This window comes from Maritimibacter sp. HL-12 (assembly GCF_900177545.1).
Classification (GTDB): domain Bacteria; phylum Pseudomonadota; class Alphaproteobacteria; order Rhodobacterales; family Rhodobacteraceae; genus Sinisalibacter.
Map to the genome: position 1 here is coordinate 3,270,279 of NZ_FXBQ01000001.1, position 52,058 is coordinate 3,322,336.

At 65.8% G+C, this 52,058-nt stretch carries 59 protein-coding genes and 2 tRNA genes (2 of these 61 cut by a window edge); 37 read left to right on the forward strand and 24 right to left on the reverse strand.

Translation table 11 applies throughout. From position 1 onward, the window contains the following. The 3 genes from B9Y97_RS16115 to B9Y97_RS16125 form a co-directional block, all read left to right on the forward strand. On the forward strand, positions 1-131 hold the 3' portion of the coding sequence (locus tag B9Y97_RS16115) for a L,D-transpeptidase family protein (RefSeq protein ID WP_085527706.1). 1,492 nt of this gene lie to the left of the window's left edge; the window shows 131 of its 1,623 coding nt (coding positions 1,493-1,623); its start codon lies off the left edge, out of view; it ends in the stop codon at positions 129-131. Positions 132-231: 100 nt separating this feature from the next. Beyond that, a complete protein-coding gene (locus B9Y97_RS16120) occupies positions 232-498 on the forward strand; it encodes an acyl carrier protein (RefSeq protein ID WP_085527707.1) in 267 nt (88 codons plus the stop codon). A gap of 5 nt (positions 499-503) precedes the next feature. After that, on the forward strand, positions 504-1,715 hold the full coding sequence (locus tag B9Y97_RS16125) for a beta-ketoacyl-[acyl-carrier-protein] synthase family protein (RefSeq protein ID WP_085527708.1): 1,212 nt from the start codon (positions 504-506) through the stop codon (positions 1,713-1,715). Positions 1,716-1,794: 79 nt separating this feature from the next. Here the strand turns inward: B9Y97_RS16125 and B9Y97_RS16130 are convergent, their stop codons facing one another. Next, entirely contained in the window at positions 1,795-2,433 is a 639-nt protein-coding gene (locus tag B9Y97_RS16130) for an invasion associated locus B family protein (protein WP_085527709.1), read from the reverse strand. A gap of 488 nt (positions 2,434-2,921) precedes the next feature. Between B9Y97_RS16130 and B9Y97_RS16135 the strand changes: the two genes are divergently transcribed. Together B9Y97_RS16135 and B9Y97_RS16140 are read left to right on the forward strand one after the other, a co-directional pair. Continuing rightward, complete coding sequence (locus B9Y97_RS16135) at positions 2,922-4,457, forward strand: helicase HerA-like domain-containing protein (protein WP_085527710.1); 1,536 nt, start codon at positions 2,922-2,924, stop codon at positions 4,455-4,457. 192 nt (positions 4,458-4,649) lie between these two features. Then, positions 4,650-5,234, forward strand: a complete 585-nt coding sequence (locus B9Y97_RS16140; protein ID WP_085527711.1) for an HNH endonuclease — start codon at positions 4,650-4,652, stop codon at positions 5,232-5,234. A gap of 107 nt (positions 5,235-5,341) precedes the next feature. Here B9Y97_RS16140 and B9Y97_RS16145 read toward each other — a convergent pair whose 3' ends face one another. Beyond that, positions 5,342-6,403 carry a methyltetrahydrofolate cobalamin methyltransferase gene (locus tag B9Y97_RS16145; protein ID WP_085527712.1) on the reverse strand — a complete coding sequence of 354 codons (1,062 nt, stop codon included), beginning with the start codon at positions 6,401-6,403 and terminating at the stop codon, positions 5,342-5,344. A gap of 25 nt (positions 6,404-6,428) precedes the next feature. Next, positions 6,429-6,725 (reverse strand): virulence factor, encoded by a 297-nt coding sequence (locus B9Y97_RS16150; RefSeq protein WP_085527713.1) that lies wholly within the window; start codon positions 6,723-6,725, stop codon positions 6,429-6,431. A gap of 266 nt (positions 6,726-6,991) precedes the next feature. Between B9Y97_RS16150 and B9Y97_RS16155 the strand changes: the two genes are divergently transcribed. Continuing rightward, positions 6,992-8,104 (forward strand): Ppx/GppA phosphatase family protein, encoded by a 1,113-nt coding sequence (locus B9Y97_RS16155; protein ID WP_085528309.1) that lies wholly within the window; start codon positions 6,992-6,994, stop codon positions 8,102-8,104. Between the two features lie 78 nt (positions 8,105-8,182). Continuing rightward, on the forward strand, positions 8,183-8,896 hold the full coding sequence (locus tag B9Y97_RS16160; RefSeq protein WP_085527714.1) for an RlmE family RNA methyltransferase: 714 nt from the start codon (positions 8,183-8,185) through the stop codon (positions 8,894-8,896). Positions 8,897-8,909: 13 nt separating this feature from the next. On the opposite strand, the gene B9Y97_RS16165 is transcribed toward B9Y97_RS16160, so the two are convergent. The 4 genes from B9Y97_RS16165 to B9Y97_RS16180 form a co-directional block, all read right to left on the reverse strand. Then, on the reverse strand, positions 8,910-9,503 hold the full coding sequence (locus B9Y97_RS16165; RefSeq protein ID WP_085528310.1) for a carboxymuconolactone decarboxylase family protein: 594 nt from the start codon (positions 9,501-9,503) through the stop codon (positions 8,910-8,912). A gap of 150 nt (positions 9,504-9,653) precedes the next feature. Continuing rightward, on the reverse strand, positions 9,654-9,851 hold the full coding sequence (locus B9Y97_RS16170; protein WP_085527715.1) for a hypothetical protein: 198 nt from the start codon (positions 9,849-9,851) through the stop codon (positions 9,654-9,656). Positions 9,852-9,966: 115 nt separating this feature from the next. After that, complete coding sequence (locus B9Y97_RS16175) at positions 9,967-11,550, reverse strand: pyruvate kinase (protein WP_085528311.1); 1,584 nt, start codon at positions 11,548-11,550, stop codon at positions 9,967-9,969. A gap of 186 nt (positions 11,551-11,736) precedes the next feature. Beyond that, positions 11,737-12,207, reverse strand: coding sequence for a YybH family protein (locus B9Y97_RS16180; protein ID WP_176224397.1), 471 nt, complete (start codon positions 12,205-12,207; stop codon positions 11,737-11,739). A gap of 107 nt (positions 12,208-12,314) precedes the next feature. Here B9Y97_RS16180 and B9Y97_RS16185 point away from each other — a divergent pair, with 107 nt between their 5' ends. After that, positions 12,315-13,325 (forward strand): GlxA family transcriptional regulator, encoded by a 1,011-nt coding sequence (locus B9Y97_RS16185; protein ID WP_085527717.1) that lies wholly within the window; start codon positions 12,315-12,317, stop codon positions 13,323-13,325. 42 nt (positions 13,326-13,367) lie between these two features. On the opposite strand, the gene B9Y97_RS16190 is transcribed toward B9Y97_RS16185, so the two are convergent. Continuing rightward, positions 13,368-13,457: transfer RNA gene (locus tag B9Y97_RS16190), tRNA-Ser, on the reverse strand. 145 nt (positions 13,458-13,602) lie between these two features. On the opposite strand from B9Y97_RS16190, the gene B9Y97_RS16195 reads away from it, so the two are divergent. Next, a complete protein-coding gene (locus B9Y97_RS16195; RefSeq protein WP_085527718.1) occupies positions 13,603-14,433 on the forward strand; it encodes a DUF2059 domain-containing protein in 831 nt (276 codons plus the stop codon). 161 nt (positions 14,434-14,594) lie between these two features. After that, complete coding sequence (gene ndk / locus B9Y97_RS16200) at positions 14,595-15,017, forward strand: nucleoside-diphosphate kinase (RefSeq protein ID WP_085527719.1); 423 nt, start codon at positions 14,595-14,597, stop codon at positions 15,015-15,017. Positions 15,018-15,070: 53 nt separating this feature from the next. On the opposite strand, the gene B9Y97_RS16205 is transcribed toward ndk, so the two are convergent. Together B9Y97_RS16205 and B9Y97_RS18205 are read right to left on the reverse strand one after the other, a co-directional pair. Continuing rightward, complete coding sequence (locus B9Y97_RS16205) at positions 15,071-15,976, reverse strand: CE1 family esterase (RefSeq protein ID WP_085527720.1); 906 nt, start codon at positions 15,974-15,976, stop codon at positions 15,071-15,073. A 110-nt stretch (positions 15,977-16,086) separates the two neighbouring features. Beyond that, positions 16,087-16,227 carry a hypothetical protein gene (locus B9Y97_RS18205; RefSeq protein WP_176224398.1) on the reverse strand — a complete coding sequence of 47 codons (141 nt, stop codon included), beginning with the start codon at positions 16,225-16,227 and terminating at the stop codon, positions 16,087-16,089. Positions 16,228-16,408: 181 nt separating this feature from the next. On the opposite strand from B9Y97_RS18205, the gene B9Y97_RS16210 reads away from it, so the two are divergent. From B9Y97_RS16210 to modC, 4 genes are all read left to right on the forward strand, one after another. Further along, a complete protein-coding gene (locus tag B9Y97_RS16210; protein WP_085528312.1) occupies positions 16,409-16,792 on the forward strand; it encodes a winged helix-turn-helix domain-containing protein in 384 nt (127 codons plus the stop codon). Between the two features lie 71 nt (positions 16,793-16,863). Continuing rightward, complete coding sequence (gene modA / locus B9Y97_RS16215; protein ID WP_085527721.1) at positions 16,864-17,646, forward strand: molybdate ABC transporter substrate-binding protein; 783 nt, start codon at positions 16,864-16,866, stop codon at positions 17,644-17,646. Between the two features lie 3 nt (positions 17,647-17,649). Further along, positions 17,650-18,318: a molybdate ABC transporter permease subunit gene (gene modB, locus B9Y97_RS16220; RefSeq protein ID WP_085527722.1), complete on the forward strand. Its 669-nt coding sequence runs from the start codon at positions 17,650-17,652 to the stop codon at positions 18,316-18,318. Continuing rightward, positions 18,315-19,421, forward strand: coding sequence for a molybdenum ABC transporter ATP-binding protein (gene modC, locus B9Y97_RS16225; RefSeq protein ID WP_085527723.1), 1,107 nt, complete (start codon positions 18,315-18,317; stop codon positions 19,419-19,421). Before modB ends, modC begins: the two co-directional genes overlap by 4 nt. 28 nt (positions 19,422-19,449) lie before the next feature. Here the strand turns inward: modC and gluQRS are convergent, their stop codons facing one another. Together gluQRS and trmFO are read right to left on the reverse strand one after the other, a co-directional pair. After that, positions 19,450-20,283 carry a tRNA glutamyl-Q(34) synthetase GluQRS gene (gene gluQRS / locus B9Y97_RS16230; protein WP_085527724.1) on the reverse strand — a complete coding sequence of 278 codons (834 nt, stop codon included), beginning with the start codon at positions 20,281-20,283 and terminating at the stop codon, positions 19,450-19,452. 131 nt (positions 20,284-20,414) lie between these two features. After that, positions 20,415-21,758: a methylenetetrahydrofolate--tRNA-(uracil(54)-C(5))-methyltransferase (FADH(2)-oxidizing) TrmFO gene (gene trmFO / locus B9Y97_RS16235; protein WP_085527725.1), complete on the reverse strand. Its 1,344-nt coding sequence runs from the start codon at positions 21,756-21,758 to the stop codon at positions 20,415-20,417. Between the two features lie 195 nt (positions 21,759-21,953). On the opposite strand from trmFO, the gene B9Y97_RS16240 reads away from it, so the two are divergent. Continuing rightward, complete coding sequence (locus tag B9Y97_RS16240) at positions 21,954-22,277, forward strand: hypothetical protein (RefSeq protein WP_176224399.1); 324 nt, start codon at positions 21,954-21,956, stop codon at positions 22,275-22,277. Here B9Y97_RS16240 and B9Y97_RS18450 read toward each other — a convergent pair. The 3 genes from B9Y97_RS18450 to B9Y97_RS16255 all read right to left on the reverse strand — a co-directional run bounded on the left by B9Y97_RS18450 (position 22,260) and on the right by B9Y97_RS16255 (position 23,796). Beyond that, positions 22,260-22,451 carry a type II toxin-antitoxin system HicA family toxin gene (locus B9Y97_RS18450; protein ID WP_085527727.1) on the reverse strand — a complete coding sequence of 64 codons (192 nt, stop codon included), beginning with the start codon at positions 22,449-22,451 and terminating at the stop codon, positions 22,260-22,262. The two genes, B9Y97_RS16240 and B9Y97_RS18450, sit on opposite strands and share 18 nt — an antisense overlap. A 3-nt stretch (positions 22,452-22,454) precedes the next feature. Then, positions 22,455-22,694, reverse strand: coding sequence for a DUF1902 domain-containing protein (locus B9Y97_RS16250; protein ID WP_085527728.1), 240 nt, complete (start codon positions 22,692-22,694; stop codon positions 22,455-22,457). A 136-nt stretch (positions 22,695-22,830) separates the two neighbouring features. Continuing rightward, a complete protein-coding gene (locus B9Y97_RS16255; protein WP_085528313.1) occupies positions 22,831-23,796 on the reverse strand; it encodes an IS1595 family transposase in 966 nt (321 codons plus the stop codon). A 103-nt stretch (positions 23,797-23,899) separates the two neighbouring features. Between B9Y97_RS16255 and B9Y97_RS18395 the strand changes: the two genes are divergently transcribed. Beyond that, positions 23,900-24,106 carry a DUF6471 domain-containing protein gene (locus B9Y97_RS18395; RefSeq protein ID WP_085527729.1) on the forward strand — a complete coding sequence of 69 codons (207 nt, stop codon included), beginning with the start codon at positions 23,900-23,902 and terminating at the stop codon, positions 24,104-24,106. On the opposite strand, the gene B9Y97_RS18025 is transcribed toward B9Y97_RS18395, so the two are convergent. Then, positions 24,045-24,770, reverse strand: a complete 726-nt coding sequence (locus B9Y97_RS18025; protein WP_139828354.1) for a hypothetical protein — start codon at positions 24,768-24,770, stop codon at positions 24,045-24,047. The genes B9Y97_RS18395 and B9Y97_RS18025 overlap by 62 nt on opposite strands. Positions 24,771-24,877: 107 nt before the next feature. Next, positions 24,878-27,565 (reverse strand): DNA gyrase subunit A, encoded by a 2,688-nt coding sequence (gene gyrA, locus B9Y97_RS16265; protein ID WP_085528314.1) that lies wholly within the window; start codon positions 27,563-27,565, stop codon positions 24,878-24,880. A gap of 254 nt (positions 27,566-27,819) precedes the next feature. Here gyrA and ctaA point away from each other — a divergent pair, with 254 nt between their 5' ends. Together ctaA and B9Y97_RS16275 are read left to right on the forward strand one after the other, a co-directional pair. Next, positions 27,820-28,965: a heme A synthase gene (gene ctaA / locus B9Y97_RS16270; protein WP_085527730.1), complete on the forward strand. Its 1,146-nt coding sequence runs from the start codon at positions 27,820-27,822 to the stop codon at positions 28,963-28,965. Between the two features lie 10 nt (positions 28,966-28,975). Next, entirely contained in the window at positions 28,976-30,454 is a 1,479-nt protein-coding gene (locus B9Y97_RS16275) for a carboxypeptidase M32 (RefSeq protein ID WP_085527731.1), read from the forward strand. A gap of 7 nt (positions 30,455-30,461) precedes the next feature. Here the strand turns inward: B9Y97_RS16275 and B9Y97_RS16280 are convergent, their stop codons facing one another. Genes B9Y97_RS16280 through B9Y97_RS16290 form a run of 3 tightly spaced genes read right to left on the reverse strand, consistent with a single transcriptional unit; the run spans position 30,462 to position 32,098 of the window. Continuing rightward, positions 30,462-31,172 (reverse strand): VIT1/CCC1 transporter family protein, encoded by a 711-nt coding sequence (locus tag B9Y97_RS16280; protein WP_085527732.1) that lies wholly within the window; start codon positions 31,170-31,172, stop codon positions 30,462-30,464. A 34-nt stretch (positions 31,173-31,206) separates the two neighbouring features. Next, positions 31,207-31,425, reverse strand: coding sequence for a hypothetical protein (locus B9Y97_RS16285; RefSeq protein WP_085527733.1), 219 nt, complete (start codon positions 31,423-31,425; stop codon positions 31,207-31,209). Positions 31,426-31,444: 19 nt separating this feature from the next. Beyond that, positions 31,445-32,098 (reverse strand): alpha/beta hydrolase, encoded by a 654-nt coding sequence (locus tag B9Y97_RS16290; protein WP_085527734.1) that lies wholly within the window; start codon positions 32,096-32,098, stop codon positions 31,445-31,447. A gap of 150 nt (positions 32,099-32,248) precedes the next feature. Here B9Y97_RS16290 and B9Y97_RS16295 point away from each other — a divergent pair, with 150 nt between their 5' ends. The 9 genes from B9Y97_RS16295 to B9Y97_RS16330 all read left to right on the forward strand — a co-directional run bounded on the left by B9Y97_RS16295 (position 32,249) and on the right by B9Y97_RS16330 (position 39,981). Beyond that, positions 32,249-32,734, forward strand: a complete 486-nt coding sequence (locus B9Y97_RS16295; protein ID WP_085527735.1) for a Fe-S cluster assembly transcriptional regulator IscR — start codon at positions 32,249-32,251, stop codon at positions 32,732-32,734. 8 nt (positions 32,735-32,742) lie between these two features. Next, entirely contained in the window at positions 32,743-33,792 is a 1,050-nt protein-coding gene (locus B9Y97_RS16300; RefSeq protein WP_085527736.1) for a cysteine desulfurase family protein, read from the forward strand. 13 nt (positions 33,793-33,805) lie between these two features. Continuing rightward, positions 33,806-35,341, forward strand: a complete 1,536-nt coding sequence (gene sufB, locus B9Y97_RS16305; RefSeq protein ID WP_085528315.1) for a Fe-S cluster assembly protein SufB — start codon at positions 33,806-33,808, stop codon at positions 35,339-35,341. After that, complete coding sequence (locus tag B9Y97_RS18210; protein WP_176224401.1) at positions 35,341-35,487, forward strand: hypothetical protein; 147 nt, start codon at positions 35,341-35,343, stop codon at positions 35,485-35,487. The genes sufB and B9Y97_RS18210 overlap by 1 nt, the downstream gene beginning before the upstream one ends. 139 nt (positions 35,488-35,626) lie before the next feature. Beyond that, positions 35,627-36,382, forward strand: a complete 756-nt coding sequence (gene sufC / locus B9Y97_RS16310; protein ID WP_085527737.1) for a Fe-S cluster assembly ATPase SufC — start codon at positions 35,627-35,629, stop codon at positions 36,380-36,382. Next, positions 36,382-37,683 carry a SufB/SufD family protein gene (locus B9Y97_RS16315; RefSeq protein ID WP_085527738.1) on the forward strand — a complete coding sequence of 434 codons (1,302 nt, stop codon included), beginning with the start codon at positions 36,382-36,384 and terminating at the stop codon, positions 37,681-37,683. The genes sufC and B9Y97_RS16315 overlap by 1 nt, the downstream gene beginning before the upstream one ends. Before the next feature lie 2 nt (positions 37,684-37,685). Beyond that, on the forward strand, positions 37,686-38,165 hold the full coding sequence (locus B9Y97_RS16320; RefSeq protein WP_085527739.1) for a YIP1 family protein: 480 nt from the start codon (positions 37,686-37,688) through the stop codon (positions 38,163-38,165). Further along, a complete protein-coding gene (locus B9Y97_RS16325; RefSeq protein ID WP_085527740.1) occupies positions 38,162-38,761 on the forward strand; it encodes a YIP1 family protein in 600 nt (199 codons plus the stop codon). The genes B9Y97_RS16320 and B9Y97_RS16325 overlap by 4 nt, the downstream gene beginning before the upstream one ends. Beyond that, on the forward strand, positions 38,761-39,981 hold the full coding sequence (locus B9Y97_RS16330; protein ID WP_085527741.1) for a cysteine desulfurase: 1,221 nt from the start codon (positions 38,761-38,763) through the stop codon (positions 39,979-39,981). The genes B9Y97_RS16325 and B9Y97_RS16330 overlap by 1 nt, the downstream gene beginning before the upstream one ends. Before the next feature lie 32 nt (positions 39,982-40,013). Here the strand turns inward: B9Y97_RS16330 and B9Y97_RS16335 are convergent, their stop codons facing one another. From B9Y97_RS16335 to ppk2, 3 genes are read right to left on the reverse strand one after another with little or no spacing between them, the layout of a single operon-like run. Then, entirely contained in the window at positions 40,014-40,589 is a 576-nt protein-coding gene (locus tag B9Y97_RS16335) for a CDP-alcohol phosphatidyltransferase family protein (RefSeq protein WP_085527742.1), read from the reverse strand. Positions 40,590-40,592: 3 nt separating this feature from the next. Then, positions 40,593-41,222, reverse strand: a complete 630-nt coding sequence (locus B9Y97_RS16340) for a TetR/AcrR family transcriptional regulator (protein WP_085527743.1) — start codon at positions 41,220-41,222, stop codon at positions 40,593-40,595. Positions 41,223-41,282: 60 nt separating this feature from the next. Beyond that, positions 41,283-42,152 carry a polyphosphate kinase 2 gene (gene ppk2, locus B9Y97_RS16345; protein ID WP_085527744.1) on the reverse strand — a complete coding sequence of 290 codons (870 nt, stop codon included), beginning with the start codon at positions 42,150-42,152 and terminating at the stop codon, positions 41,283-41,285. 191 nt (positions 42,153-42,343) lie between these two features. On the opposite strand from ppk2, the gene B9Y97_RS16350 reads away from it, so the two are divergent. From B9Y97_RS16350 to B9Y97_RS16370, 5 genes are all read left to right on the forward strand, one after another. After that, the gene (locus B9Y97_RS16350; RefSeq protein WP_085527745.1) at positions 42,344-43,477 is read left to right on the forward strand and encodes an ABC transporter substrate-binding protein; all 1,134 of its coding nucleotides are present in this window, start codon (positions 42,344-42,346) and stop codon (positions 43,475-43,477) included. Between the two features lie 55 nt (positions 43,478-43,532). Next, a complete protein-coding gene (locus tag B9Y97_RS16355) occupies positions 43,533-43,847 on the forward strand; it encodes a hypothetical protein (protein ID WP_085527746.1) in 315 nt (104 codons plus the stop codon). Positions 43,848-43,947: 100 nt separating this feature from the next. Further along, the gene (locus B9Y97_RS16360) at positions 43,948-46,554 is read left to right on the forward strand and encodes a methyl-accepting chemotaxis protein (protein WP_085527747.1); all 2,607 of its coding nucleotides are present in this window, start codon (positions 43,948-43,950) and stop codon (positions 46,552-46,554) included. Between the two features lie 5 nt (positions 46,555-46,559). Further along, positions 46,560-47,627, forward strand: coding sequence for a chemotaxis protein CheB (locus tag B9Y97_RS16365; protein ID WP_085527748.1), 1,068 nt, complete (start codon positions 46,560-46,562; stop codon positions 47,625-47,627). 4 nt (positions 47,628-47,631) lie between these two features. Next, entirely contained in the window at positions 47,632-48,165 is a 534-nt protein-coding gene (locus B9Y97_RS16370) for a chemotaxis protein CheD (protein ID WP_176224402.1), read from the forward strand. Between the two features lie 84 nt (positions 48,166-48,249). On the opposite strand, the gene B9Y97_RS16375 is transcribed toward B9Y97_RS16370, so the two are convergent. Next, positions 48,250-49,044, reverse strand: coding sequence for an enoyl-CoA hydratase (locus tag B9Y97_RS16375; protein ID WP_085527750.1), 795 nt, complete (start codon positions 49,042-49,044; stop codon positions 48,250-48,252). 57 nt (positions 49,045-49,101) lie between these two features. Here B9Y97_RS16375 and B9Y97_RS16380 point away from each other — a divergent pair, with 57 nt between their 5' ends. The 5 genes from B9Y97_RS16380 to B9Y97_RS16400 form a co-directional block, all read left to right on the forward strand. Next, the gene (locus tag B9Y97_RS16380) at positions 49,102-49,524 is read left to right on the forward strand and encodes a PaaI family thioesterase (protein ID WP_085528316.1); all 423 of its coding nucleotides are present in this window, start codon (positions 49,102-49,104) and stop codon (positions 49,522-49,524) included. Positions 49,525-49,641: 117 nt separating this feature from the next. Further along, entirely contained in the window at positions 49,642-50,607 is a 966-nt protein-coding gene (locus tag B9Y97_RS16385; RefSeq protein ID WP_085527751.1) for an SLAC1 anion channel family protein, read from the forward strand. A 223-nt stretch (positions 50,608-50,830) separates the two neighbouring features. Then, a complete protein-coding gene (gene rplM, locus B9Y97_RS16390) occupies positions 50,831-51,295 on the forward strand; it encodes a 50S ribosomal protein L13 (protein ID WP_085527752.1) in 465 nt (154 codons plus the stop codon). A gap of 2 nt (positions 51,296-51,297) precedes the next feature. Next, the gene (gene rpsI, locus B9Y97_RS16395; RefSeq protein ID WP_085527753.1) at positions 51,298-51,795 is read left to right on the forward strand and encodes a 30S ribosomal protein S9; all 498 of its coding nucleotides are present in this window, start codon (positions 51,298-51,300) and stop codon (positions 51,793-51,795) included. 251 nt (positions 51,796-52,046) lie between these two features. Next, positions 52,047-52,058 (forward strand) — tRNA-Arg (locus B9Y97_RS16400); it runs 65 nt beyond the window's last position.

The window sequence follows — 52,058 nt, forward strand, 5'->3', positions numbered from 1 at the left end:
TCGTCTACCGCACCGCCTATTCCGATCTGCGTGGCCACATGAGCTACCGGGCCGACGTCTACGGCCGCGATGCCAAGGTCTGGGCCGCGCTCGAAGCCGCGGGAGTGCGGCTGCCGGGATACGAAAGCTGAACATCGACGCAGGAAACGCTTCGTGGCTCACATTTCGGTTTTCTTGCGGTCCCAAACCGACTAAACGGGCCTCGGCTTCTGGCTGAGCTTGGGGAACACGATGTCCGAGGATATCCGTAACCGCATTGTCGAGATCATCGCCGAACAGGCAGTCATAGATCCGTCGGATGTGTCGATGGATCAAAGCCTTGAAGACCTCGGCATCGACAGCCTCGGGCTCGTCGAGGCGATCTTCGCGATCGAGGAAAGTTTCGATATCTCGGTGCCCTTCAACGCCAACGCGCCGGAGGAAAGCGAGTTCGACATTTCCTCCGTCGGCGCCATCGTGACAGCCGTCGCCGGGCTCATCGCCGCGCAAAAGGGCTAGGCGCGATGCGGCGTGTCGTGATCACCGGCGCAGGCACGATCAACGCATTGGGCCACGGGCTTTCACAAACCATCTCCGCGATGAAGGCGGGTCGATCGGGGATCGGGCCGCTCGACTTTCGCGACGCCGACCGGCTTTCGGTGCGCATCGGCGCGCAGGTGAAGGACTATGACCCCGAGGCGCGGTTCAGCCGTCAGGAGCTGGTGCTCTACGACCGTTTCACCCAGTTCGCGCTGATCGCCGCGCAAGAGGCGATGGCGCGGGCGGGGCTCGCCATCGACGGCGCGCTGGCCGAGCGCTCGGGCGTGGTGCTGGGCAATTCCGGCGGCGGGCTCGGGACGGTCGAAGATAATTACCGCACCGTCTTTGAAGAGGGCAAGAACCGGGTGCACCCCTTCACCGTGCCCCGGCTCATGAGCAATGCCGCCGCCAGCCAGGTGTCGATGGCACACAACCTGCGCGGGCCGTCCTATACCGTCGCCTCCGCCTGCGCCTCGTCGAACCACGCGATGGGCCAGGCGCTGCTGCTGATCCGCGCCGGCATGGCCGACGTGATGCTCACCGGCGGGTCGGAGGCGATGCTGTGTTTCGGCGGGATCAAGGCATGGGAAGGGCTCAGGGTGATGTCGAAAGATGCCTGCCGCCCGTTCTCGGCCACCCGCACCGGCATGGTTCAGGGCGAGGGCGCGGCGGTGTTCGTCTTCGAGGAACTGGAACACGCCAAGGCGCGGGGGGCGGAGATCCTTGCCGAGGTGGCGGGGTTCTCGATGACTGCCGACGCCGCCGATATCGTCATGCCCTCGCGCGAAGGCGCCGCGCGGGCGATCGCGGGTGCCTTGCGCGACGCCGGGCTCAATCCGGAAGACGTGGGCTATATCAATGCCCACGGCACCGGGACCACCGCCAATGACAAGACCGAATGCGCGGCCGTTGCCGACGCTTTCGGCCAGGCTGCCGGGCAGGTGCTGATCTCCTCGACCAAGTCGATGCACGGCCACCTGATCGGCGGCACCGGCGCGGTGGAACTGGTTGCCGCGCTGATGGCGCTCACCGAGGGCGTGATCGCGCCCACCATCGGCTACGAGGCACCCGACCCGGAATGTCCGCTCGACGTGGTGCCGAACGAGGCGCGCGAGGCGAAGGTGAGTGCGGTGTTGTCGAACGCCTTCGCCTTCGGTGGGCTCAATGCTGTGATCGCGTTGAAGAAAGCGCCATAACGTACTGAAATACAAGTATTCAAACAGAAAACGCCGCGCGAGGGTCGCGCGGCGTCTGATCAGGTTCGGCGGTTCCGGTTTATTCGGCCGCCGGGGCCTCGGCTTCGGCCGGCGCGGTCGGCACCGGCAGCGAGTCATAGGCCGCGGTGAAGCCCTTGAGCGACACCGGGATCTGGATCCGGGTCGGCTCCCGGTCCGGCGGCAGGAAGGCCACGAGGCCAAGGTTCATCACTTCGCCGGCCTTGAACGCCTCGATGTCTTCGGGGCCGAACAGCAGCCGGGCGATGCAGCCGTCAGGCAGGCACATGTAGAAGTCGTACTGCTTGGAAAGCCCGCGGTCGACACCGATGTTCAGACCCTGCGGCAAGAGGATGCCGAGATCGACCGGCAGCGCGAGTTCGCCCACCGCGACCGCGGGGCTGCCCTGCGCCTGACGGCCAAGCGCGATCTTGCCCACCGGGTTCTGTTCGGCGTCGAACAGGGTTTGCGCCATGCGGCAGGGATCGTTGCCGTCTTCCGTGCGCAGGCATTCGCGCTGCCAGTCGTCGAAAGCCTCATCGACATAGGTCGCGTCCTCGCCTTCGGTCACCGCGAGCGGCGCTTCGACGGCCGCCTCCGGGGCTTCGGTCGGTGCCGCGTCCTCGGCATCCTGAGCTGCGGCGGGCCCGGCCAGCGCGATGAAGAGCGCGAGGCCGAGGGGTTTGAGCAAATCTGCCATGATCGAATTCCCGTTTCCGTTGTCATTCGGAGGCTTGATTAACACGGGCTGCCGCTGCTGTCAGGGGCGAAATTTGGGCGGTGTTGCGGAACCGGGAAAAGCCGCTCAACCGGGGGCCGGGCGCATGACAAGATGGATGACGGTGCCCGGGAAGCTTGCCCGGAATTGAGAAAGGGCCCGGTAGACCCGGACCCTTCTGCGCACATGCAGCGCAATTGTTGGTACTCCCTGCCGGACCGGCCGACTTGTGGGGCGAACGCTATGACAGAATGTCGCATCGGTCAACAGGTGGATTCGGGCGCGTGGTGAACCGGCCATAGCCCATGGCACCGGGATCGCGCGAAAAAAGCCGCGCCCCCGGGGCGCGGCCAGTCTGACAGGGAGGAAGTCGCCCAGGCGAAGGGAACAGGCCCGGACGGATTCACTCTGGCACGAAATCCTTAAAAATGTATTTTCATCGCAAAGGGTTCCGAGGGAGGGCAGGCGGTATGGACGATCAGGTGTTCATCGGCGGCGGTGGCGAGGCCTACGGCATCAAGCAGGGGCTGTTGCTGAAATATGCCAACCGCCACGGGCTGATCGCCGGGGCGACCGGCACCGGAAAGTCGGTGACCTTGCAGATCCTTGCCGAAGGGTTCTCGAAAGCCGGTGTGCCGGTGTTCCTCTCCGACGTGAAGGGCGACATGTCCGGGCTCGCGGTGGCGGGGTCGGAGGGCTTCAAGCTGCACGACGCCTTCCTGTCGCGCGCCGGCAAGATCGGCTTCGACGATTACACCTACGAGCAATTCCCGGTCACGTTCTGGGACCTGTTCGGCGAACAGGGCCATCCGGTGCGCACGACGGTGGCCGAGATGGGGCCGCTCCTGCTCTCGCGCCTGCTCGAACTGACCGACGTGCAGGAGGGCGTGCTCAACGTCGCCTTCCGGGTCGCCGACGAGGAAGGGCTGCCGCTTCTCGATCTCAAAGACCTTCAATCGCTGCTGCTCTGGGTCGGCCAGAACGCGGCCGATCTGTCGCTGCGGTATGGCAACGTCGCGGGATCTTCCGTGTCGGCGATCCAGCGCGCGCTGCTGGTGCTCGACATCCAGGGCGGCCACAACCTGTTCGGCGAACCGGCGCTGGACCTTGCCGACCTGATGCGGGTGGACCCCGACGGGCGTGGCCGGATCTCGATCCTCGCCGCCGACCGGCTGATGCGCTCACCGCGTCTCTACGCCACCTTCCTGCTCTGGCTGTTGTCGTCGCTGTTCGAGGACCTGCCCGAAGTCGGCGATCCCGACAAGCCGAGGATGGTGTTCTTCTTCGACGAGGCGCACCTGTTGTTCGACGACGCCCCGCGCGCCTTGATCGCCAAGGTCGAGCAGGTGGCGCGGCTGATCCGCTCCAAGGGTGTGGGCGTCTACTTCGCGACGCAGAACCCCGCCGACGTGCCCGACACCGTGCTCGGCCAGCTCGGCAACCGGGTTCAGCATGCGTTGCGCGCCTTCACCGCGAAGGATCGGCGCGAGTTGCGCCAGGCCGCCGAAACCTACCGCGACAACCCCCGCTTCGACATCGAGGACGCGATCCGCGAGGTCGGCGTCGGTGAGGCCGTCACCTCGATGCTGGAGGCCAAGGGCGCGCCCGGGGTCGCCGAACGCACATTGATCCGCCCACCGTCTTCGCAGCTCGGGCCGATCTCGCCAGAGGAGCGAGCGGCGGTCAATGCCGCATCGCCCTTTGCCGGCAAGTACGACACCGCGATCGACCGCGACAGCGCCCACGAGATGCTCGCGCGCCGGGCCGAGGCGGCGGCAAAGGCGGCAGAGGAGGCCGAGCGCGCCGAGGCGGAAGGTGAGGCGCGCGAATTCAGCGCCGCGCGCCGCTACGGCGCGAACGGTGACACATCGTCAGCGGGCGCACGCCCGGGTCGCGGCTCGAGCTTCGGCGGCGAGGTCGCGAAGGTGGTGATCAAGGAGCTCAAGGGCACCACCGGACGGCGCATCGTGCGCGGCCTGCTCGGCACCCTGTTCAAGGCACGCTGATCGGGTGTTTCGAGATGATTTGCCCCGTGCCCGGGGCGCTACGTCACGCCCCTGTCACGAATCGCGGTCAGGATGCGCCCATATCGTGGGGCTTGTCTGGTTTCCATTCCCAGATATAGTCAGCGATAGATGACGGGGCGGGGTGTCCCCGCCCTGCGGTTGCGAGACAGGGCGGGGGCGGAGTCACCGATCATGGACGGCGAGTTCAGAACATCATTCGTGCGCGAACAGGCGAACCCGAGGGCGCACCCGGCGCTTGTTCTCAACGCCGACTTTCGCCCGCTCTCCTATTATCCGCTTTCGCTCTGGCCATGGCAGGAAGCGGTGAAGGCGGTGTTTCTCGACCGGGTCACGATCGTGGCGGAATACGACGAGGTTGTGCATTCGCCCTCGATGGCGCTGCGGATACCGTCTGTCGTGGTGCTGAAGGACTACGTGAAGCCGCAAAAACGGGTGGCGTTCACCCGCTTCAACCTGTTCCTGCGCGACGAGTTCTGCTGCCAGTATTGCGGCGCGACCGGCGATCTGACCTTCGACCACGTCGTGCCGCGTGCGCGCGGCGGCGTGACAAGCTGGGAAAACGTCGTCGCCGCCTGCTCGAAATGCAACCTGCACAAGGGCTCGAAAACCTTGCGCCGCTCCGGGCTCAGCCTGCGCAAGCCGCCGCGCCAGCCGGGGGCGGAGGAACTCAAGAACCTCGGCCGCAAGTTCCCGCCCAACCACCTGCACGAAAGCTGGACCGACTTTCTCTACTGGGACGCCGAACTGGAGGCGTGAACGGGCGCGTTTTTGCGCGCGCACCGGAGGCTTGAACGGGCGCGATCTCGCGCGCACTGGAGGCGTGAACGGGCGCGATCTTGCGCGCCCGTGGGGCCCCCCGGGCGTCAGGCCCGCCCGCGCCGTCCGCCGCGCCGTCCGCCGCGGGTGGCACCGGTTCCGCCGCCCGACCCGGCTGGTTTGTTGAACTGGATCCAGTCGGCCCCGTGGGCGTCGTTGTCGAGCAGAAGGTTGGCGGCGCGGATCGCTTCCATTTCCTTGCCCGCGCGGTAGCGGGTCGAGCCGAGGCCAAACAGGGTGACGAAGGTCTCGTCGTCCATGTCGTCGGGCAACACCACGCCGAGTGCTGCGATCTCGGCCCGCTTCTCGGCGATCTTCGCCTGCGGCACCGGCAGGGCGAGCGGGTTCATGATCGCGCTCGTCATGCCCGAGGCATAGGCCATCGGCAGGAAGGCGTTGTTGATGCCGTGCCGGTTGGGCAGCCCGAAGGAGATGTTGGAGGCCCCGCAGGTGGTGTTGACGCCCAATTCGTCGCGCAACCGGCGCACCAGGGTGAACACCTGCTTGCCCGCCGTCGCCATCGCGCCGATTGGCATCACCAGCGGATCGACGACGATGTCATGGGCCGGGATGCCGAAATCGGCGGCACGCTCGACGATCTTCTTGGCCACCGCGAAGCGCACCTCGGGGTCGACCGAGATCCCGGTATCGTCGTTCGAGATCGCCACCACCGGCACGTTGTATTTCTTCACCAGCGGCAGCACCAGTTCGAGCCGCTCCTCCTCGCCGGTGACGGAGTTGACCAGCGGGCGGCCCTCGGCGATCTCCAGCCCGGCTTCGAGCGCGCCGGGCACCGAGCTGTCGATGCAGAGCGGCACATCGACGAGGCCCTGCACCAGCCCGATCACCTGGCGCATCAGCGGCGGCTCGGTCTGGTTCGGATCGGGGTTGGTGTTGAACACCACGCCGGCGTTGACGTCGAGCACCGTGGCCCCGGCGGCAACCTGCGCCACCGCATCCTTCTCGACGGTGGAGAAATCCCCCGCTTCCAGTTCGGCCGCGAGCTTCTTGCGCCCGGTGGGGTTGATGCGCTCACCGATCACGCAGAACGGCTCGTCGAAGCCGATGATCACGGTCTTGCTCTTGCTTTCGAGTATGGTGCGGGTCATGCGTCTCTCCTCGGGGCGGCGGGGCTCAGGCCCGACCGGCGTTGTCAATGAGCTGTTGCAGCCTGTCCTGGCTGTATTCTGCGTCGATGCGCGCCGCTTCGGCGGCGGCGATGGCGGCGGGCTCGCCCGGGGTTTCCACCGGGCCCTCGCGGCGCCACTGCGCCAGGTAATCGTCTGTACCCGCCAGGCCCGACTTCATCGCCGCACGGTCGATCGCCTGTTCGAAGCGCTCGGGCAGGGGCCGCTTGGCCGCCGTCCGGCCCTTGCCGACGATGACCTGGGCGGGAATATCGCGCCAGTAGACAATGATGAGACCAGGCATTGGCATTGCTCCTCGTTGTTCCTCCCCGATAGGCCAGCACGGCGCGCGCGGTTGCGCCAATGGCGACCAGGTGCGCACGGGATGCGACCTCGGGTGTTGCGCCTCGATAGCGGCGGCAGGGAGCGGGGGGAAGGGGAGCCGGCTTGAATTCTTCTCATGATGATCTTCGCCGCCGACGCGCGTTCGCGTGTGCGCGGTGCCACAGAGCTTGCGCGGACCCCGATCGTGCCCTACCTTTGAGGCAACCTAGATTGGAGGGCGTGAAGATGGCGCCCAGGCGTCCCGATGGCGTGGGCGCGTTCCCGAAAGCGGTAGAGCCACCCGCGCCGAACACGCTGGATCCAGACAGCCTCTATGCGGCTCTGGATCTCGGCACCAATAGCTGTCGCATGCTGATTGCCCAACCCAAGGGCAGCCAGTTTCACGTGGTTGACAGCTTCTCGAAATCCGTGGGCCTCGGCCAGGGACTGGGCGGCTCGGGCCGGCTCAGCCGTGCCTCGATGGCACGCACGATCCAGGCACTCAGGATCTGCAAGCGCAAGCTCGCCAAGCACGATGTCGGGCACATGCGGCTGGTCGCCACCGAGGCCTGCCGCCGCGCCACCAACAGCCACGATTTCATGCGCATCGTCGAGCGCGAAACCGGGCTGAAACTCGAAATCATCAAGCCCGAGGAAGAGGCGATGCTGGCGGTGATCTCGACCGCGCCGCTGGTCTCGACCCGCACCGAGCAGCTTCTCGTCGTCGATATCGGCGGCGGCTCGACCGAGCTTGTCTGGATCGACCTCTCGGCGGTGCCGCCGCTGGAACGGCCGCGCTCGATCATGCGGCTGCGCGCCGGGTTCAAGGGCGAAACCGGGCCGTTTCCGGCCGCGCGGGTGGTCGACTGGATCAGCGTGCCGCTCGGGGTGGCGACGCTGCGCGAGGCCTATGACGACGTCGAGGACGATTCGGCACGTTTCGCGCTGATGAGTTGGTATTTCGAGGAGCAACTCGGGGGATTCTCCCCGTTCCACCGTGAGAACGCCCGCGAGGGGTTCCAGATCATCGGCACCTCAGGCACCGTCACCACGGTGGCCGCCACCCATCTCGGCCTGAAGCGTTACGATCGCAACAAGGTCGACGGGCTCAGGATGACCTCCGACCAGATCGACCGGGTGATCCGCGGCTACCTCGTCGCCGGTCCGGAGGGGCGGCGTGCCGATCCGCGGATCGGACGCGACCGGCAGGCGCTGATCATGTCGGGCGCGGCGATCCTGCAGGCCTTGCTCAGGATCTGGCCGACCGACCGGCTCTCCGTGGCCGACCGGGGCCTGCGCGAGGGGCTGCTCTATGCGCAGATGTCGTCGGACGGGGTGCTCGAAGACGGGCCGTACTGAGGCCGCCACGCGAGAGACCTGCGTGGGCGTTGCGGCGCGAGGGCGTTTCGGTATATCCCGGCGAAAAAGGAGGCTCAGGTGGCCAAGAAACCGACCAAAGGCACATCGGGCCGGGGCGAGCGTGACCTCAAGGTCAAGGTGAAATCCGCGCGCGGGCGCAAGCTCTCGTCAACCCTGTGGCTCCAGCGCCAGCTCAACGACCCTTACGTGAAACGCGCGAAAGCCGAGGGCTTCCGGGGCCGCGCGGCGTTCAAGATCCTCGAGTTGGACGACCGTTTCGGATTTCTCAAGCCCGGCGCGCGGGTGGTCGATCTCGGCTGCGCCCCCGGCGGCTGGTTGCAGGTTGCGGTGGCGCGGGTCAACGCGCTCGGCGAGATCGCGGGCAAACCTGTCGGCACCGTGCTCGGGGTCGATCTGCAGGAGGTCGAGCCGGTGGCCGGTGCCGAGACGTATCAGCTCGATTTCATGGCCGATGGTGCCGATGACCAGGTCAAGGCCTGGCTCGGCGGCAAGGCCGACGTGGTGATGAGCGACATGGCGGCGGCCTCGTCGGGCCATAAACAGACCGACCACCTGCGCATCATCGCGCTCGGAGAAGCGGCGGCCTACCTCGCCTTTGACGTTCTGGAAGCGGGCGGCACCTTTGTCGCCAAGGTGCTGGCCGGAGGGGCCGAGGGCGATCTGCAAAAGCTGCTCAAGCAGAAGTTCACCAAGGTGGTGAACGTCAAACCCCCCGCGAGCCGTGCGGATTCGTCGGAGAAATTCGTGATCGCCAGCGGGTTTCGCGGGTAGCGGGTCGGCTGCCTCAGTCTTCGAGGCCCCAGATCTTCGCGAGCTTGGTGTAGGAGCGCGGTGCGCTGTGGGGATCGTCGCCCGCGCCGCCCATCCGTTCCCGGCGCGCGGCAAGCTCTTCGGGCGTCTCTTCCAGCGGGTTGCGCTTGATCCCCGAGCCTTCAACGATCCGGTTCATGAAATTGAACAACGCGCAGACGCTGATCGCGTCAAACAGGGCCTGTTCGTCCCACCCGGCGGCATAGACCGCCTCGGCATCGGCTTCGATCATCCGCGCGGGCGAGAGCGTCAGCTTGCGGACATAGGCGAGGATCGGCTTGATCCGGTCGTCGACGGCGGCGGTGTCGAGGTCTGCCAACAGGCCCGCGAACACGGTCTCGTCGATCCCGAAAGCGGCGGCGGCGACGGTATGCGCCCCGTGGCAATAGGTGCAGGCGTTCAGCCCCGAAACGTAGGCCGCGATCAGCTCGCGCTCGGCGACGGTCAGCGGCGACGGGTCTCGCAACAGCCGGTCGTGGTATTCCAGAAGCGGGGCGGCGGTATGGGGAAAGCGGCGGAACACACTCGACAATTCGGGTTCGCCGGGAATCGAGGGGAATACGCGCATGCCGATCATCTCCGCCTGGTTTCAGCCGGTTTGCCCGGCGGTCGCGTGACCTTAGACCATCGCGGGCGTGGTGTCGCCAGGCAGGGCAGGCTGTCGGGGCGCGCGGAACACGTCCGGGGGCGCCACGGGAATGCGGCGTCGGGCCTCGGATCAGCCGTCGATCATGCCCAGTTCACGGCCGTTGGTCACTTGCGTCAGCACCCGGCCATTCGCGGTCTGGCGAATGTCATAGCCATAGCCGCGCAGACGGAAGCGCCATTCGCGGTCCGACAGGCAGCTGCGGCGTTCGTTGCGTGCGAAGGCGAGGGCTTCGGTGCTGGCCGAAAGGCCGGTCTCGGTGATGTGCATTGGTCTCGTCCTGTGTCCAATAATGGTTAATGCACTTGATTGTTCACGGATTCGTGGCGGTATTCGTGCCGGAATGGGGCAGAACCGGGGTGATTTCTGGTGAATTTCCGCCGCGCTACAACGCCTGCGGATCGCGCCAGGCGCGCAGCGGGGCGAGGCGTGGTGTCTTTTTCGCCTGGTGGCGGTCCATCCGCCTGAGCACCCGGTCCAGAAACGCCACCGCCTCCGCCGCATAGGGGCCCTTGTTGAGCATCACGCATTCGGCGCGCTGGCCGCGCGCCGCATCGGTCGCCTCGGCGCGGCTGGCATGGCCTTCCTTGGCGAGGCCCTCCAGCACTTGGGTTGCCCAGATCACCGGCACCTCCGCCGCTTCGCAGAGCCACAGGATCTCTTCCTGGATCTCCGTCAGCCGTTCCAGCCCGATCTCGACGGCAAGATCGCCGCGCGCGATCATCACCGCGACCGGGCCGGTGGTGCTGGCCTGCACGATCAGCCGGGGCAGGTTGCGCACGGCGAGATCGGTTTCAACCTTGAGCACGATCGCCGGGCTGCTGCCGCCTGCGGGCAGGCGCGCGGCGATGGCGCCTTGCAGGGCGCGCACATCGCGCGCGGTCTGCACGAACGAATAGCCGATGATATCCGCGTGCTGCACGGCAAAATCCAGCGCCGCAAGATCGGCTTCGGTGAGGGCGGGGATGTCGATATCGACACCGGGCAGGTTCACGCCCTTCTCGGCCGCGAGGCGGGCACCCTTGGCGCGGGCATGGGTGATCTGAAGCTCGGCGCGGCCTTCGCTCACCGCGATGACCTGCGCGCCGAGCTTGCCGTCGTCGAAATGCACCGTGGCACCGGGCCGCAGGGCCTGGATCAGTCTCGGATGGCTCAATGTTATCGTGACCCGCTTGGGATCATCGACGCCACCGGCTGTCAGCACGATCTCGTCGCCGCGCATCAGCCGCGGACCGCCAGCGCACAAGGCCAGGCCCGCGCGCTTCAACTTTTGCAGCTTCTTTTTTTTCTCGCGGGCGAGGAGGGCCTCGGGGCACGACACGGTTGCGGTGCGCACCTTTGGCCCGGCAAGGTCCATCAACACCGGCACCCGCCGCCCGGCGGCTTCGGCCACCGCCCTTGTGTGGGCGATCATCGCGCCCCAGGCCTCGGGGCTGTCATGGGCGCAGTTGATCCGCACCGCGTTGGCCCCGGCCGCGACAAGGTTGCCGATCAGATCTGCGGATTCGGCGGCCTCGGTGGGGAGGGTGACGAGTATCCGCGTGCTGCGCCCCTTGGGATCGGTGCCGAAGATCGCATCGCGGCGGGCGTCGATCCGGTGCCGCGAATAGGTGAGCAGCGGCGAGACGGTGCCTTGGATCGGGGTGGTGTCGGCAAGGGTGGTCAGGGCGGCGATGACCGCGTCCAGGGTGGCGCGCACATGCGACTCGCTGCGCCCGAGCGACGAGAGCCCAAGCCGCGCGAGGGCGGCCTGCTCCACCGTCAGATCAATGCGGCGCAGGGCGAGGAACAAGGCAAGGTTGGCCGCCGATTCGGCGAAATCCGAGCCGTCGAGCGCCCCTTGCCATCCGGCAAGCGTGGTCGCGGCCGCGTCAAGGGCCTCGCGGCGCACCTGGGTGAGCCTGTCGCGCAGGGCCGAGGCAAGCGCCCGCGGGTCGCTGCCGTTGGCCAGGAGATCGCCATTGTCCATCTGTTGGCCCTGCTTTTGCACATCAGCGCCACCCTGTCACAATGACTTAACAAAACCGTGACGTCCCGCATCCGAATTGCGGTCCCGCCCGGCACGATGCTGCGGCCTGCGATCAGGCCCGCGCCATGCCGGGCGGTGGTCTCGGCCCTGCCGGGTTCCCTCCGTGGATGCGACCACAGCGCGAAGCTATTGCGGCGCGGGCTGCGGCATCACCGCGTTGACGAGGGTCCGCTGCACGATCCATTCGCCATCCTGTTTTTCAAGGATCGCGAGGTGATAGCCTTGCAGCGGCTCGCCTTGCGGATCGGTGATCGTGTAGCGGGCGATATCCCACGCGGTGTCGCCAAGAACCTCGACGGCGAGGGTCTCCACCTTCATGTCGCGAAAACCGGCCTCGAAGCTCTGCCGGTAGCGCTGTTCGACTGCGCCGCGGCCCTCGAAGACCTGCCCGAGCGGCCCGTAGTAGACGACATCCTCGGCGAACAGGCGCGACACCGCGGCGGCATCCTGATTGTTGAAACGGGCCTCGTATTGGTCGAGCCGCGCCTCGATCTCGGCCTCCTGGTCGGGATCGGCCCGCGCAGGCGCGGTCAGGATTGCCGCAAGGGCCAATGCGGAAGCTCCGAGCGCGAGGGTGGGTTTGGCTTGATACGTCATTTGCAGTCTCCCGTGTTGTGGTACTGCGCCCAGTCTGGGGGTTGAGCGCGGGCCGGATAAGCGCGAGACTCGTCGTGATCGGTCCATTTCCGTCGCGGAGGGCGAAAATGAGCAAGTCGCCACCCCTGCACGTCAGCCTTGTTGCGGTTCCGGGCACGCTGGCGATGCCCATTGCCGGGCTCTACGAAGTGCTCACCGCCTTCCCGGTGGTGGCGCATTTCCATGCTTCCGTGCCCGCGACCCCGCCTTTTGCCGTCGAGATCGTCGGAACCGCGCCGATGACGGTGGCCGCGGGCAGCGGCCTGCCGATCACGATCCAGCGCGGCGTGGACGAGGTGGCGCGAACCGATATCGTGATCGTGCCGACGATGGCGGTGGAGGAGAACTGGCCAATGGGCCGCCACCCCGAACTGGTGGCGTGGATGCAGCGTATGAACGAAGGCGGCGCGATGTTGTGCTCGGCCTGCACCGGCCTCGGGCTTCTGGCCGAAACCGGGCTGCTCGACGGCCGCCCGGCCACGACGCACTGGGCGTTCGGGCCCGCTTTCCGGCGGGCATTTCCGCGGGTCGAGCTGCATCTCGAGGAGGTTCTGGTCACCGCCGGCGAGCACGAGGAGTTCGCCATGGCGGGCGGCGCGGCCTCGTGGCAGGATCTCGCACTCTACCTGATCGGCCGTTTCGTCAGCCCCGGCGCGGCCCAGGCGATCGCGCGGTTCGAACTTCTGGAGCGCCACGCCGAAGGCCAGGCCCCCTACCTGCCGTTCCTGCCCAACACCGACCATGGCGACGGCATCGTTCGCCGCCAGCAGGATTGGCTGCGGCAGAATTTCGCGGTTGCAAGCCCGGTGACGGAGATGACCCGCCGCTCCGGTCTGTCGGCGCGCGCCTTCGAGCGGCGGTTCAAGCGCGCAACCGGCCTTGGTCCGATCGCCTATGTGCACCAGGTCCGGATCGACCAGGCGAAGCGGAAACTCGAACAGGGCGACCGGCCGATCGACCAGATCAGCTGGGAGGTTGGCTACGAAGACGCGGCGGCGTTCCGGCGGCTGTTCAAGCGCATCGCCCGTGTCACCCCGGGCGTCTACCGGCGCAAGTTCGCCGTGCCCCGAAACGGCTGAGACGCGGGACCTACGGATCGGCTTTGCGGGCGGTGGGCAATCTGGCGGAGAGACAGGGATTCGAACCCTGGGTCCCCGTGAAGGGACAACGGTTTTCGAGACCGCCCCGTTCGACCACTCCGGCACCTCTCCGCGGTCTCGCGGGGACATAATGCCAGCGCGACCGGGGCGCAACCCCTCATTTCCGCCGATCCGCGACTGCCGCGCGCCGCGGCACTTGTGGCGGCTTGGTGGGGTGCCTAGTCTTTGACGGGCAGACAGTTGCGAGGAGGCACTCATGCGGGTTCATCAACACATCATTGCGGCGCTCGTGCTTGCCTTGGCCCCGCTCTGGGGGCTTGCCGCGAGCGCGGCGGAACGGAGCGAATACCGTGAATTCCTCGAGATCACCGGCTTCGACGTGGCGATCACCTCGATGCAGCAGGGCGCCATGGCGGGGCCCGGCATCACCGGCGACGCCGCCGATGCCTTCGGCCGCCAATACACCGCGCTGGCCGAGCGGGTGTTCGAGCCCGACCTGATGCTGGAGCGCGCCGTCGACATGATGGCGGCGGTGCTGCCCGATGCGCTGCTCGAACATGGCGTGGATTTTTACGGCTCCGAACTTGGCCAGCGGCTCGTCGAGGTCGAAAACGCGAGCCACAGGACGGACGACGACCAACGCCACGCCGAGGGCGAGGAGATTGTCGCGCGGCTCAGCGAGGAAAACCCGGCGCGGCTTGAGGATTACGGCGCGATGCTGGACGCCATCGGCGGCGTCGAATCAAGCCTGCGCGCGGTGCTCGAAGTGCAACTGCGCTACCTGCTCGCGGCGATGGCGGCGGGCAGCGTCGATATTGACTACTCCGAGGCCGAACTGCGCGCCTTGCTGGAAGAGCAGGCCCCCGAGATCCGCAGCAACATTGCCATGTTCTCGATGCTCGGCGCGGCCTACACCTACCGTGATCTCTCCGACGCAGATATCAGCGCCTATCGCGCCGCGCTGGAAGCCGAGCCGATGCGGCAGGTCTACGAGATCCTGAACGCGATCCAGTTTCAGGTGATGGCGGAACGCTACGAGGCCCTTGCGGAGGCCTTGCCGGGGCTGACGCCGGAACAGGATATCTGAGGCCCGACCGGGGCCCTGTGCAACGCGCCGCGGCGCTTTGCGGCATGGTGCACGGGCGGTCTTTCCATCGCCGCGTCCGCGTGCTAGCAGGCGCGCGAGGCTCGCCGGGGTATTGCGCCCCGGGTCAGCACGCATATCGCCGTAATTTCAAGAGGACCGACATGGCCATTCAACGCACCTTCTCTATCATCAAGCCCGACGCGACCAAGCGCAACCTCACCGGCGCGGTCAACGCCAAGATCGAGGCTGCCGGCCTGCGCATCATCGCCCAGAAACGCATCCGCATGACCCGCGAGCAGGCCGAAACCTTCTACGGCGTGCACCGCGAGCGCCCGTTCTTCGGCGAGCTTGTCGAGTTCATGATCTCCGAGCCGGTTGTCGTGCAGGTGCTCGAAGGCGAAGACGCCATCGCGAAATACCGTGAAGTGATGGGCGCAACCGATCCGGCAGAGGCCGCCGATGGCACCATCCGCAAGGATTTCGCGCTGTCGAAGGGCGAGAACTCGGTGCACGGCTCCGACGCGCCGGAAACCGCCGCCGAGGAGATCGCCTATTTCTTCGCCGGTCTCGACCTGGTCGGCTGAACCGCCGCATCTGCGTTGGAAGAAACGAAAAACCGCCTTTCGAGGCGGTTTTTTCATTGGAACCGCGAGAAGAACCCCCAGATTGCCGCGGCCCCGTCGATCTCGAAGGTGGTGCGGTCGATGGGCGGCGAAAACGGCAGAAGGGTATCGCCGGAGGGCCAGCGATGGCCCATGCCGTCGATCCGGTATCCCTCCACCGCGCCCGTGTCGCAGGTGTACCACCCCTGCCGGTCGGCAAATGTGCCATCGTCGAGCGCATCGAAGCGACGGGTTTCGGCGTCCCCGGAACACCCCTTGATCAGGCGGAAGAAATCGACGCTGCGGTCGTGGCCCATCAGCGCCATCGAGGCGCCGGGGCCGGAGGCGATCGAGCCGCCATCAATCGGCACGACCCAATCCTCGGTGCCATGGATCAGAACCACCCCGTCGGGCGGGTGGCGGGCGCAATCCTCGGCCAGACCCTCGGGCAGCGCCATGGCAACCGACCCGACCGCGCGGATCAGCCCCGGGTTCTTGCACGCAAGGGCAAAGCTCATGATCCCGCCTTGCGAGAAACCGGCCGAAAAGATCCGCTCGGGATCAATATCGATCCGCGCTTGCACCATCTCGATCACCCGCTGCAGATAGGCGATGTCGTCGCGCCGGGGAACGATCCGCTGCGCCCCGATGCCTTCGCCGAGGTTCCACACCCGGGTGAAGGCCGTCGGGTAGACCACCACCACGCCGAATTCCCGGGCGATCTCGTCGAAACGCCCCGCGGTGATGCGCTGGCGCATCGTGCTGCCGGTTTCGAGCAATCCGTGCAAGGCAAGGATCATCGGGGCAGGGGCGTCGAGACCGTCGGGGATGGTGACGGCAAAGCTGCGCGGCAGGCCCTCGAAGTCAAATTCGATTTCCGTTGTCGCGCCCCGGATGGGGGAGGCGAGGAAAAGGATGGCCAGAATGGCGAGAATGCGCATGGACGCCCTGCGAGGTCAGAGTGTGAACGCTAGGAAGCGCATGCTTGAGGGTCAACGCCGAATGCCTGTCCGTGCCCGAGGGTGAGCGGGTCATCGCCGAAAAGGAAGGTTCAGATCAGCGCCCAATCCGAGTAGACCGGCCTCAGAACCGGCACTTCGGGTGTTTTTGGCGTGGTGCCCTTGGGCTGGGTCTCTGACGCCCCCGACTCGCTTGTCGATCTGGTGGGCTTCGGTGGGTCCTTGCGTGCCATCTTTGCTGCTCCTGGCGGCGATCGAACTCCGTCGATCCTGCGCCTCACTTACCTCGTGGCCTTCTCTTGTCGGAAGACTATCGTTTCATTATCGTCGTGCAATTCGGATAGAGGGTGGCAAGAATATGGCAAGATCATGGCAATGGTTGGTCTCGTGGGCCGCGCACCCGGCACAGGTGACATGACCGATCCTTCACAAGCCACCCCGGACACCCCCCGCTTGCGCATCCGCATCGTCTTTGGCGAAGGCCGGATGATGGGGCCGGGCAAGGCCGAGCTTCTGGCCCGCATCGACCGCTGCGGCTCGATCGCGGCAGCGGGGCGCGAGATGGGGATGAGCTACAAGCGCGCCTGGATGTTGATCGAAACTCTGAACGCGATGTTCCGCGCCCCTCTGGTCGAGCGCGTGCGCGGCGGCCCCGGTGGCGGCGGCGCGGTGTTGACCCCGACCGGGCACGAGGTGCTGGCGCACTACCGCGATTTCGTTGCCGAGGCCGAGGCGGCCGGGCAGGGGCCGTTGGCGGCGATGGAAGCCCTTTTGAAACAGCCCCCCGCGCAGGGATGAGGCTTGCCATGGCGCGACCGATAGGCGATATGGTCGCAAGAACATAACGACGGACCCCAGGAGGCGTTTTCATGCTCGGCCGGATCGCTACACGCGCTTTGCTTGCCGCCGTTGTCTGTCTTGGCCTTGCAGGTCGCGCCAGCGCCGCCGAACCCCCGGTTGTCGCCGCGGCTTCCGATCTGCAATTCGCGGTCACGGAAATTGCCGAGGCCTTTGCGGCCGAAACCGGCCATGAGGTGCGGCTGGCCTTCGGCTCCACCGGGAATTTCGCCCGCCAGATCCGCGAGGGCGCACCTTACGAGATCTTCATGGCCGCCGACGAGCGCTTCATCGCAGAGCTCGCCGCCGACGGCTTCACCCGCGATGCCGGCACGCTCTATGCGCTCGGCAGGCTCGTGGTGATCGCGCCGCATGGCTCGTCGCTTTTGCCCGATGCCGAGTTGGAAAACCTCGAAGCGATGCTGCAAGCCGGGCAGATCACGCGGTTCGCCATCGCCAATCCCGACCACGCCCCCTACGGGATGCGCGCGATGGAGGCGCTCAAGGCGCGCGGGCTCTGGGCCGATCTGCAACCGGTCATGGTGCTGGGCGAGAACGTCAGCCAGGCCGCGCAGTTCGCCCTGTCGGGCAATGCCGAGGGTGGGATCATCGCCTATTCGCTGGCGCTCGCCCCCGAGGTCGGCGCGCGCGGCAGCCATGCCCTGATCCCCGAGACCTGGCACGCGCCGTTGCGCCAGCGCATGGCGCTCTTGACCAACGCGGGCGCAGCCGCCGAGGCTTTCTATGCCTATATCCAGTCGCCGCCTGCGCGCCGTATCATGGCGCGCTATGGCTTTTCGGTATCCGAGGAATAGAGCGTGGACTGGGACGCCCTCAAGCTCTCGCTCAGTCTCGCGGCCTGGACGGTGGCGATCCTGCTGCCGGTCTCGGTGTTCGCCGGGCGCGCTCTGGCCTACCGGCGGTTCTCCGGCAAGGGCTTCGTCGAAGCGCTGGTGATGCTGCCGCTGGTTCTGCCGCCCACGGTCTTCGGCTTCTACCTGCTGGTCGCCTTCGGGCGCAATTCGCCGATCGGGCAAGCCTGGCAGGACATTTTCGGCCACCAGCTCGTGTTCAGCTTCGAGGGGCTGGTGCTGGCCTCGGTGATCTTCAACCTGCCATTCGCGATCCAACCGGCGCAGCGCGGTTTCGAGGCGGTGCCGCGCGACGTGCGCGAGGCCGCCGCCTGTTGCGGGATGTCGCCGCTCGCCGCGCTGTGGCGGGTGGAGCTGCCGCTGGCCTGGCCGGGCGTGATGACGGCAATGGTGCTGACCTTTGCCCATACCCTTGGCGAATTCGGCATCGTGCTCATGGTCGGCGGCGCGATCCCCGGCGAAACCAGGACCGTTGCGATCGCGATCTATGACCGGGTGCAGGCCTTCGACATGGAGGCTGCCGGACTGATGGCGGCGGTGCTGGTGGCGATCTCGCTTTTCACCATCGGGTTGACCTATGCCCTCTCGGCGCGGGTCGGGCGGCGGTTGTCATGAGCCTTGAAGTGATGGCCCGCGCGCGCGCGCCGATCCCGCTCGCGGCCGACTTCCGGGTTGATCCGGGCGAGCTATTGGCGCTGGTCGGGCATTCGGGATCGGGCAAGACCACGCTCCTGCGCACCATTGCCGGGCTGTGGCGGCCGCAGGCCGCGCGGGTGCGGGTGGACGGCGAAACCTGGCTCGATACCGAAACCGGGGTCGATTTGCCGCCGCATCGCCGCCGCGTCGGGGTCGTGTTCCAGAATTTCGCCCTGTTTCCGCACATGACGGCGGCGCAGAACGTCATCGCGGCGATGGGGCGCGAGGCGAAGGCCCCCCGGATCGAGGCCGAACGCTTGCTCGAACTGGTCAATCTCGCCGGGTTGGCCGACCGCAGGCCCGCCGCGCTCTCCGGCGGCCAGCAACAGCGGGTTGCGCTCGCCCGCGCGCTCGCCCGCCGGCCCCACGCGCTGCTCCTCGACGAGCCGTTCTCGGCGGTCGACCGTGCCACGCGCGAAAAGCTCCACGGCGAGATTGTCGCCTTGCGCGCGCATCTGAACATGCCGGTGGTGCTGGTCACCCATGACGTGAACGAGGCGCAGGTTCTGGCCGACCGCATGGTGGTGATCGAGCGAGGCACGGTCTTGAGCCAGGGCAGCACGGCGGAGGTGATGTCGGACCCGGCGGCGCTGCGCGCGATGGGTCTGCGCGAACTGGCCGCGATTCTGCCCGCCACCGTCACCGAACACACCGACGACGGCCTGACCCGGCTCGAAGCGGCTTCCGGCCCGCTGCTTCTGCCCCGGATCGACGCCGCCCCCGGCACCCGTCTCAAGGTTCGCATCATGGCTCATGAAGTAATCCTGTCGCGGGCCCGGCCCGAAGGCCTTTCGGCACAGAACATCGTTCCCGGCCAGGTTGCGCGGATCGTGTCCGGGGAAGGGCCCGCGGTGATCGTTCATATCGCGGTGGGGGAGGACGAGATCCTTGCCCGGATCACCCGGCGGGCGCTCACCGATCTTGGCCTCGCCCCGGGCGACGCTGTGCATGCGATCCTGAAGACCATGTCGGTGGCGCGCGACAACGTGGCCCCGGCAGATTGGCCCGACGGCGGGCGCTGATCGGCCTGCGAACTTGCCGCTGCTGCGCTCAGAGCCCCACCAGGGCGCGAAGGCCCGCCGGCGTCTCGCCCGCCTCGCGATAGGCGCGTATCGCACGGGCATCGTCGCGCTTGGCAAGGCGCTTGCCGGTCTCGTCACGGATCAGCCGGTGATGGTGATAGCGTGGCACCGGAAGGCCGAGCAGGCGTTGCAGGAGCACGTGGAGCGGCGTCGCGGCGAACAGGTCTTCGCCGCGCACCACGTGGGTGACGCCCTGCGCCGCGTCATCGACCACCACCGAAAGGTGATAGGACGTGGCGATATCCTTGCGCGCGAGCACCACGTCGCCGATGCCGGCGATCATCTCGTCGGGCCGAAACGTGTGCCGCCCGGGATGGCGCGGCCCGGTCTCCTCGAAGGCGATCGGCCCGGTGATCGCCACGGCGCGGGCGATGTCGAGACGGATCGCATCGCCGGGCCGGAGGCTTGCCATCGCCCGGCCCCGGCAGGTGCCCGGATAAGGCGGGCCATCGGGCCCGGGCGCCCCCTCCTGCGGCGCGGTGAGGGCCGCGCGGATGTCGGCGCGGGTGCAGGAACAGGGATAGGTGACGCCGATCCCGGCAAGCCGTGCAAGCGCCGCACCATAGGCCGGCAGCCGCTCGGACTGGCGCATCACCGGCAGCGGCCAGTCGAGGCCGAGCCAATGCAGATCGTCGTCGATCGCGCGCTCGAACTCGGGGCGGCAGCGCGGCCCGTCGATATCCTCGATCCGGAGCAGGAAGACGCCCCCCTCAGCGCGCGCCATGTCCCAGGCGGTCAGCGCCGAGAAGGCGTGGCCGAGGTGCAGGAGCCCGGTGGGCGAGGGGGCGAAGCGGGTGATCATGGCGCGAAGCTAGGCGGCGGGGATCGGCCGAGCAAGACCTGCCTGCCCCCTTCATCTTTCCGAAAATATCCCGGGGGGTCCGGGGGGCAGCGCCCCCCGGCCTGGTCGCCGCGCGCAGCGCGGGGAAATCCTCAGGCCCCGGCGTCGAGCCAGCCCTGCCAATCGGCCTTGGCGCGGTCGGTATAGGCCTTGTAACGGTCACGCCGTCCGCGCCGGCCCGCCTTCAGCCCCTCGACCGGGGGAAACAGCCCGAAATTCACGTTCATCGGCTGGAAGGTCTTCGCGTCCGCCCCGCCGGTGATATGGGTCACCAGCGCGCCCGTCGCCGTTGTCGCTGGCACCGGCGGCAGCCGCCGCCCGGTGATCTCGGCAATCGCAAGCCGTCCGGCGAGCATTCCCATCGCGGCGGATTCGACATAGCCCTCGACCCCGGTGACCTGTCCGGCGAAGCGGACGTTGGGCCGCGATTTCAGCCGCATCTCGCCATCGAGCAGGGTCGGCGCGTTCATGAAGGTGTTGCGATGAATGCCGCCGAGGCGGGCGAACTGCGCATTCTCCAGCCCCGGGATCATCCGCAAGACCTGCGTTTGCGCGCCATATTTCATCTTGGTCTGGAACCCGACGATGTTGAACAGCGTACCGAGCGCGTTGTCGCGCCGGAGCTGCACCACGGCATAGGCCTTTTCATCGGGTTTGTGCGCGTTGGTCAGCCCGACCGGCTTCATCGGCCCGTGGCGCAGGGTTTCGCGGCCGCGTTCGGCCATCACCTCGATCGGCAGGCAGCCGTCGAAATAGGTCGCGGTTTCGCCGTCGTGAAACTCGGTCTTCTCGGCCGCCAGCAGCGCGTCGATGAAGGCCTCGTATTGCGGCTTGGTCATCGGGCAGTTGAGATAGGCGCGCTGTTCCTCCTCGGTCTCGCCCTTGTCGTAGCGCGATTGCGCCCAGACCACGTCCATGTCGATGCTGTCGGCGTAGACGATCGGGGCGATGGCGTCGAAGAAGGCCAGCCGCTCGGCACCGGTCTCGGCGAGGATCGCGCGGCCCAGCGCCTCGGAGGTGAGCGGGCCGGTGGCGAAGATCCAGTGGCCCTCGCCGGGCAGCGCGGTGATCTCCTCATCGACAACGGTGACATTGGGCAAGCCACGCAGCCGGTCGTTGACGAATTGCGAAAACCCCTCACGGTCGACCGCGAGCGCGCCGCCCGCGGGCAGGCGGTTGGCATCCGCCGCTTCCATGGTGAGCGAACCCGCCGCGCGCATTTCCCAGTGCAGGAGCCCCACCGCGTTCTGCTCGCTGTCATCGGAGCGGAAGGAATTGGAGCAGACCATCTCGGCGAGCTTGCCGGTCTGGTGCGCGAAGGTGGCGACGCGGGGGCGCATTTCGTAGATCACCACGTCGAGCCCGGCCTTGGCCGCCGCCCAGGCCGCCTCGGAGCCGGCCATGCCGCCGCCAACGATATGAAGTGTGTCTGTCATGCCCCGCGATGTAGGCGAGCGCGGCGGCGAAGGAAAGGGGGCTGTCTGCCCCCTCTTGGCCTTTCGGCCAATTCACCCCCGAAGGTATTTGCGGCCTTATGTATCAAACGCACCAACAATCTAGCTGACCCCGCCGCCGATGTGAATCATCATGTGCCCATGCAGGACAGGACCATCAACAACGCTCTACTCGCCATGCGCCGCGATCTGATACGGACCGGCGGGGAGGGCCTGGAACACGTCGAGGCATTGCTGTTGCTACGGGGTGTGAGGCTTCCGAAGGCGTTTGTCCCTGACGGACCGATTGCCAAGAACGGACAGATGAAAAAGATGGTGCTGGACGCGCTCAGGGACGGCGGGAAGACCCGCCGTGAGTTGGTGGACCATATCGCCGCGCTACGTCCAGACGTGTCGCCGGAGTGCGCGTACTGGCGGACCGATGCCGCGCTGTCTGCGCTGAGGGCAAAGGGGCTGGTGTCGCACGAGGGGCGGGTGTGGGCCTTACAGTTTAAGGTCTGAACCGGCCTCCTCAAGAATGCTTTTCGCTGTGTGTTTGCTTAGGATTTTGTGCGGCACCATGATGGTTGGCTTTCCACCGTCGTGGCACCATTTTGGGTGCTTAGACCCTCCATCCCTGTAATACCCAAGCCTCTTGAGTTCTTTGATCACTTGTTTCTGAAAACCATCGACCACAAACTATGCCGCAGCGAAGCCGTTTTCGCCACGATACATGATCGTTGGAATCAGGTCTTTGAATCGTTTTGTAACAAATTCATTCGGCTTGATGTGATTCGCCATGATGAGATCAGTCGCATTATCTTGCATAATGCGTTCAAATTCCTTCAGGGTTTTGGCTTCGATGTGAAGGCCAATAATGTTGCTCTCCGACACAAAGACTTGCGCGTCTTCGTCCCATATCGCCTTGATGTAGAACATTCGGTTACTCACGGCTGTCTCCCACTGGTCTGTGCGTCTCTGCGGACGCTCCCATGTTGTGCTGGGGTTACGTCAAGGATATGGCTATCAGACATACCTTTGCAAGCGTCAGTAAAAGTCACGTTACTACGCGGTGCTATTGTGCCTCTCGCTGCCAGTAACCTTTCCACTGGCGGCTGACCGGCGCGCCCATCGAATTCGACACCAGTACATGCGCCAGCGTCCCGTTGTCGGTGCGGCGGTTGTCTTCCAGCCAAGCGGCGTGGTTCGCGTACTGGTAGAGGTACTGCGGGCTGATGTGGTGGTGCTGGCCCGACACCATGCGGCGCAGACGTGAGAAGAAGCTTTCCACCATGTTCGTGTGCTTGCCGTGGTCGCTGTAAACTTCGCTGTGGTTCACGCGGTCCACGTTCCAGCCCGCATGAAGCATGTCCCAATGGCTCGCTTCGTCTGCGGAAATGGTCGCCATGCGGCTGATGTTCTCGTTCGCCAGCGCAACGCCTTCGCCCTCACTCATGGCGACGAACGGCAGGGTACGGCCCACGCGCTCGCGCAGGGCCACCACGACGCGGCGCTTGCCGGTCTGGTGGGCTTTCAGGCGGCGGTCCTTGCGGTCTTCCTTGCGGTTCTCAGGGCGGATGTGACCGCCGAAGTACGCGCCGTCAATCTCAACGTGCCCATCCAGAACCTCGCCCGTGTGGACTTCCTGAGCCATTGCTTCGCGCAGCTTGTGGGCCAGCACGAAGGCGGTTTTGTATTGGCAGTCCAGATCGCGCGAAAGCTGGACCATGGACACGCCCTTAGAGGCGTTCACGGTGATGCAGATCGCGGCGAGGAGATCCACGAAGTCCATCTTGCGCGAGGCAAAGATCGTGCCGCTCGTCACCGAAAACTGGTGGTGGCAAGCCTTGCACTTGAACTTGCGGCGGGTGGTGATGGTGTAGGTTTCGTCATGACCGCAGATCGGGCAAACCGCCTCGCCATTCGTCTCGGGCCAGCGCATTTCGCAGAAGGTCCGGTAGGCCGCTTCTTCGCCAGCCTTGTAGATCGAACGAAGGCTGAGAGTGCGGGCCGCTGCGGAGAGAAGAAAGTGTTGTGCCATTGTCATCATATCCATTACCTATGTAACAGATATGATACCTAGACGTATCCAGTTCAAGGGCGTATATCATCAAATACGATACTTTTATCAAAAAAGGTGAGACATGCCAGACCACACGGAATGGGAATCCAAGGCCGCGAACATCCTGAAGGCCGAGTTGAAGCGGAAGGGCGTGACATATGCGCAGTTGGCCGACATGATCGGCGACAAAGAGGTCAACATCAGGAACAAGTTGTCGCGTGGGAAGTTCAGCGCGGCTTTTCTTCTTCAGGCTCTTGATGCTGTTGAGGTGTCTGACCTTCACCTGTGATAGCTTTTGGCTCGTCCGTTTTTAGCAAGGGGAACTCTGAATCTGGCACGAATGATATCCAATTCAGCATTTCTGATCCCTTGAAGTGTGCATACTCAGCCTCAGAAACGAAAAAGGTGATCCTCTGGAATGAGCATCGCCGAAATGTGCAGCCGCCCAATTGGTACATATTGAAGACACTAACACCATCACGGATAGCGATTGCGTCTGATCTCGGCAGTACCAAATCATCGAGACGGTTACCGAACGACAAAAATATGTTTGCTGGTCCAATAAGTTCACAATCTACAAAGGTCTTATCAAATAGTGCCGGACTCGACGGAAGAATGAACTCATTTATGTAGATGCGCTTCCTCTCAAACACCTTGTCCATTGGATTTGCGCTGCCGCCTTTCGCCAAGGCTCGGTTGTCATACCTAGCCCTAACAACCCGACCACGCGCGATGGAGTACACGTAGAAGCCGAGGACGAAGATCATAAACCCCGCCATTCCGCTCAGTACCCACGACAACGGCGCGTATTCTGACATAATGCCCACGGTTCTCACCGCCCAGGCGGGCAAGGCAGTGAACGCGATAGCGCCAGCGCCCCAAAGCAAATTTGCAAGAGACCACTGCCATTCCAGTTTAGAGAAGAACCGGTCAAGACTGTCTTTTTTGAACATGGTAGAGTCATCTCACGACTCCAGCGAGCGAGTCGAGAGCGTTTGTGGTTGGTGCGTTTGCTACATAAGCCCGGGTATTTGCGGACCCAAGAAGCCGGGCGGGGGCCTCAGCCCTCGCCTTCGGTCTCGTCGTCCTCGTCCTTCTCGGCGATCCAGGCGACCGAGACCACCTTTTCGCCGGGGCCGGTGTTGAACACCTTGACCCCGCCCGCGCCGCGCGAGCGGAACGAGATGCCTTCGACGGGACAGCGAATCGACTGGCCCTTCGAGGTGGCGAGCATCACCTGGTCGTCGATCCCGACCGGGAACGAGGCCACCAGAGCGCCGCCGCGCATCGCCTTGTCGGTGGCCTGCACGCCTTGTCCGCCGCGCCCGCGCACCGGGTAGTCGTGGCTCGACGAAAGCTTGCCGGTGCCCGCTTCGGTGATGGTGAGGATGAGGTCTTCGGCGGCGCGCATTTGCTCGAACCGCTCGGGCGAGATATCGCCTTCGGGTTCGTCCTCGGCACCCTCGTCATCGGCCCCCGCCAACGCCCGGCGCATCTTGAGATAGGCGGCGCGCTCGTCGGCGCTGGCCTCGAAGTGGCGGATCACCGCCATCGAGACCACGCGGTCATCCTCCGACCGCAGCCGGATGCCGCGCACGCCGGTGGAGGAGCGGCCCTGGAACACCCGCACATCGGTGCTGGGAAAGCGGATCGCGCGGCCGCTTTCGGTCACCAGCATCACGTCGTCGTCGGCCGTGCAGATCCGGGCGTTCACCAGTTCCACCCCCTCGGGCAACTTCATCGCGATCTTGCCGTTGCGCATCACGTTGGTGAAATCCGACAGCGCGTTGCGGCGCACGTCGCCGGTGGAGGTGGCGAAGACGATCTGGAGATTGCCCCATTCCTCCTCCGGCGCGTCGACCGGCATGATCGCGGCGATCGAGACGCCTTGCGGGATCGGCAGGATATTGACGATCGCCTTGCCGCGCGCGGTGCGTCCGCCAAGCGGCAGGCGCCATGTCTTGAGCTTGTAGACCATGCCGTCGGTGGTGAAGAACAGCAACTGGGTGTGGGTATTGGCCACGAACAGCGTGGTGACCACGTCTTCGTCCTTGGTCGCCATGCTGGAGAGGCCCTTGCCGCCCCGCCGCTGGGCACGGAACTCGGCCAGCGGGGTGCGCTTGGCCCAGCCCGACTGGGTGATCGTCACCACCATGTCCTCGCGCTCGATCAGGTCTTCGTCGTCCATGTCGCCCGACCAGTCGACGATCTCGGTGCGGCGCGGCACCGCGTAGGCGTCGCGCACCTCGCGCAGCTCATCCGAGATGATCGCCATGATCCGCTCGCGCGAACGCAGGATATCGAGGTAGTCCTTGATCTTCGCCGCGAGGTCTTCAAGCTCGTCGGTGACCTCCTTGACCCCGATCTGGGTGAGCCGCTGGAGCCGCAGATCGAGGATCGCCCGGGCCTGGGTTTCCGACAGGTTATAAGTGCCGTCGTCGTTCATCTTGTGGCTCGGGTCGTCGATCAGCGCGATGAAGGGCGCGATCTCGCGCGCGGGCCAGCGCCGGGTCATCAGCTTCTCGCGTGCCTCGGCAGCATCGGCCGAGGCGCGGATCGTGGCCACCACCTCGTCGACGTTCGACACCGCGACCGCGAGGCCGACCAGCACATGGCTGCGCTCGCGCGCCTTGCGCAGCAGGAAGGCCGTGCGCCGGGCCACGACTTCCTCGCGGAAGTTGATGAAATGCCTGAGGAAATCGTGCAGCGTCAGTTGCTCGGGACGGCCGCCGTTGAGCGCCAGCATGTTGCAGCCGAAGGAGGTTTGCAGCGCGGTGAAGCGGAACAACTGGTTCAGCACCACTTCCGGCGTGGCGTCGCGCTTGAGTTCGATCACCACCCGCACGCCGACGCGGTCGCTCTCGTCCTGAATCGCGGAGATGCCCTCGAGCCGCTTGTCGCGCACCAGCTCGGCCATCTTCTCGATCATCGTGGCCTTGTTGACCTGGTAGGGGATCTCGTCGACGACGATGGCGTAGCGGTCCTTGCGAATTTCCTCGACCCGGGTCTTGGCCCGGATGATCACCGAACCGCGCCCCTCGGAATAGGCTTTGCGGGCCCCGGACCGGCCCAGCATGATCCCGCCGGTGGGAAAATCGGGGCCGGGCACATACTCCATCAACTGGATCGAGTCGAGATCGGGGTTCTCGATCAGCGCCAGCGTGGCCTCGACCACCTCGCCGAGGTTGTGCGGCGGGATATTGGTGGCCATGCCCACCGCGATGCCGCCGGCACCGTTGACCAGCATGTTGGGATAGCGCGCCGGCAGCACCGTGGGTTCGCGGTCCTTGCCGTCGTAGTTGTCCTGGAAATCGACGGTGTCTTTCTCGATGTCTTCGAGCAGCGCCTGGGCCGGTTTGTCCATGCGCACTTCGGTGTAGCGCATGGCGGCGGGGGGGTCGCCGTCCATCGAGCCGAAGTTGCCCTGGCCATCGAGCAGCGGCAGCGACATCGAGAAATCCTGTGCCATCCGCACCAGCGCATCATAGATCGCGCTGTCGCCATGCGGGTGGTATTTCCCCATCGTGTCGCCCACCGCGCGGGCCGATTTGCGGTAGGGCTTGTCGTGGCTGTTGCCGCCCTCGTGCATGGCGTAAAGGATGCGCCGATGCACCGGTTTGAGCCCGTCGCGCAGGTCGGGGATGGCACGGCTCACGATCACGCTCATCGCGTAATCGAGATAGGAGGTGCGCATCTCCTGCTCGATCGAGATCGAGGGGCCGCTGTGGATCGGGCGCTCGGGCGGCATTTCGCCGGGCGTTTCAGGGGTTTCCGGGGTGTCGTTCACGTTGTCCGCCGTGTTCTTCTTGGTGTGATTTCGCGCGTCGAGGACACACAGGATATGGATCGGCTGCTTATACCACCCACAAGCCTTTGGGTGCAATGGAGCGGCGCGGTTTTTCCGCACCCGGACGCGACCGATCCGGGCGTTTTCGCGCTTTCGTGCCTTGGCATTCGCGCCATGGTCCGTAAATATCGCCCGCAACCGCGAAGGGGAGAGCCATGGCAGGCAAGCGCAGCATTTTCGAGGACGTGGGCGAGGCCGCCGACAAGGGCGGCAGGCAGGTCCAGACCGGGATGATCGACCGCGGCGGCGCATCGGGCGCGCGCCGGGCGATCCGCGGCTGGCTCGTCGCCCTCTTCGTTCTGGTGGTGGTGATGATCCTCGTCGGCGGGCTGACCCGGCTCACCGAGTCCGGCCTTTCGATCACCGAATGGGCGCTGGTGATCGGCACCTTGCCGCCGATGGGCGCACAGGATTGGGCCGTCGCCTTTGCCAAGTATCAGCAAACGCCGGAGTTCCGGCTGGTGAACCACGCGATGACGCTGGACCAGTTCAAAGTGATCTACTGGTGGGAATGGGGGCACCGGTTCCTCGGCCGGATCATCGGGCTGGTCTGGATCGCGGGATTTGTCGGCTTCTGGGCGGCGGGCAAGATCCCGACCGGCTGGAAGGCGCGGTTGCTTGTCATCGGCGTGCTGATCGGCGTGCAGGGCGCGGTCGGCTGGTGGATGGTGGCCTCGGGCCTCGTCGGCGACCGCACCTCGGTGGCGTCCTACCGGCTGGCGCTCCATCTCGGGCTGGCCTTCGTCATCCTCGGGCTGATCGTCTGGGCCGTGCTCGAGCTTTCGCGCCCGCAAGCCGAGATCCTGCAAGCGCGGCGACTGCGCGAGAAACGGCTGTTCGGTCTTGGCACCGGGTTGATGCATCTCACCTTGCTACAGATCGTGCTCGGGGCACTGGTGGCCGGGATCGACGCCGGGCGCAGCTATACCGACTGGCCGCTGATGGCCGGGCAGATCATCCCGCCCGACCCGTTCGATATCGAGCCCCTGTGGCGCAACTTCTTTGAGAACCCGGGGCTGGTGCAGTTCATCCACCGGGTCGCGGGCTATTTGCTCATCATCTTCGCGCTGGTGGCCTTCCTGCGCGCGCGGCGCGCGGCGTCGCGGGCGGTGCGCACCGGGTTCACAGTGGCGGCGGGGGTGCTGCTGGCACAGATGGTGCTCGGGATTGTCACTGTTCTGAACGGCGCGCAACTGCATGTCGCGATCACCCACCAGGCCGGGGCGATCCTGGCCTGGGTGGTGGTTCTGGTGGCACGGTTCCGGGCCGGTTATCCCCCGGCGCAATCGGTGAGGGGCTGAGGAGAACACCATGAACCATTACGACGATCTCATTGCCTTCGAGCGCCAGACCCAGGCCCTTGGCCAGATCGCCGGTCGGCTCGGCTGGGACCAGGAAACCGTGATGCCGCGCGGCGCGGCACCGCAGCGCGCCGAGGAAGCGGAGGCGCTGAGCCATGTGCTGCATGCCCGCCATACCGACCCGCGCGTTGGCGAATGGCTGCAATCCATCGACCCGGAAAGCCTCGACGAGGTCGGGCAGGCCGCCTTGCGCCACATCCGCCGCCGCTTCGACCGCCAGACAAGGGTTCCGGTGACGCTCGCGGGGGAGTTGGCGCGGTTGACGGCGGAATCGCAAGGCAGGTGGGCCGAGGCCCGCGCGGCCGACGATTTCGCCGGGTTCGCGCCGACGCTGGCGCGGATCGTGGCGCTCAAGCGCGACGAGGCGCAGGCGCTCGCCGCCGGGGGCGATCCCTACGACGCGCTGCTCGACGATTACGAGCCGGGGGCGAGTGCTGCCGAGCTGGAGGCGATGTTCGCCGCCCTGCGCCCGCGCCTGGTGGCGCTGCGCGACCGGGTGCTGGGGGCGGACCACCAGCCCGAGCCGCTCGCCGGCAAGTTCAACGAAAAGGCGCAGATGAAGCTGACCCGCGATCTCGCCCGCGCCTTCGGCTACAACATGGCGCACGGGCGGATCGACAAGGCGGTGCATCCGTTCTCCTCGGGCTCCGGGCTCGACGTGCGGATCACCACCCGCACCAGCCCGACCGACCCGTTCGGCGCGGTCTATTCCACCATTCACGAGACCGGCCACGCGAGCTACGAGCAGAACATCGACCGCGCCTATCTGCTCACCCCGCTGGGCCAGGGTGTGTCGATGGGGGTGCATGAGAGCCAGAGCCGGATCTACGAGAACCAGCTTGGCCGGTCACAGGCCTTCACCGGCTGGCTCTTCGAGCGGTTCCGGGTGTCGTTTGGCGAGATGAACATCGCCGATGCCGAGAGTTTCTGGCGCGCCGCGAACCGGGTGCATCCGGGCTACATCCGCACCGAATCCGACGAGGTGCAATACAACCTGCACGTCCTCCTGCGCTTCGATCTCGAACGCGACCTGATCGCCGGGCGGCTGGAGGTGGCCGACCTCGAAGAGGCATGGAACAGCCGGTTCGAGGCCGATTTCGGCGTCGCGGTCGACAAGGCCTCGAATGGCTGCCTGCAGGATGTGCACTGGGCGGTCGGGCTGTTTGGCTATTTCCCGACCTACTCGCTCGGCAATGTCTATGCCGGCTGCCTCTACAAGGCGATGCGCGCCGAGATGCCCGATCTCGACGATCACCTTGCGCGCGGCGATGCCGCCCGGGTGACCGGATGGCTCGGCGAGCGGCTGCAACGTCACGGCGGGCTGTTTGAGCCGAAAGACCTCATCACCCGCGCCTGCGGCGAGGCCCCGAGCGAGGTGCCGCTGCTCGACTACCTCGAAGCGAAGTTCGCCGCGCTCTACCGGTTGTGACAGGGGCTCAACCCAACCCGGCGACGAGCCGCCCCGCGCCAAAGGCCACGCCCGCGCATAGCCCGCCGAGCGCGAGGGTTTCGGCGACGCAACGGGTGAGGGATTCACGGGTCGCCAGCCACCGCAGAACGCCAAGAAGCGCCAGCGCCAGCGCCGTGGCCGCCAGCGAGGTGGCGAAAACCGCCCCGGCCGCGGGCGCGATGATATAGGGCAGCAGCGGGATCGCGCCGAACAGCACGAAGGCGGCAAAGGTCATCCACGCCCGCACCCCGAGATTATGCGCGTCGGGCGCTTCCATGCCGTGGTCGTAGCGCAGCATCAGGTCGGCCATCAGGGTCGGGCTGGTGGCGAGGTGGTCGGCGGTGTGGCGCGCCGCCTCGGGGGCAAGGCCCTGCGCGGCGAGATGACCGGCGAGCCGGTCGGCGGCGGTTTCGGGATCGGCGGCGGCGGTCTGTTGCGCTTCAACGTGGCGCGCGCGGTAGAGATCGCGGTTCGAGCGGCCGGAGAGAAATTCGCCCATGCCCATCGAGACCGCGTCGGCGGTGAGGTTGGCCATGCCGAAGACCAGCACCGCGAGCGCGCCGATGGCCGCCGCGCCATGGGCCTGCGCGCCGGCAAACCCCGCGACGATGGCGAAGGTGGTGATGATGCCGTCATTGCCGCCGTAGACGATCTGCTTGAGATAGGTGCGCAGGGTGCCGTGAGGGTTGAGGCGCATCCTGTCGGTCTCCCTGCCGCCTCAGGCGGCGGTTTCAGTCGCCGCCCGCGCGTCGCTTCTGATCCAGCAGCGCCATCGCGCGTGCCTCCGCCCGGCGCACCCGGACGGCCGTCATGTAAGCCTCTTCGAGGGTGGTCGACGAGGTGCCGATCACCTTCTTGATGTCTTCCACGATGTCTTCGTCGCCGGTTTCCGCGACCAGCGCGAGAACTTCTCGCGCGAGCTTGTCGGCTACGTCGTCCTGAAGGCTCATGGCGGTCTCCGTGCCCGGCTCAGCGCGTGGTTTCGGTCAAGCGTCGGCGCACGTAGCCATCGACCGCGCCGAGCATCGTGTCCATGTGATCGTTCTCGAAGAAGTGCCCGGCCCCCTCGACCTCGGTATGGGTGATGGTGATGCCCTTCTGCTCGTGCAGCTTGTCGACCAGCGCATGGGTATCGGTGGGCGGGGCCACCCGGTCGGCGGTGCCGTTGATCACCAGGCCGGAAGCCGGGCAGGGCGCGAGAAAGGAGAAGTCGTACATGTTGGCCGGCGGGCTCACGCTGATGAAACCGGTGATCTCGGGCCGGCGCATCAGCAGTTGCATCCCGATCCACGCCCCGAAGCTGAACCCCGCGACCCAGCAATGCTTGGCGTTCTGGTTCATCGACTGAAGGTAATCGAGCGCGGAAGCGGCATCGGACAACTCGCCCACGCCCTGGTCGTATTCGCCCTGGCTGCGGCCGACGCCGCGGAAATTGAACCTCAGCACGTTGAAGCCCATCCGGTGGAAGGCGTAGTGCAGGTTGTAGACCACCTTGTTGTTCATCGTGCCGCCAAACTGCGGATGCGGGTGCAGGACGATGGCGATCGGTGCGTCCTTCTCACGTTGGGCGTGGTAGCGGCCTTCGAGCCGACCCTCGGGGCCGGGAAAAATCACCTCGGGCATGTGTTCTCGGTCTCTCCTACGGCCCGCATTTCTTGACGAAAAAAGTCGGGCACCCTAATACGGTTGCATTCTCCGCGGCGTTGCGGGGAAGGCGCTCCCGTTCACATATTGGCGAGGGGGCCGCACGTCAATGTTTCGAGGGGTTTGGGCATGAAGCTTTCTACCAAGGGGCGCTACGCGATGGTCGCGCTCGCCGATCTGGCGATGCAGGACGAGGGCACGCTGCTGTCGCTCACCGACCTGTCGCAGCGGCAGAACATTTCGCTGCCCTATCTCGAACAGCTCTTCGTGAAGCTGCGCCGGGCCGGGCTGGTCGAGAGCGTGCGCGGGCCGGGCGGCGGGTACCGGCTGGCCAAGCCCTGTGCCGAGATCCGCGTGGCCGAGGTGCTCGAAGCGGTCGACGAAACCGTCAGCGCGATGCACACCGGGGCAGGGGCCTCGGGCGCACGCTCGGGCTCCAAGGCGCAGAGCCTCACCAACCGGCTGTGGGAGGGGCTTTCGGCGCATGTCTATGTTTTCCTGCACCAGACCCGCTTGTCGGACGTGGTGCATAACGAACTGGCACCCTGTCCGGCGGTGCCCTCGATCTTCCATGTCGTCGACGAGGTCCACGCGCCCGCCGAAGACGACGCCTGAGGCCGGGCGTGGCGCGGACCTATCTCGACTGGAACGCCACGGCGCCGCTGCGCCCCGAGGCGCAGGCCGCGATGATCGCCGCGATGAACCTGGTCGGCAATCCCTCCAGCGTCCATGCCGAGGGGCGGGCCGCCAAGGCGCTGGTCGAGAAGGCGCGGCGGCAGGTGGCCGCGGCGGTGGGCGCCGAGGGGGCCGAGATCGTCTTCACCTCCGGGGCCACCGAAGCCGCCGCGCTGGCGATGGCGGGCCGGGGGCTGGTTTGCGCCGGGGTCGAGCACGATGCCGTGCTGGCCTGGTGCGAGGCGGCGCTGGCGTGCGATGCCCAAGGCGCAGTGGTGGTGCCCGATCCGGCCCGCGCGGCGCTGCAGGTGGCCAATTCCGAGACCGGCATAGTTCAGGATCTGCCTGCCGGCTTGGCGGTCACGGACGCGACGCAGGCCTTCGGCAAGATCGCCTTCGCCTTCAACTGGTCGGGTGCCGACATGGCGCTGGTATCGGCTCACAAGATCGGCGGCCCCAAGGGCATCGGCGCGTTGATCTTGCGGCGCGGCCTTGAACTCGACGCGCGTATCCGCGGCGGCGGGCAGGAGATGGGGCGGCGCTCGGGCACGGAAAACCTTGTTGGAATAGCTGGATTCGGGGCCGCGGCGGCAGCGGCGGCGCGGGATCTTGAGGCTGGAACCTGGGACCGCGTTGCCGAACTTAGAAATATTCTAGAAAAAAATCTTGCCGAATCCGCAAAAGAGACTATTTTTGTCGGGAAAGACGCGAACAGGCTCCCGAACACCTCGTGCTTCATCACTCCGGGGTGGAAAGGGGAGACACAAGTGATGGTGATGGACTTGGCGGGGTTCGCCGTTTCGGCGGGCTCCGCTTGTTCCTCGGGAAAAGTCAAGGCGAGCCGCGCGCTCAAGGCCCTAGGCTACGACGACGTGGCTGCCGCGAGCGCCATACGGGTTTCGCTGGGGCCGGACACGACGCGCGACGATGTGTTGCGCTTCGCCAAGGCCTGGAGCCGGGAACACGAGAAATTTCAAGCCCGTGCGCGGGCTTCCTGAAGGAGAAGCGAAGATGGCTGGAACCGACGAAGTTGTCATCAAGGAAGGTGTCGAGGAAGATACCGTCGAGGCCGTCCGTTCGCTTGGCGGGAAATACAAGTACGGCTGGGAAACCGATATCGAGATGGACTACGCCCCGAAGGGGTTGAACGAAGATATCGTGCGGCTGATCTCGGCCAAGAACGACGAGCCGGAATGGATGACCGAGTGGCGGCTTCAGGCCTACCGGCGCTGGCTGGAAATGAAAGAGCCCGCGTGGGCGATGGTCGATTATCCAGAGATCGACTTTCAGGACCAGTATTACTACGCCCGCCCGAAAAGCATGGAAACCAAGCCCAAGTCGCTCGACGAGGTCGATCCGAAGCTGCTGGCGACCTACGAGAAGCTCGGTATCCCCTTGAAGGAACAGATGATTCTCGCCGGCGTCGAAGGCGCGGACGAGGTTCCTGCCGACGGCGCCAATTCCGAGCGCAAGGTGGCGGTCGACGCGGTGTTCGACAGTGTCAGCGTCGGCACCACCTTCAAGAAGGAACTGGAGCAGGCCGGCGTGATCTTCTGCTCGATTTCCGAGGCGATCCGGGAACATCCCGAACTGGTGAAAAAATACCTCGGCTCGGTCGTGCCGCAGTCCGACAACTTCTATGCCACGCTGAACTCGGCGGTGTTTTCCGACGGTTCCTTCGTCTACATCCCCGAGGGGGTGCGCTGCCCGATGGAGCTTTCGACCTATTTCCGCATCAACGCGGAAAACACCGGCCAGTTCGAGCGCACCCTGATCATTGCGGACAAGGGCGCCTTCGTCAGCTACCTTGAAGGCTGCACCGCGCCCCAGCGCGACAAGGCGCAGCTTCACGCCGCGGTGGTCGAGATCGTCATCCTCGAAGACGCCGAGGTGAAGTATTCCACGGTTCAGAACTGGTACCCCGGCGACGAGAACGGCAAGGGCGGGATCTACAACTTCGTCACCAAGCGCGCCGATTGCCGCGGCGACCGCGCCAAGGTGATGTGGACGCAGGTGGAGACCGGCTCGGCGGTGACGTGGAAATACCCCTCCTGCGTGCTGCGCGGCGACGACAGCCAGGGCGAGTTCTATTCCATCGCGATCACCAACAACCACCAGCAGGCCGACACCGGCACCAAGATGGTCCACCTCGGCAAGAACACGCGGAGCCGGATCGTCTCGAAGGGGATTTCGGCGGGGGTGGCGCAAAACACCTACCGCGGCCTCGTCTCGATGCACCCCAAGGCCAAGAACAGCCGCAATTACACCCAGTGCGACAGCCTTCTGATCGGCGACAAGTGCGGCGCACACACCGTGCCCTACATCGAGGTGAAGAACAATTCGAGCCGCGTGGAGCACGAGGCGACGACCTCGCGGGTGGACGAGGAGCAATTGTTCTACTGCCGCCAGCGCGGCATCGGTGAGGAAGCCGCGGTGGCGCTGATCGTCAACGGCTTCGCGCGTGAAGTCTTGCAGGCGCTGCCGATGGAGTTTGCCATGGAAGCGCAGCAACTCGTGGCGATTTCACTGGAAGGGAGTGTCGGCTGATGTGGGCAATCTGGACAACCATCGTGTTTCTCGTGGTGGCGCTCGCCGCCGCCATGACCGTCGGCTGGAAACGCCATGCGGCGCAGATGGCGCCGGTGCGCGTGAAGATCGAGGGATCGACCTGCTATCCGAAGGTGAAGCGGTAAAGTCCGGTTCGGAGTGAACGAGATGGCTCAAATGGTTGAAGCGCCGAAGATCGAGCGCCCCGAACTGACCGCACTCCTCACGCTCTACACGAAATCCTTCTGAATCCGTTCTGCCCAAAATGCGCGAAAAGGTATGATAATGCTTAAAATCAATGATCTGCACGTCAAACTTGAAGAAGAAGACAAGGCGATCCTCAAAGGGGTCAACCTCGAGGTTCCCGCCGGTGCGGTGCATGCCATTATGGGGCCGAACGGTTCCGGCAAGTCGACCCTGTCCTACGTGCTCTCGGGCCGCGAGGGCTATGTGGTCACCGGCGGCGGGGCGACGCTCGACGAGATGGACCTGCTCGACATGGACCCCGAGGAGCGCGCCACGGCGGGGCTCTTCCTTGCGTTCCAGTATCCGGTTGAAATCCCCGGTGTCGGCAACATGACCTTCCTGCGCACCGCGCTCAATTCTCAGCGCAAGGCGCGCGGCCAGGAGGAGATGAGCGCGACCGATTTCCTCAAGCTGGTGCGCGAGAAGGCCAAGACCCTCAAGATCGACGCCGACATGCTCAAGCGCCCGGTCAACATGGGCTTTTCCGGCGGCGAGAAGAAGCGCAACGAGATCCTCCAGATGGCGCTGCTCGAACCGAAGATGTGCATCCTCGACGAAACCGACTCGGGCCTCGACGTGGACGCGATGAAACTGGTGTCTGAGGGCGTGAACGCGCTGCGCGACAAGGGTCGCAGCTTCCTTGTCATCACCCACTACCAGCGCCTGCTCGACCATATCGTGCCCGACGTGGTGCACATCATGTCGGATGGCCGTATCATCAAGACCGGTGGCCCCGATCTGGCGCTCGAAGTCGAGCACAACGGCTACGCCGACATTCTTGCGGAGACGGTGTGATGGCGGCAGTGGCACAACCCAAGCTCGATGCGCTTTCGGCCCGGCTTGCCGGCCTGAGCGCCCCCGAAGGCGGCAAATGGGCGCGTGCCGCGCGCGACACCGCCCGGGCGCGGCTCGAAGTGATGGGCTTGCCCGCGCCGCGTGACGAATACTGGCGCTTCACCCGCCCGGCGACGCTGAACGCCCCCGAGCCGGTGCCCGCAACGGTGTTCGACCATTCCGGCGAAGCGCCGGTGTTCGGCGCGATCGACCGGCTGAAAATCGTCTTTGTCGATGGCGTCTTCGATGCCGAAGCCTCCGATCCTCTGGCGCTTTCCGGGGTCGAGATCGAACCGCTCGACGAGGCCGCCCGTGCCGATATCCACTGGGCGCGCGAGGTTTACGGTGTGCTCGAAGCACGCGGGCAAAACCCGGTGGAGCGGCCCTTTGCCACCCTCAACACCGCCTTCGCCCGCGAAGGGCTGGTGATCCGGGTGACCGGCAAGGCGGCGCAGCCGATCAACCTGATCTATCGCCACGCCTCCGAAACCTCCGACGCATTGATACACCACGTGGTGAAGCTTGAGCCGGGGGCCGATCTGACCCTGCTCGAGAACGGCCCGGCGGCGGCGCGGCTCAACAAGGTTCTGGAAGTGGAGGTCGGCGAGGGGGCCAACTTCCACCACGTCCGCACCCAGGGCCGCGCGCACGAACGCCAGGCCGTGACCCACATCTTCGCCCGGCTTGGCCGCGAGAGCACCTTCAAGAGCTTCACCCTCACGGTGAACGGCCTGCTGACGCGCAACGAATGCGTGGTCGAAATGCTGGGCGACGATGCCGTGGCCCATATCGCCGGTGCCGCGATGGGCGACGGGTCGCGCGATGCCTTCCACCATGACGACACCGTGTTCGTCACCCACGACGCGCTGCGCTGCGAGAGCCGGCAGGTGTTCAAGAAGGTGCTGCGCAACGGCGCGGTGGGTGCCTTTCAGGGCAAGATCCTGGTCAAGCCCGGCGCGCAGAAGACCGACGGCTACCAGAAGTCGCAATCGCTGCTGCTCGACGAGGATTCGACCTTTCTCGTCAAGCCCGAGCTCGAGATCTATGCCGACGACGTCGCCTGTTCGCATGGCTCCACCTCCGGTGCGATCGACGAGGAGGGCCTGTTCTACCTGCGCTCGCGCGGCGTGCCCGAGGCCGAGGCAACCGACCTTCTGGTGATCGCCTTCCTTGCCGACGCCATCGCCGAAATCGAGGACGCCGGCATTGCCGAAGACATCACCGGCCGTCTCGAAGCCTGGCTGAAGCGCCGGCGCGGCTGACGGTGGGCGTCGCCACTGACATCCTGCGCGCCTACGTGGCACCGCGCGCGGTGTTCGTTGCCCGGCTTGGCAGCGCGCCGCGCGAAGACCGCGCGCTTGCGGTGCTGATGGCGGCCTGCCTGCTGATCTTCGTGGCGCAATGGCCCCGGCTACAGCGCGAAGCCTTCGAGACCGGGCAGGAATTCCAGGTTCTCGCCGGGGGCGCCTTGCTCGCCTGGCTGTTCATCGTGCCGCTCGCGGCCTATGCGATCGGCAGCCTCAGCCACCTCGCGGCGCGGGTTCTCGGCGGCCGGGGCAATCCCTACGGCGCGCGGTTCGCGCTGTTCTGGGCGCTGCTGGTGGCGAGCCCGCTCTGGCTGCTCTGGGGGCTGGTCGCGGGCTTCATCGGCCCCGGGATGCAGCTTACCCTTACCGGGGCGGTTGCGCTCGCCGCTTTCGTGGTGCACTGGTCGCTCAACCTTTGGTTCGTGGAGCGGTCATGAAACTCGAGTGGGGCTATCTTTTCGGCATGGCATTGCAGACCGTGCCGGAGCCGCGCAAGGTGGCGCGCGATGTGCAGAACGTCGATCTGGCGCGGGGCGTGCTTTGGCAGGTGCTGGTCTTCCTGCTGGTGGTCACTACGATCCTCGGGGTGATCGCCTCGGTGCTGTTCCCGACCGATCCCGAAGCCTTCGGCGGCCTCTTCGCCAACCCCCTGATCACCGGGCTGGCGCAGGGCGTGATCTCGGTGCTGACGGTGTTCGGGATCTACTGGGTCGGCCGGATGGTCGGGGGTATCGGCAGCTTCGAGCAGGCCCTGCTCACGGTGATCTGGCTGCATTTCGTGCTCTTGCTGATCGAAACGGCCATCCTCGTGCTCGGCCTTTTCGCGCCCGCCCTGGCCATGCTGCTGTGGGTGATGGGGCTGGTCCTGACCTTCTGGATCCTCAGCCATTTCATCGCCGAGATGCACGGGTTCAACAACGCAGGCATGGTGTTTGTCGGCATCATCCTGACGCTGTTTGCCGCCATGATCGCGTTCTCCATCGTGCTGGCGATCATCGGCGTTGGGATACCCTCCGAGACGGGAGACTTCTGATGTATGACGTCGCACAGGTGCGGGCGGATTTCCCGATCCTCGCCCGCGAGGTGAATGGCCAGCCGCTGGTCTACCTCGACAACGGGGCCTCGGCGCAGAAACCAAGCGTGGTGATCGAGGCGGTGACGCGGGCCTATTCGCAGGAATACGCCAATGTTCACCGCGGGTTGCACTACCTGTCCAACCTCGCAACCGACAAGTACGAGGCCGTGCGCGGGACCGTGGCGCGCTTTCTTGGTGCGCCCCGCGAAGAAGAGATCGTCTTCACCTCCGGCACCACCGAGGCGATCAACCTGGTCGCCTACGGCTGGGCGATGCCGCGGATGGGCGAGGGCGACGAGATCGTGCTTTCGGTCGCCGAACACCACGCCAACATCGTGCCCTGGCACTTCCTGCGCGAGCGCCAAGGCGTGAAGCTGGTCTGGGTCGAGACCGAGCCGGACGGCTCGCTCGACGCCGAGAAGGTGATCGCCGCGATCACCCCGCGCACGAAGCTGGTGGCGGTCACCCATGTGTCGAACGTGCTGGGCACGGTGGTCGACGTGAAGCGGATCACCGAAGGTGCGCATGCCGAGGGCGTGCCGGTGCTCGTCGACGGCAGCCAGGGCGCGGTGCACATGCCGGTGAACCTCGCCGAGATCGGCTGCGACTTCTACCCGGTCACCGGCCACAAGCTCTACGGCCCCTCCGGCTCGGGCGCGATCTACATCAAGGCCGAGCGACTGGCCGAGATGCGCCCCTTCATCGGCGGCGGCGACATGATCCGCGAGGTCACCCGCGAGGCCGTTAGCTACGCCGATCCGCCGATGAAGTTCGAGGCCGGCACGCCCGGCATCGTGCAGACCATCGGGATGGGCGCGGCGCTTGAATACCTCATGGATCTGGGCATGGAAAACGTCGCCGCACACGAGGCGCGACTTGCTGCCTATGCCCGCGAACGGTTCCGCGATCTCAACTGGCTCCACGTCCAGGGCGATGCGCCGGGCAAGGCCGCGATCTTCTCGATGACGATCGAGGGCGCGGGCCATGCCCATGACATCTCCACCATCCTCGACCGCAAGGGTATCGCGGTGCGCGCCGGCCACCACTGCGCCCATCCGCTGATGGCCCATCTCGGGCTGACTGCGACGGCGCGCGCGAGCTTCGGCCTCTACAACACCACCGAGGAAGTCGACAAGCTGGTCGAGGGGCTGGAACTGGCGCACCGGTTGCTGGGATAGGGCCGGGCGGTTTCAAGACCGCGTCGCCGGGCCTATCTTCGCGCCCGCAGCACCCACCAGATCCCCTTGAGATCGGTGCGGAACCGCTCGACCACCAGTGCCACGACGATGATCTCCAGCGCCGCGAGGGTGGCGAGGCTCATCGACAGCGCATAGGCCCAGGGCAGGAAGTCGTAGAGGAAGACCGCGGCGAAAAAGGCGGTGAGCACAAGGTCGGCGAGCTTGAACGAGTAGAGGTGGAAAGCGGGCAGGCGGCGGAAACGCGCGAGGCTCACGATGGTGGCGAGCCCGAGCGCGCCGAGAAAAATCGCAAGCCAGCCCGGGTTTTCGACGAAGGGCGCGCGTTCGAATACCCAAACCCCGGTGAGCCCGGCCCCGAGCGTGAGGCTGTCGGCCAATGCATCGAGCCGCGCGCCGAGCTTGCTTTCCTGCTTCCAGCGCCGGGCGAGGAAGCCGTCGGCGGCGTCGGTGGCGAGGCTCACCAGCATCAGCACGATGAACAGCGTACGCGCCTCCGAGAGCGCGGCCCCGACGATCACCGGCGCGGCGCAAAGCCGGTAGAAGGAAAGCGCATTGGCCAGCGTGGTGATACTGGGGCGCCGGGGCATGGCTCAGGCGTCGGGCCGGATCAACCCCAGCCCCCTGAGGTAGATGCCGATCCCGCTTTCAAGCAGGTCTTCGGGCGGAAACGGCGATTTGCGGCCCGGAGCGCCGCGTGAAAACAGCTCCACCACCCCGTGCGAGAGCGCCCAGATATGGGCCGAAACCATCCGCGCGGGCGGGCGCTTTTCGGGCGGCAGTTCGGCCATCAGCTCGACGGCGGCCTTCTCAAGCACCCCGAGCGCCCGTCCCGAGAGCCGGGCGAGCTCGGGGTCGCGGTTCATCGCGATCCCGCTTTCGAACATCGCCACGTAATGGCCCGGAAAGCGCCGGGCGAAGGCGAGATAGGCCCGCCCGGTGGCCTCCAGCGAGGCCAGCGGCGAGGGGCGACCCTTCTCGTAGGCGTGTTCCAGCAGGTCGGCGAACACCTCGAAACCCTGCCGCGCGGCCTCGGCGATCAACTCGTCGCGCCCGGCGAAATGACGGTAGACCGCGGCCGGCGTCACCCCGGCGGCCTTGGCGGCCTCCGACAGGGTGAAGCCGGTGGGCCCCTTCTCCTCGATCAGCGCCAGCGCCGCCTCGACCAGCGCCTGGCGCAGGTTGCCGTGGTGGTAACCCCGTTTCTTGGGTCCGGTAACCATCACCAGCGCCCCCTTGGAACGACGTGTTGCCTGCCTGCCAGGTGTCGAGGGCGCATGGCTCTAATCATTCCAGATGTCCGGCCCGCCGGCGATCAGCGGGTCGGGCGGGGTGGCCACCTCGGCGTTCTTGCCGGCGTATTCCATCCCCGCGAGCACGCATTCGATCGCCGCGATCCGGGCGCGGTACTTGTCGTCGGCGCGCACCACCGTCCAGGGCGTGCGCAGCCGGTGGCTCTGGGCGAAGGTCTCGCGGATCGCGGTGCTGTAGGCGTCCCAGCGGTTCAGCCCCTCGACGTCGACCCACGACAGTTTCCACTGCTTGAGCGGGTCTTTCTCGCGGGCAAGGAAGCGGCGCAGCTGCTCGGCGCGGCTGACGTTGAGCCAGATCTTGAAGAAGTGGATGCCCTCGTCGGCGAGCATGTCCTCGAACTCGGGCAACTGCCGGAAAAACGCGGCGCGCTGGTCGTCGGTGCAGAAGTCGAATACCTTCTCGACCACGCCGCGGTTGTACCACGAACGGTCGAACAGAACGATCTCGCCGGCGGTCGGCAACTGCCGGATGTAGCGTTGAAAATACCACTCCCCGGCCTCGCGATCGGAAGGTTTGGGCAGCGCCACCACGCGGGCGACGCGGGGGTTGAGGTTTTCGCGGAACCGCTTGATCGCACCGCCCTTTCCGGCGGCGTCGCGGCCCTCGAAAACCACCACCACGCGCTTGCCGCTCGCCTTCACGTCGGCCTGGAGCTTGACGAGTTCGCGCTGGAGCACTTCGAGGCGGTCCTTGTAGTCGCCCTTCTTCATCCAGCGGTCATAGGGGAACGCCTCGGTGATGATGTCCTTCTTGTCGCCCTCGGCGATGGCATCGCGCAGCACTTTGGGCGCGGATTCATCGTAGAAGCGCGAGATTGCCCCTTCGAAGGGTAACGTCATGCCTGCCTCCTGTTTTGACCTTATGTAAGGCTTTTTCACATTCCCCCGCAAGGGACAGGCGGCCCCGGCCCGGCGCACCCGGGCGACCCGTGGCACCGATGCCGCCGCGCTGGACACGGAAGGATTGTTTGTGCCCTATAGGTGCGCACGCCCGAGGAGACGGGTGAGGGAATTCAGCAGGAGGACAAGACATGAAGACCAGAACGCTGATCGCGGCGGCGGCGTTTGCGGCGCTGGCCGGCGGTGCGCAGGCGGATGTGAAGGTGGGGATGATCACCACGCTTTCGGGCGGCGGCGCGGGGCTCGGGCTCGACGTGCGCGACGGGTTCCTGCTCGCGCTCAAGCAATCGGGGCGCGACGATATCGAGATGATCATCGAGGACGACCAGCAAAAGCCCGACGTGGCGGTGCAGATCGCCGACCGGATGATCCAGGCCGAGGATGTCGACGTGCTGACCGGCATCATCTGGTCGAACCTCGCGATGGCGGTGGTGCCGGGCGCGGTGGCGCAGGGCAAGTTCTACCTCTCGCCCAATGCCGGCCCCTCGGCGCTGGCGGGCAAGGGCTGTCATCCGAACTACTTCAACATCGCCTGGCAGAACGACAACCTGCACGAGGCGGCGGGGGCCTACGCCAATTCGGCCGGCTACACGAATTCCTTCATCCTCGCGCCGAACTACCCGGCCGGGCAAGACGCGCTCACCGGCTACAAGCGGTTCTACGAGGGCGAGCTTTCGGGCGAGGTCTACACCAAGCTCGGACAGACCGATTACGCCGCCGAGATCGCCCAGATCCGCGCCTCGGGGGCCGACAGCGTGTTTTTCTTCCTGCCCGGCGGGATGGGGATTTCCTTCCTCAAGCAATATGCCGACTCGGGCGTCGATATCCCGCTGATCGGCCCGGCCTTCAGCTTCGACCAGGGCATCCTGCAAGCGGTTGGCGATGCCGCCCTCGGCGTGGTCAACACCAGCCAGTGGGCGAAAGACCTCGACAACCCGGCCAACGCGGCCTTCGTCGAGAGTTTCGAGGCCGAATACGGCCGTCTGCCCTCGCTCTACGCCTCCCAGGGCTTCGACACCGCCAACCTGATGATCAGCGCGCTGGACAAGGCCGAGGTGTCGGACGTGGAGGGTTTCCGCGCCGCGCTCAAGGCGGCCGATTTTGCCTCCACGCGGGGTGATTTCGCCTTCGGGCCGAACAACCACCCGATCCAGGACATCTACGTGCGCGAGGTGATCAAGGAAGGCGATATCTACACCAACAAGACGATCGGCGTCGCCATCGAGAACCACGCCGACGCCTACGCAGCCGAGTGCGGCATGTGAACCCTTCGGGCGGGCACCCTGCGTGGTGGCCCGCCCGGTCTGACGCACCGGCTTCATGCCCTTCGTTCTCCTCGTCGGGCAGGGGCTGAACCTCGCGTTCGGCACCGTTGGGCTGCTGACCCTCGGCCACGCCGCATTTTTCGGAATCGACGGCGACGCGATGGGGATTCCTATAATTTATGCAAAGTTTTACGCCCCGATCCTCACGTCTCACTTCGTGCCGGAAGGGACAAAAGCCATGCTGTTGATCGGGCTTGGGCCCGAGAGGCGGCACGGTTTCCCTGCCTCGACGCGCTCGGCCCGGCTTTGGCCGAAACCTCCCACGGGGCTGATCCGGCCCATTCGGCGGGAAAATATCTGCCGGCATTAACGCACCTGCAAGGAGTGTCGACGTAACGTGCCGGGGCCCGGGATCCGGCGGTCGTTTGCGGCCGGGAGGCGCGGGCTGGGCAATCTGATGGGGTCGTTTCATGGCACACAGCGCAACCATGCCGCACCGCAGGATCCGGTGGAATTCGGTTTTCCTGAAACTTGCGGGCATCATCTGGATCAGCGCGATGCTGTTCACCGCGGTGGTGTCATGGCACTACACGCGCGCCAACATGGCCAGCGTCGAGGCGCAGATGGCCGACGGCGCGCGCGATGTCACCGGGCTGCTCGCCGAATCCTTTGCCGAGGCGATCATGCTCGGGGCCACCGGCCTGATCGAGCGCAGGTTCCTCGAGATGACCGGGCGTGAGGGCGGCGCGGCGCAATACGCCCTCGCGGTCAAGGCAACGGGGGAGCCATTGCTCGGATTGGGCCAGGCCACGGCGCACGAGGCCAAACTTCGAGCGCTTGCCGCCCGGGCCATCGAAACCGGAACATTGGTGGCCTCGGACGACGGCCTTATGGTCGCCGCCCCGGCGCGCGCGCCTGCGAGCGGGGTCACGGTCGGGGCCATCGCCACAAGCTGGACGGCGGACCACGCCCGCGCCACCGCCCTGCGCAACCAGGTCACGGTGATCGCGCTGGCTTTCGGCGCGATCTTCGTGGTGGTGTTCGCGATCGTGCACCTGGTCAAACGGGCGGTTGCGCGCCCGATGCTCGAACTCGCCCGCGCGGTCGACGCGGTGGCGGAGGATCACCTCGATGACCCGGTCGCCATGGCCGGGCGTGACGACGAGCTCGGAGATATCGCGAAATCGGTGGAATACTTCCGCAAGCGGCTCGTCGAAGGGCGCGAACAGGAAAAGCAGAACCGCTTCAGGGGGGCCGCGTTCCGATCCTCCTCCGCCGCGATCATGATGGCCGATCGCGACATGCGGATCACGGCCGTGAACCAGAAGCTGAAGGCGATCCTCAACGAGCGGGTGGCCGATTTCCAGACCGTCACTGCGGGGTTCGACCCCGCCGCCGTCGTCGGCCGCGAGATGGACGATTTCCATCCGCCCGAGTTGCGCGCGCGCGTGCGCGCCGTGCTGTTTGATCCCGAGCGGATGCCCTACGACGCCCATATCAATATCGGTGACGCCCGCTTCGAGTTGACCATCAACCAGGTGCCGGGGGCCGACGGCGCTCTTGAAGGATTTGTTGTCGAATGGGTCGACGTCACCGCCGGTTTCATGCAGGACGCGATCCTGGACGCCATCAACACCCATCAGGTGCGGGCCGATTTCGGAGGCGATGGCACGCTGCTTGCCGCCAATGAGAAGTTCGCAGAGGCGCTCGGCACCGAACCAGAGGCGGTGATCGGTTGCGCCAGCGACAAGATCTTTGCCTTCGATGCCGACCTCGACGCCAACCGCGGATCTGTCTTTGATCGGCTCAACGCCGCCAAGACGGTTTATGGCCGGTTCGAGTTGAAGCGGGCGGATGGGGTCGGGGCGGTGATCGAAGGCGGCTTCACCCCGGTTTTCGATAAGGCCGGCCGGTTTATCCGGACCGTGCTGATCGGCAATGACGTGAGCGAATCTCGGCGCGAGCTTGAACGCGCTCAAGCCGAGCGCCAGCGCCAGGCCGAGGCGCAGGCGCGGGTGGTGGACGCCCTGCGCGAGGGCCTCGAACGGCTCGCGGAAGGCGATCTGACCCGGCGGATCGAGGAGCCTTTCCCGCTGGACTACGACCAGTTGCGCAAGGATTTCAACGCGGCACTGGATCGCTTGCAGGACGCGATCCGGGGTGTCGTGGAAAACGCCGAGCTGATCCGCGGCGAAGCCGCTGAGATTTCCAATGCCGCCGATGACCTCTCGGTGCGCACCGAGCGTCAGGCCGCAACCCTCGAAGAAACCGCATCGGCTCTCGACGAGCTGACGACCTCGGTCAAATCCGCCGCCGAAGGCGCGGCGCATGCCAATGACCTCGTCGATCATGCGCGCCAGAACGCGGAAGCCTCGGGGGAGGTGGTGCGCGGTGCGGTGGACGCGATGAGCGAGATCGAAACCTCATCGCGCCAGATCTCGAAAATCACCGATGTCATCGACGACATCGCCTTCCAGACCAATCTTCTGGCCCTGAACGCCGGAGTCGAGGCTGCCCGCGCCGGCGATGCCGGGCGCGGGTTCGCGGTGGTTGCATCGGAGGTTCGGGCGCTGGCGCAGCGATCGTCCGAAGCCGCGCGCGAGATCAACAGCCTTATCGGGGCATCCGGAGAGCAGGTTCGGCGCGGCGTCGATCTCGTCGACCGCGCCGGCAAGGCGTTGCACGGCATCCTTGAAAGCGTCATCGAGATCAGCCGCAACGTGTCGGATATCACCACGAGCTCCCGCGAGCAGAGTGCCGGCCTTGCGGAGGTCAACCAGGCCGTCAACCAACTCGATCAGGTGACCCAGCAGAACGCCGCAATGTTCGAGCAGACCACCGCCGCCACCCACGCTTTGACGCGGGAAGCCGAAACCCTCTCGTCGACCATGGCGCGTTTCAAGACCGGCGTGCCGCAAGGATCGTCAGGGCAGGTTATCGCCGCGCGTTTTCAGTCGCGCCGAGAGCAGAAACCGGGCGAAAGAGAACTGTCCGAAGCGCCCCGCGCGGCGGCCCTCGTCACCTCCGGCGCGGCCACGAGTCCCCCGGAGGATGACGATGGTTGGCATGAGTTCTGAGCCGAATGGATAGGGCGCGCGAGAAACCGGGCCTGCGGGTAGATGACTTGCGCCTGTTGATCGTCAGCCCGTCGTCCTGTCTGCGCAACCTCGTGCGGCAGGGGGTGAAACCTGAAAAACGTGTGAGCGTCGTCGCGGAAGCGGTGACCGCGCGCATTGCCGGGGCGCATGCCCTGAAACATGCGCCGCACGTGATCGTCCTGGACGCGAGATTGGCGGACATGGCCCCGGCGATCCTGCGCGACTGTCGCATGGCCGCAGGGCCGAGGCCTGTCGTGGTGCTGGCATCGCTGATCGACGGCGGAACCGGGATCGACCTGCAGGTTCCCGGATGCCGGGATCCGCGTCTCGGCGCGGGATCGCGCCACGACCCGGCGGGGTGTGCCGAGCACGCCAGCTTGTCGGAAACGATCGTAGCGGCAGCCGCCGCGGGACCGGGTGAATTGCCGCCCGCCAAGGGCGTCGAGGGCACAACGCGCGGCAGCGGTGCCAGCCCAACCGAAAAATGGATCATGGTCGGCGCATCGACCGGCGGCGTCGAGGCGATCGAGACACTGCTGGGCGGGTTCCCGGCGGATTGCCCGCCGACATTGATCACGCAGCACATGCCGCCGCAATTCCTGAAGAGTTTTGCCACCAGGTTGAATGGCCTGGTGCGCCCGCAGGTCGCGATCGCCCGGGACGGCATCACGCCGAAACGGGGCGAAGTCTTCATTGCCCCGGGCGGCGAAACCCACCTCGTCCTCGATCCCGCCCTGCGCGTATTGCGGCTCTGGCCCGGCCCGAAGGTATCAGGCTACCGGCCTTCCGTGGACGCCATGTTCGCCTCTGCAGTTCCCTACGCATCCCGGACGATAGCCGTCATCCTGACCGGCATGGGCGGCGACGGGGCACGTTCGATGAAAGCGCTCAGGGATGGCGGCGCGCTTTGCATCGGCCAGGACCGGGAAAGCTCGGTGATCTACGGGATGCCGAGGATGGCGCATGAACTGGGCGCAACCGAGATCGAGCTTCCGCTCGGGCAGATCGCGCCGCACGCCCTTGCGGCGGCGCAAGCCTCGAGGGTGGCCTGAGACGATGAAAGCTGAACCTCGGCACATGACTCGATCGGATCGAATTTATATCGGACAGGGGGAAATCGCGGTCGACGGTGGCGAGGACGTGATCGTCTATACCCTTCTGGGGTCCTGCGTCAGTGCCTGTATCTGGGATCCCGATCGCGGGATCGGTGGCATGAACCACGTGTTGTTCGTCGACAATTCGGCCAATGCGGCGTCGGCGTTCGGGCACGGTGTCAACGGCATGGAACTTCTGATCAACGGTCTCCTCCGGCGCGGCGGCAGCCGGGATGCACTGCGCGCGAAGGTCTTTGGCGGTGCCCGGATGGTGGACGGCCTGTCCGATCACGGCGCGCGCAATGGTGCCTTTGTTTGCGAGTATCTCGATCGCGAGGGCATACCCCTGCTGGGGTCGGACCTGGGCGGCGTGCGGGCGCGCCGGATCGAGTTCTGGCCCGCAAACGGGCGTGCAAAAGTGAAGTATCTGAAGGGAGGGGTTGCGCAGGACACCAGGCCCGCGCCGCAAATTGGCACGGCCCCCGAACTTTTTTGACATTTGCAATCGACAGCCGGATTGCCGAGCCGCACGCATGCTTTGGCCGGTGGTGCCGCCGCAGGGCTCAGCGGCGACCGCGCCTCACTCCTGCGCCCAGGCCGGCCGGCGTTTTTCGAGGAACGCGCGGATGCCCTCGTCGGTGCCCTCGTCCATCATGTTTTCAACCATGACTGCGCCGGCGGTATCATAGGCTGCCGCGAGCGGTTCTTGCACCTGATCGTAGAAGCCGGGCTTGCCGAGCCGAATCGCGGCGGGCAACTTGGCGGCGACGGTTTGGGCAAGCGCCATGGTCGCCCCGGTGAGCTCCTCCGCCGGCACCACGCGGTTTACCAGGCCGACTTCGCGCGCGCGCACGGCATCGAGAAACGCGCCCGTCGCCGCCATCTCGAAGGCCACCTTGCGCGGCAATGCGCGCGCGAGCGCGACCGCGGGGGTCGAGCAGAACAGACCGAGGTTGACGCCGTTGACCCCGAAGCGCGTGCCCTCGGCCGCCACCGCCATGTCGCAACTCGCCACCAGTTGGCAGCCGGCGGCCGCGGCGATGGCGTGAACCTCGGCGATCACCGGCTGGGGTAGCGCGGGGATCATCTGCATCACCTCGCCGCAGCGCGCAAAGAGCCCCTCGAAATAGGCCCGCCCGCCATCGGTCGCGTTGCGATGGGCTTGCATCTCCTTGAGGTCATGGCCCGCCGAGAACGCGCTGCCATTGGCCGCGAGCACCACCACGCGGATTGTCTCGTCGTCCGCGAGCCGGGTGAATTCCGCCGCGAGCGCATCGAGCATCTCGTCCGAAAGCGCGTTCAGCGCGCGCGGGTTGTTCAGCGTGAGCCGGGCGATGGGTCCGTGATCCTCGCGCAGCAGGATGGCGTCTTGCATCTTGTCCTCCCTGTTCTTGGGGGGCACGATAGCGGCATGGACGGCAAGGGGAAAGAGATGTCGCTCAAGATGAACCTCGACGATCTGCGCGGTTTCCTTGCGCGCGATTTCGGGCAGGTGGCAGACGATTTCGAGATCCTCGACGTCGCCCCGATGCATCTCGTGTTGCGCAGCCATGTTCAGGACAGGCACCTGCGCCCCGGCGGCACGGTTTCGGGGCCAACGATGTTCGCGCTGGCAGACGTCGGGGTCTATCTCGCGATCCTGGCCATGGTCGGGCCGAAGGCGCTGGCGGTGACCACGAATTGTTCGATCGACTTCATGCGCAAGCCCGTGGCCCATGCCAATCTGCGCGCCGACGTGCGGCTTCTGAAGCTCGGCCGGGTGCTGGCGGTGGGCGATGTGCTGATCTATTCCGAGGGCGAGGAGCAGCCGGTGGCGCGGGCCTCGCTCACCTATTCGATCCCGCCCGAGCGCTAGCGGTGCTGATCCCGGGCTGTCCTGAGCCCGGCTGCGTGGCCAAATCGCCGCGTTGACCGGTGTGGGCCGAGGCGCTAAGCCTTTGCGTCTGTGCAGAAACACGCGAAAGGACTTGCCATGAGCGAGGCGCCCCCGAACCGGCTGGAGCATTTTCCGATTACCTTCTTTGCCATCACGATGGGGCTCATGGGCCTGACGCTGGCGTTGCACGCGGCGTCGCCGCTCTACCCCGCGGCGGGCCCTGCTTCGATCGCGGTGCTCTGGGGCGGCATCCTGGTCACCGTCGTGATTGCGGCCCTCTATATTGCCAAGGCGCTGCGCTATCCCGGGATGGTGGCCTGGGAGTGGCATCATCCGGTGCGGCTGGCGTTCTTTCCGACGGTGACGATCTCGCTGCTCCTGATCGCCACCGCGTTGGCCCCGCAATTTCCCGGGGTCGCCGAACCGCTCTGGCTGGTGGGTGTGGTCGGGCAGGGGGTGCTCACCATCGCGGTGATCTCGGGCTGGATCAGCCACCGTTCTTTCGAGGTTGGTCACCTGACGCCCGCCTGGTTCATCCCCGCCGTCGGCAACGTGATCGTCCCGGTCGCCGGGGCCGAAATGGGATATATCGAGATCTCCTGGCTGTTCTTCGCGGGCGGGATGGTGTTCTGGGGCATCCTGCTCACGCTCGTGATGAACCGGCTGGTGTTTCACGACCCGATCCCGGGGCGGTTGTTTCCCACCATGGTGATCCTGATCGCACCGCCCTCGGTGGCCTTCGTGGCCTACGTGAAGATGACCGGCGGGGTGATTGACGGCTTTGGCCGCGCGCTGATCTACATCGCCTATATCTTCGCCGCGCTGGTGGTGATGCAATTGCCGAAGCTGGCCAAACTGCCCTTCGCGCTGAGTTGGTGGGCCCTGTCTTTTCCGCTCGCGGCGCTGGCCATTGCGTCATTCTTGTTCGCCCGGATCGAGGCGACCCTGGCGCATGAGGTGATCGGCGTGGTGGTGCTCCTGCTGCTGATCCTGGTGGTGGCGGGGCTGGTGCTGCGCACCGCCAAGGCGATCGCCAAACACGAAATCTGCCATCCGGAATGAGGCGGCCCCCGGGCGGGGCGCGCAGCGGGCGCCCCGCAAGACCCTTTCCCTTGTGCCCCTTGGTCCGCTTGTTTGGTCTGCCGCTGGGTCAGGAATTGGGGTAAAATAATACCTAAAATGTAAGTGTTTGTTTTTGATGCATTTACCGGGATAGTTCGGCCTTGACGGCGCGCCCGAAATCACTAGAACCAGCCCATCCGAAAGCCATCAAGGGCCGAAACCGATGAAAACCTTCTCTGCAACCCCTGCAGATATCGAGAAAAAGTGGGTCGTGATCGACGCCGAGGGCGTCGTTCTGGGCCGCCTCGCCTCGATCATTGCCATGCGTCTGCGCGGCAAACACAAGCCGAGCTTCACCCCGCACATGGATTGCGGTGACAATGTCATCGTCATCAATGCCGACAAGATCCAGCTCACCGGCAAGAAACGCACCGACAAGGTGCATTACTGGCACACCGGCTACCCGGGCGGCATCAAGTCGCGCACTGCGGGCCAGATCCTCGACGGCGCACACCCCGAGCGCGTGGTCGAGATGGCGGTCAAGCGCATGCTGCCGGGCAACCGTCTGGCCCGGGTGCAGTTGGGCAACTTGCGCATCTACGCTGGGACCGAGCATCCGCACGAGGCGCAAAGCCCCGAAGTGCTCGATGTCCGTTCGATGAACAAGAAAAACACGCGTGAGGGCTGATCATGGCTGAAGAGATCAAATCGCTCGATGAGCTGAACGCTGTGGTCGAGGGCAGCGCTGCGCCCGTGGCCGTGGAGACCGACGCCGCTCCCCGCGAACCCCAGCGCGATGCGCTCGGTCGCGCCTATGCCACCGGCAAGCGCAAGGACGCGGTTGCCCGTGTCTGGATCAAGCCTGGCTCCGGCAAGGTCGTTGTGAACGGCAAAGAAATGGACAAGTATTTCGCGCGCCCGGTGCTGCAGATGATCCTGCGTCAGCCGTTCCAGGTCGCCGGTGTCGAGAACGAATTCGACGTGATGGCGACGGTCAAGGGCGGCGGCCTTTCGGGTCAGGCCGGTGCGGTGAAGCACGGCATCTCGAAGGCACTTCAGGTTTACGAACCCTCGCTGCGTGCTGCGCTCAAGGCCGCCGGGTTCCTGACCCGCGACAGCCGCGTGGTGGAACGCAAGAAGTTCGGCAAGCGCAAGGCACGCCGCAGCTTCCAGTTCTCCAAGCGCTGAGCGATCCCGAGAAACTATCGAAAGGGCCGCCATCTGGTGGCCCTTTTCGTGTTGCGAGGGCGGGGCGCTTCACCTATATCCGCGGCCAGTATCTGTCGCTCTCCTGGTTGGGTGCTGTTAGGTTTCGGCGCACACTGGGGCCTGGACTCGACGAGCGGCGGACATTGAGGTTCTGGAACGGCGATTTGCGAGGCCGCCGTTCTTTGCTTTGATCTCGCGACAAAATGAAGTAAGCACTGCGCAGGCAGTTTGCACCCATAGCT

What these genes read in the sequence shown, in the direction of transcription:
- gluQRS (WP_085527724.1), bottom strand. Translation starts at nt 20,283, where the DNA reads ATGATCACCCGCTTCGCCCCCTCGCCCACCGGGCTCCTGCACCTCGGC.
- B9Y97_RS16385 (WP_085527751.1), top strand. Translation starts at nt 49,642, where the DNA reads ATGAGCGAGGCGCCCCCGAACCGGCTGGAGCATTTTCCGATTACCTTC.
- B9Y97_RS16360 (WP_085527747.1), top strand. Translation starts at nt 43,948, where the DNA reads ATGGCACACAGCGCAACCATGCCGCACCGCAGGATCCGGTGGAATTCG.
- B9Y97_RS16350 (WP_085527745.1), top strand. Translation starts at nt 42,344, where the DNA reads ATGAAGACCAGAACGCTGATCGCGGCGGCGGCGTTTGCGGCGCTGGCC.
- B9Y97_RS18205 (WP_176224398.1), bottom strand. Translation starts at nt 16,227, where the DNA reads ATGGCACGCAAGGACCCACCGAAGCCCACCAGATCGACAAGCGAGTCG.
- B9Y97_RS16285 (WP_085527733.1), bottom strand. Translation starts at nt 31,425, where the DNA reads ATGAGCCTTCAGGACGACGTAGCCGACAAGCTCGCGCGAGAAGTTCTC.
- B9Y97_RS16280 (WP_085527732.1), bottom strand. Translation starts at nt 31,172, where the DNA reads ATGCGCCTCAACCCTCACGGCACCCTGCGCACCTATCTCAAGCAGATC.
- ctaA (WP_085527730.1), top strand. Translation starts at nt 27,820, where the DNA reads ATGGCAGGCAAGCGCAGCATTTTCGAGGACGTGGGCGAGGCCGCCGAC.
- B9Y97_RS16195 (WP_085527718.1), top strand. Translation starts at nt 13,603, where the DNA reads ATGCGGGTTCATCAACACATCATTGCGGCGCTCGTGCTTGCCTTGGCC.
- B9Y97_RS16355 (WP_085527746.1), top strand. Translation starts at nt 43,533, where the DNA reads ATGCCCTTCGTTCTCCTCGTCGGGCAGGGGCTGAACCTCGCGTTCGGC.
- B9Y97_RS18025 (WP_139828354.1), bottom strand. Translation starts at nt 24,770, where the DNA reads ATGTTCAAAAAAGACAGTCTTGACCGGTTCTTCTCTAAACTGGAATGG.
- B9Y97_RS16140 (WP_085527711.1), top strand. Translation starts at nt 4,650, where the DNA reads ATGGACGGCGAGTTCAGAACATCATTCGTGCGCGAACAGGCGAACCCG.
- modC (WP_085527723.1), top strand. Translation starts at nt 18,315, where the DNA reads ATGAGCCTTGAAGTGATGGCCCGCGCGCGCGCGCCGATCCCGCTCGCG.
- B9Y97_RS16380 (WP_085528316.1), top strand. Translation starts at nt 49,102, where the DNA reads ATGTCGCTCAAGATGAACCTCGACGATCTGCGCGGTTTCCTTGCGCGC.
- sufC (WP_085527737.1), top strand. Translation starts at nt 35,627, where the DNA reads ATGCTTAAAATCAATGATCTGCACGTCAAACTTGAAGAAGAAGACAAG.
- B9Y97_RS16180 (WP_176224397.1), bottom strand. Translation starts at nt 12,207, where the DNA reads ATGACGTATCAAGCCAAACCCACCCTCGCGCTCGGAGCTTCCGCATTG.
- B9Y97_RS16155 (WP_085528309.1), top strand. Translation starts at nt 6,992, where the DNA reads ATGGCGCCCAGGCGTCCCGATGGCGTGGGCGCGTTCCCGAAAGCGGTA.
- B9Y97_RS16290 (WP_085527734.1), bottom strand. Translation starts at nt 32,098, where the DNA reads ATGCCCGAGGTGATTTTTCCCGGCCCCGAGGGTCGGCTCGAAGGCCGC.
- rpsI (WP_085527753.1), top strand. Translation starts at nt 51,298, where the DNA reads ATGGCTGAAGAGATCAAATCGCTCGATGAGCTGAACGCTGTGGTCGAG.
- B9Y97_RS16340 (WP_085527743.1), bottom strand. Translation starts at nt 41,222, where the DNA reads ATGGTTACCGGACCCAAGAAACGGGGTTACCACCACGGCAACCTGCGC.
- B9Y97_RS16165 (WP_085528310.1), bottom strand. Translation starts at nt 9,503, where the DNA reads ATGCGCGTATTCCCCTCGATTCCCGGCGAACCCGAATTGTCGAGTGTG.
- B9Y97_RS18210 (WP_176224401.1), top strand. Translation starts at nt 35,341, where the DNA reads ATGTGGGCAATCTGGACAACCATCGTGTTTCTCGTGGTGGCGCTCGCC.
- modA (WP_085527721.1), top strand. Translation starts at nt 16,864, where the DNA reads ATGCTCGGCCGGATCGCTACACGCGCTTTGCTTGCCGCCGTTGTCTGT.
- rplM (WP_085527752.1), top strand. Translation starts at nt 50,831, where the DNA reads ATGAAAACCTTCTCTGCAACCCCTGCAGATATCGAGAAAAAGTGGGTC.
- B9Y97_RS16250 (WP_085527728.1), bottom strand. Translation starts at nt 22,694, where the DNA reads ATGTTCTACATCAAGGCGATATGGGACGAAGACGCGCAAGTCTTTGTG.
- B9Y97_RS16185 (WP_085527717.1), top strand. Translation starts at nt 12,315, where the DNA reads ATGAGCAAGTCGCCACCCCTGCACGTCAGCCTTGTTGCGGTTCCGGGC.
- B9Y97_RS16135 (WP_085527710.1), top strand. Translation starts at nt 2,922, where the DNA reads ATGGACGATCAGGTGTTCATCGGCGGCGGTGGCGAGGCCTACGGCATC.
- B9Y97_RS16120 (WP_085527707.1), top strand. Translation starts at nt 232, where the DNA reads ATGTCCGAGGATATCCGTAACCGCATTGTCGAGATCATCGCCGAACAG.
- B9Y97_RS16275 (WP_085527731.1), top strand. Translation starts at nt 28,976, where the DNA reads ATGAACCATTACGACGATCTCATTGCCTTCGAGCGCCAGACCCAGGCC.
- B9Y97_RS16170 (WP_085527715.1), bottom strand. Translation starts at nt 9,851, where the DNA reads ATGCACATCACCGAGACCGGCCTTTCGGCCAGCACCGAAGCCCTCGCC.
- B9Y97_RS16295 (WP_085527735.1), top strand. Translation starts at nt 32,249, where the DNA reads ATGAAGCTTTCTACCAAGGGGCGCTACGCGATGGTCGCGCTCGCCGAT.
- B9Y97_RS16325 (WP_085527740.1), top strand. Translation starts at nt 38,162, where the DNA reads ATGAAACTCGAGTGGGGCTATCTTTTCGGCATGGCATTGCAGACCGTG.
- B9Y97_RS16210 (WP_085528312.1), top strand. Translation starts at nt 16,409, where the DNA reads ATGACCGATCCTTCACAAGCCACCCCGGACACCCCCCGCTTGCGCATC.
- B9Y97_RS16335 (WP_085527742.1), bottom strand. Translation starts at nt 40,589, where the DNA reads ATGCCCCGGCGCCCCAGTATCACCACGCTGGCCAATGCGCTTTCCTTC.
- B9Y97_RS16205 (WP_085527720.1), bottom strand. Translation starts at nt 15,976, where the DNA reads ATGCGCATTCTCGCCATTCTGGCCATCCTTTTCCTCGCCTCCCCCATC.
- B9Y97_RS16375 (WP_085527750.1), bottom strand. Translation starts at nt 49,044, where the DNA reads ATGCAAGACGCCATCCTGCTGCGCGAGGATCACGGACCCATCGCCCGG.
- B9Y97_RS16330 (WP_085527741.1), top strand. Translation starts at nt 38,761, where the DNA reads ATGTATGACGTCGCACAGGTGCGGGCGGATTTCCCGATCCTCGCCCGC.
- B9Y97_RS16145 (WP_085527712.1), bottom strand. Translation starts at nt 6,403, where the DNA reads ATGACCCGCACCATACTCGAAAGCAAGAGCAAGACCGTGATCATCGGC.
- B9Y97_RS16315 (WP_085527738.1), top strand. Translation starts at nt 36,382, where the DNA reads ATGGCGGCAGTGGCACAACCCAAGCTCGATGCGCTTTCGGCCCGGCTT.
- sufB (WP_085528315.1), top strand. Translation starts at nt 33,806, where the DNA reads ATGGCTGGAACCGACGAAGTTGTCATCAAGGAAGGTGTCGAGGAAGAT.
- ppk2 (WP_085527744.1), bottom strand. Translation starts at nt 42,152, where the DNA reads ATGACGTTACCCTTCGAAGGGGCAATCTCGCGCTTCTACGATGAATCC.
- ndk (WP_085527719.1), top strand. Translation starts at nt 14,595, where the DNA reads ATGGCCATTCAACGCACCTTCTCTATCATCAAGCCCGACGCGACCAAG.
- B9Y97_RS16130 (WP_085527709.1), bottom strand. Translation starts at nt 2,433, where the DNA reads ATGGCAGATTTGCTCAAACCCCTCGGCCTCGCGCTCTTCATCGCGCTG.
- B9Y97_RS16150 (WP_085527713.1), bottom strand. Translation starts at nt 6,725, where the DNA reads ATGCCTGGTCTCATCATTGTCTACTGGCGCGATATTCCCGCCCAGGTC.
- gyrA (WP_085528314.1), bottom strand. Translation starts at nt 27,565, where the DNA reads ATGCCGCCCGAGCGCCCGATCCACAGCGGCCCCTCGATCTCGATCGAG.
- B9Y97_RS18395 (WP_085527729.1), top strand. Translation starts at nt 23,900, where the DNA reads ATGCCAGACCACACGGAATGGGAATCCAAGGCCGCGAACATCCTGAAG.
- trmFO (WP_085527725.1), bottom strand. Translation starts at nt 21,758, where the DNA reads ATGACAGACACACTTCATATCGTTGGCGGCGGCATGGCCGGCTCCGAG.
- B9Y97_RS16125 (WP_085527708.1), top strand. Translation starts at nt 504, where the DNA reads ATGCGGCGTGTCGTGATCACCGGCGCAGGCACGATCAACGCATTGGGC.
- B9Y97_RS16365 (WP_085527748.1), top strand. Translation starts at nt 46,560, where the DNA reads ATGGATAGGGCGCGCGAGAAACCGGGCCTGCGGGTAGATGACTTGCGC.
- B9Y97_RS16240 (WP_176224399.1), top strand. Translation starts at nt 21,954, where the DNA reads ATGCGCCGCGATCTGATACGGACCGGCGGGGAGGGCCTGGAACACGTC.
- B9Y97_RS16255 (WP_085528313.1), bottom strand. Translation starts at nt 23,796, where the DNA reads ATGGCACAACACTTTCTTCTCTCCGCAGCGGCCCGCACTCTCAGCCTT.
- B9Y97_RS16175 (WP_085528311.1), bottom strand. Translation starts at nt 11,550, where the DNA reads ATGGACAATGGCGATCTCCTGGCCAACGGCAGCGACCCGCGGGCGCTT.
- B9Y97_RS16370 (WP_176224402.1), top strand. Translation starts at nt 47,632, where the DNA reads ATGAAAGCTGAACCTCGGCACATGACTCGATCGGATCGAATTTATATC.